This is a genomic window from Mesorhizobium sp. BR1-1-13, assembly GCF_020165515.1.
Taxonomy (GTDB): Bacteria; Pseudomonadota; Alphaproteobacteria; order Rhizobiales; family Rhizobiaceae; genus Mesorhizobium.
The window spans coordinates 110,664-167,386 of record NZ_JAIUIH010000012.1; the positions used below are offsets into that span (position 1 = coordinate 110,664).

Genomic DNA, 56,723 nt, shown 5'->3' on the forward strand with positions numbered 1-56,723 from the left:
ATGCAATCCTGTGCCTTTGCACGCTTCGAGGACCCCGAATGATCTGTCGTGTCATCGGGAATCGAGGATTGCCCGAACCCGCGCAAATCGGGGCAGACAACGGTATGATCCTTCACCAGAAGGTCGGCCACCTTGTGCCAGGTGACATGCGTGCGCGGATGCCCGTGCAGCAGGAGGATTGCTGGTCCGCTCCCGCCGACACGAACGCGGAGCCTCGCGCTTATAAGGCGGACCTGCTCCAGTCGGAAACCGTCGAACATAATGTCGAAATCAATGATGCCACGGAAGGTTCCCAGCCCAGGCCCAAGTCTAGACCAAAGCTGATGGGCTCCGAGGTCCGAACGACGGCTTCGGTTTTGGAGAGGGCTTCCCCAGAGATTGCACCTCTCAAAAATAACCTGCGAGGTTGGCGCGGATGCGGTCCAGCACCGTGTCGCCGGAAACGTCTGGCACGAATGCCTTGCCGGTGATCGCCTCATAGGCCTGGGCATAGACACGTGAAGCCTGTTCGATGATCTCGTCCGGTATCTTCGGAATAGGCTCCCTGTAAGGATCGCAGCGCGCCGTCACCCACGAGCGGATGAAATCCTTGTCGAAACTCTCCGGCCGCGTGCCGTTCGCCAGGGCCTGTTCGTAACTCGCGGCGATCCAGTACCGGCTGCTGTCGGGCGTGTGGATTTCGTCGGCCAGGATGATCGCCCTGTTTTTGTCGGTGCCGAATTCGTATTTCGTGTCGGCGAGGATCAGGCCGCGTTCGGCGGCGCGCGCCTGGCCGCGGGCGAACAGGTTCAAGGCGTAATCCGAGACGGTGTCCCACTGCGCCTGGGTGAGCAGACCCTGTTCGATGATCTCGGCCTTGGACAGCGGCTCGTCATGGCCACCATGCGCGGCCTTGCTGGTCGGCGTGATGATCGGTTCGGCCAGTTTCTCATTGTCGCGCAGGCCGTCCGGCAGCCGCATGCCGTACATGTCCCGTTCGCCGCGACGATAGCGGGTCAGGATCGAGGTGCTGGTGGTTCCCGCCAGATAGCCGCGCACGACGATCTCGACCGGCAGGATGTCGAGCCTGGTGCCGACGACGACGTTCGGGTCGGGATATTCGAGGACATGGTTCGGGCAGATATCGGTGGTTTCCTCGAACCAGTAGCGCGCCGTCTGCGTCAGGACCTCGCCCTTGAACGGGATCGAGGTCAGGATGGTGTCGAAGGCACTGAGGCGATCCGTGGCGATGATGATGCGCCTCCCGTCCGGCAGATCGTAATTCTCGCGGACTTTGCCCTTGTAGTGACCCGGCAGTTCGGGAATGAAAGCATCCGACAGGACACGCATGGGATCTCCTGCCTTGCGCAGATTGGCCGATGTCCTCGCATAAGCTTTCGACCCCATGCATATCAAGCGGGATTGTTAAGGGTTCCCCGCAACTGGATCCGGTATCGCGGTCGCTTTTTTCACAACGCATGCCGGAAGGCCCAGCGACGCGGCAAGCCTGCCCCGTCTAGGCTGCGGCCAGATTTCCGGAGCCGGCCGTAGCCATCATGCAGACCTATGACTTCATCATCGTCGGCTCCGGCTCGGCCGGTTCGGTGTTGGCGGACAAGCTCTCGGCCTCGGGCCGTTTCTCGGTGCTTGTGCTCGAAGCCGGCGGCAGCGACCGCCGCTTCTACGTGCAGATGCCGCTCGGATATGGCAAGACCTTCTTCGACCCCGCCGTCAACTGGAACTACAAGACCGAGCCGGATCCTGGCCTTGGCGGCAATGTCGACCACTGGCCGCGCGGCAAGCTGCTTGGCGGGTCCAGCTCGATCAACGCCATGGTGTGGATCCGCGGCGCGCGCGAGGATTTCGACGACTGGCGCGACGCGGGCAATCCCGGCTGGGGCTATGACGACCTGCTGCCGGCCTTCAAGGCGCTCGAGGACAATGAAGCCGGGACCGACAGATGGCGCGGCAGAGGCGGCCCGCTGCACATCACCGACACATCGGACGCCGTCCACCCGCTGACGAAGCGCTACCTCGCCGCCGGCCAGCAGGCCGGACTGCCGTTCAATCCCGATTTCAACGGCGCTGCCCAGGAGGGCGTCGGCATCTACCAGATCTCGACCCGCAACGGCCGCCGCATGTCGGCCGCGCGCGCCTTCCTGCGCCCGGCGATGAAGCGCGCAAACGTCCGTGTCGAGACCAACGCGCTGGCAAGCCGCATCCTGTTCGAAGGCAAGCGTGCGGTCGGCATCGAATATCTGCAGAACGGCCAGACGAAGACGGCCCGCGCCGGCCGCGAGATCATCCTGTCGGCCGGCTCGATCAACTCGCCGCAGCTTCTGCAGCTCTCCGGCGTCGGCCCGGCGGCGCTGCTCAAAGGGCTGGGCCTCCCGGTCATTCACGCCAACGAGAATGTCGGCGCCAATCTGCAGGACCATGTCGGCATCAACTACACCTTCAAGGGCAGGCTGCCGACGCTGAACCAGATCCTGCGTCCCTGGTGGGGCAAGCTCATGGTCGGCATGCAATACATCCTGACGCGCTCCGGCCCGCTGTCGCTGTCGATGAACCACGGCGGCGGCTTCTTCCGCACCGACCCGGCCTTTTCGCGCCCCAACATGCAGCTCTATTTCCAGGCGTTTTCGACCGTCATCCCGAAGAGCGGCGAGCGCCCGATCCTGACGCCGGACCCTTGGCCTGGCTTCTCCATCGGCCTGTCCAACTGCCGCCCGTCGAGCCGCGGCGAGATCATGATCCGCTCCAGAAATCCGTTGGATCATCCCAAGATCGTCGCCAACGCCTATTCGACCAATGCCGATGTCGAGGAGATGCTGGCGGCGGTGAAATTCGTGCGCAAGATCGCCTCGATGCCCGCAATGGCCGAGATCATCGCGGAGGAGGTTTTGCCAGGCCCATCAATCACTTCGGACGCCGACCTGATCACGGATTTCAGGAAACGCTCCGGCACTGTCTATCACCCGGTTTCGACCTGCCGCATGGGACCCGATCCCGCGCGCGCCGTGGTCGATCCGCGGCTCAAGGTACATGGGCTGGAAGGCTTGCGCGTGATCGACGCCTCGATCTTTCCCGACAACATCACCGGCAACACCAACGCCGCGTCGATCCTGACCGGATGGAAAGGCGCCGAACTGGTTCTGGAGGACCAAGAATGAAGATCACCGACGTCAAGACCTGGGTTGTCGGCAATCCGCCGCCCGGCATCGGCGGCAAGTATTTCATCTTCGTCAAGCTTACCACCGATGGCGGCGTGGCGGGTTACGGCGAGGCTTACAACGCCACCTTCTCCGCCCATGTCACGGCCAGGATGGTCGAGGACATGGCCGAGCGCTATCTCGTCGGCCGCGATCCGCACGACATCGAGAGTTTCTTTCGCCGCGCCTATTCCTCCGGCTTCACGCAGCGCCCCGACGTGTCCGGCATGGGCTGCTTCTCGGCGCTGGAAATGGCCTGCTGGGACATTATTGGCAAGGAAGCGGACAAACCCGTCTACAAGCTGCTCGGCGGCCAGGTGCACGAGACGCTGCGCTCCTACACCTACCTCTATCCGCATACCGGCAGCGTCCATTCCGAGGACGCCCCGGACGGCAGGAATGTCTACAACGACCCCGAAATGGCGGCGGCCTGCGCGCTCGAATATGTCGAGCAGGGTTTCAATGCCGTCAAGTTCGACCCGGCCGGTCCCTACACCGCCTTTGATGGCCACCAGCCGCGCCTGCTCGACATCGACGTCTCGACCCGCATGATCAAGGCGATCCGCGAGGCGGTCGGCAGCCGCGCCGACATATTGTTCGGCACGCACGGCCAGTTCACCGCCTCCGGCGCCCTGCGCCTGGCGCGCGCCATCGAGCCTTACGATCCCTTGTGGTTCGAGGAGCCGGTGCCGCCCGATATGCCCGAAGTCATGGCGCAGGTCGCCCGCGCGACCTCTATCCCGATCGCCACCGGCGAACGGCTGACGACCAAGTTTGAATTCGCCCGCGTCATCGAGAACCGCGCCGCGACCATATTGCAGCCGGACCTCGGCCGTTCGGGCGGCATTTTCGAAACCAAGAAGATCGCCGCCATGGCCGAGGCCTACCACATCCAGATCGCACCGCACTGCTATTGCGGACCGATCGTCGGTGCCGCCAACATCCAGCTGGCGGTGACGCTGCCCAACTTCCTGATCCTGGAATCGCTGAAGCAGTGGGACGGTTTCCACGCCACGTTGCTCAAGAAGAAGATCGAGTGGCAGGACGGCAACGTCATCCCGTCGAAGGAACCCGGCCTCGGCGTCGAGCTCAACGAGGCCGTCTGCGACGCGCACCCCTACACCGGCAAGGACCTGCATTTGCAGATGATGCAAACGCCGCTGATGCCGTGAGCGAAGGCTACGCCTTCATCGGCCTTGGTCATCTCGGCGGCAAGCTAGCCGCCAGCCTGGTCCGAAATGGTTTTGCCGTCACCGTGTTCGACCGCGACCCGGCCGCTATCGAGCGCCTCGTGGCGCTCGGCGCTATCGCTGCCGGCAACCCCGCCGAGGCGGCTGAGCGGGCGGGCAATGCCATAACTTGCCTGCCGTCACCGAAAGCCAGCGAGGCGGTACTCGCCAGTCCTGATGGACTGCTCAACGGCCTCCCCGCCGGCGGCACCTGGATTGAGATGTCGACCAATGGCCGCGACGAGATCGTGCGCCTCGCGGGCCTCGCCTCGGCCAGGGGAATCGAGACCTTGGAATGCCCGGTCACCGGTGGCGTGCATTTGGCGGCGGCCGGAAAAATCACCGCGCTGGTCGGTGGCGATGCCGATCTTTACGGGCGTCATCGCCCTCCCATCGATGCTATGTGCGCGAAGTCGTTCCTGATGGGCCCGATCGGCTCGGCGGCGGTGATCAAGGTCATCACCAACATGCTGGCCTTCATCCATCTCGTCGCCGCCGGTGAGGCGCTGATGCTGGCCAGGCAAGGCGGGCTCGACCTCGCCCAAGCCTATCACGCCATCGTTGCCTCCTCCGGCAACAGCTTCGTCCACGAAACCGAAAGACAACTCATCCTGAACGGCTCCTACGACATCGGCTTCACCATGGACCTGGCGCTGAAGGACCTCGGCTTCGCGCTGGGCATGGGTCGGGATTTCGGTGTGCCGATGGAACTGGCATCGCGTGTCAACGCGATTTTCGAGCAGGGCAAGGCGGCGTACGGCGGCGGCGCCTGGTCGACCCAGATCGTCAAATTGCTCGAGGACGCTGTCGGCGTCGACCTGCGCGCGCCCGGTTTTCCGGCCAGGCCGGAATCTCCCAAAGATGAATGAAATCAAGACATTGGGCAGGCATCTAGAATCGCGGCGATAGCAACTTGAATCAGAACTGCAACAACGCCCGACGCTTCGTCATCCACGGGCGGAGCGGGCGCGAAAGCGCACGCGCAGACCCGAGGATCCATTCCGTGACTTTAGCCGAAGAGCGCAGCGGAGCAGAATTCCGCACCGCGGCGGCGCTCGAAAGTCGCGGCATGGATCCCAGGGTCTCCGCGACGGAGCTTCGCTCCTGCTTCGCCCAGGGATGACGACGTTGTGGAGCGCTCTTCCCTCGGGCGACGTCTCAATATCTCAGCATCAACGCCCCAGGCAGGATCTCGAAGGTCGCTGGTATGCGCCCGGGCGATTCGCCGTCAATGTCGACCAGCGCGCCGTTCTTTTCCACGTCGCCCAGCGGTTCGACCACCACTTTCCTGCCGCGCAATATGGTGATCGCCGGATGGTTGCGATGCCTGCCGCCATAGAGCAGGCGGATATCCCAGATCAGCTTCAGCTTGCTGGCCGCGCGCAGGATGACGATGTCGAATTGGCCGTCGGTCAGTTCGGCGTCCGGCGCGATCATCATGCCGCCGCCGAAGAATTTGCCATTGGCCACCGCGACCAGCGCCATGCGCGCCTCGACCGGAGCGCCGTCATCGACTGAAATCGTTACATCCTGGAACCGGTAGCGGACGAATTCGACCACGGTGCGCCACAGGAACAACGTCTTGGCCGCAACCTTGCCCTTGCGCTTGTCGGCGTTCACGGCGCGATCGGTTGCGCCCGAGAGCCCCAGGCTCGCAATGTTGACGAAGTGCCGGCTGGCCAGCGCGCCATGGTCGTCGATATAGCAGATGCGCCCTGCATCGACCGCCCTGCCCTTGGCCCCGGCGATCCGCTTCAGCGTCGCGTCCACCTCCTTCGGCAGGCCGAGCCCGCGCGCGAAATCGATACCCGTGCCGCACGGCAGCAGGCCGAGTTCGGGCGCGCGGCCGTTTTCCTTGGACGCCTGCAGCAAACCGTCGGCCACCTCGCTCGCCGTGCCGTCGCCACCGGCCGCGATCACCAGGTCGAAGCCGTTTGCCGCCAGATCGAGCGCCAGCCGCTCTGCATCGCCCTCGGCCTGGGTCTCGCGCAATTCGAAATCGCCGAAGTGCTTTTTCAGCGCGGCCGCGACTTCGGGCCAATGCCGTTTCAGTCGGCCGCCGCCGGCAATCGGATTGAGCACCACCCCGACCTTCAAATTCCCGCCCTCCCCGACGCCGGGCGTGGAGAACCCGATCTTTTGCCGGCATTGAAACCCGTACCGTCCGGCGGGGCAAGTGGCGCCAGCCACATGACACCGAAAATCGAGGGCAGGCTGTCTAAGGCGTTGGCGCTTGAATTTCCTTGGCTTCTGGCATTGGTCCCCGATAATCCCGCTATCCACAGGGGCACGGACATTCCCCAAGACACTTACCCGGCGTAAGTTTGACCCATCTCAGGCGGCTACCGATCGCCCAGCCGAAAGGCGAAAGTGAAAGGCGGATTTCCTGAGGCCCGTACGGCCCGAAGCGAGAGCAGGCTCGCCTGCTTCGAGGGACGGAAGCCGAGACCTACGGGGCCGCGGAAAGCGTGCCAACGCCGACGGCGGACCGATGCTGCCATGAAGGACGGCAAAAACCTTCGATGGCCGCAGGGCAAAGCCCGCAAGGGTGGAGACCGGCGTGGTCTGGAACGGGCGCGGCCTTCGGGCGGCGACTGGCAGGACCGTCAAAATCAAGGCCGGCATGGTGCGACGACTTTACGGAAGTTGCTGCCACGACCGTGTCCTGGTCTGACAGGGAGGCGCTGGGAGAAATCCCGGCGCCGACTGTCTTTTTGCTTCCCGCTCAGGCGCCTTCCCGGCGAAGTTGCGGGCGCCGCTTCACCGCGCGCCAAAATCGGTTAGTATCGCCCTGTCAGAGTCCGTTTGCGTTTGCAGGCGGGTTCGCTGAAGGGGGACACTTCATGACATTGATCCAGAAGCTTGCCGCCGCCACGGCCTGACCGGCCATGGTCCTGTTCCGCTTCATGAAGCGTCTCATCAGGACGATCCTCTGGCTGATCGTCATCATTGTCCTGATCCCGATCGCCGGGCTGGCCTACGGTTTCCTGACGACGCCGTCGCTGGACAAGACACCGTTGCCGGGCATCGCCGAAGGTGCACCGCCGCCGGCGCTCGCCGCCAAGCTGCGTGCCGAAATCCCCGGCTACCAGCGGCCTGAGGAATCGACCTTCCTCACCTACCCGGAATGGGCCATCGTCTATGCCGCGCGCGAATATGCCGGTTTCGTCGCCAAGGACCAGCCGAGCGGCTTTCCCTATTTCGCCTATGTCGGCCGCTTCTGGCAGGACTACGCCATGGTGATCCGCGCCAGCTCCGCCTATAAATTCAACTACGCCAACCACCAGATGCCGGTCGTCATCGGCACCAGCCACACGATCGAGCATGCCCTGCAATGGGCTTATGAAAACACGATCGGCCGCATCACCGAGGCGGTTGCGGGCAGGCGCACGGCGACTGACATCTACCAGGCCAAGGTGGCGGCCGAATACGCCGCCTTCCTCGACCAGGGGCCGTGGCACCAGTTTCCGTATGCCGAGAAGCGCGCCGGGCTTTTCGCCGTGCAGCCGGCGCCGGGCGACAGCGCCGTGCGCTCCAGCGAACGCAAGCTTGCCTTCGGCCTCGCCGACACCATCAAGCAGGTCTATGCCGGCCTGATCAGACAGGCGCTCGCGGCAACGTCCGATCCGGCCTTGCTCGACATCCATGTCTGGGCCAAGGGGCCGGTCGGCGAAGCGACGCGCAATGAAGCCGACACCTTGCTCGAACGCGACTACGGCCCCGACGGCACCGTTTTCGTCACCAAGCGCTACCAGCTGTTCACCGACATGATCCCGCGCCTGATCGACAAGGGCGTCTCCTTCGTCGAGATCGGCGGCAATGACGAGATCATGATCACCGTGCTCTCCACGGATTCGATCGCCGTCCCCGAAGGCATGCGTATCCTGTTCAGCTATCCGCTGCCGGCCGATCCATCGACACGCCGCACCGGCATGGTCGTAGCCGTACCCAAGCTGCATCTGGTATTGCCGGCGCTGATCAAGTCAGGCGCCATGCTGGAGCACGTCTACGACTACTGAGGCCTTTCGGCCACGGTGCGCGGAGAACGGCTGTGTCGAGCGCCCCGCCATGCTCATTCCACAATCGTGGCCAAATCCCGCCTTGTTCGCGCGCGATGGACTGTCGCATGTCGCCCAAAGCGTACCCGCGGGCTGCACCCAGTGGGGCGCGACATGCATCTGAATGGGCTGCCGAGGGGCACATCGAGGGGACGAGACCGTGATCAAGACCGCCCTTGTCGCCATGACCATCGTCGGCTGCGACTGCGACGCCAAGCTTTGCGAATATATCGGCGAGACGCCGGCCAAGTGGTCGACCATCGCCGAGTGCGAAGCGGCGATGAAGAGCCAGATGCTGCACGAGCGCAATTTCAACTATCCGCTCGTCTCTGGCATCTGCCGCGCGAAAGGTTCCGCGTCCTCCTCGCAACTGGCCGCGACCGCTTCGCGCCCGGAGCTGAAGCCCGCCAGCCGCGCCGTTGAGCCGACGAGCCCGCTGCCGCCCGAACTGAGCCACAGGCCGACCGTCCCGGTCGGCTCGCCGACGACGGCGATGGAAGCGGCCGCCGCACGGCCGGTCGCCTATGAACAGGTGGTCTATGGCGGCACCGGCGTGCTCTATCGCACGAAAAACGGCTATGCCGTCGTCAAGACCGATCTCGGCCGCGCCGTATCGGCGACCGCCGACATGGCCAAGCGGTCGGCCAGCTGGCTGGCTGGCCTGGTGCCGAGCAAGCTGTAGGGACGAAGCTTTCTTCACCGACGTTACCATGCCGGTCTTGTCATCGACGGTCGCCGCCACCTTGACCTGAAGGGGCAAACTCGCGCCAAGGTTGCAAATCGGATGGCGATGCAGCATTGTGTTGATCGCAATGATGAAGGGGGGCCTTCCATGAAACCAGCGGTCCGAACTGCGGCAGCCTTGATGCTGGCGCTTGCTCCGGGATCGGTCGGCGCGCAAGGCGTGGATCCAGGTGACGACAAGGGGATCATCTTCGCTCCGGGCGATCCCGACATGGCTGCGGCGACCCAGCAGGCGCTCGCCGGTCTGGATGACTTCCTGGCACTGTCCGAAATGCCTCCCTCCGGCACAGGCAGGTTCAAGTTGAAGGTAAAGGTGCGGGATGAGCATGTCACCGAGCACTTCTGGGTCATACCGTTCCGCCGTGCCGGGACAGGGTTTGTCGGCATATTGGCCAATGAGCCGGAGGCAGTGCACAACGTCGTGCTCGGCCAGAACATAGAATTCACCAGGGACGACATTTCCGACTGGGGATATACGCGAGACGGCCATCAGGTCGGAAGCTTCACGATCTGCGTGATGTTCAAGCGAATGTCGAAAGAAGAGGCGGACAATATGCGCGAAAAGTACGGCTTCGACTGCTGACGGGAACGCCGGCTGATCAAGCCGCTTCGTCCCTGGCGCCGATCTTGCGCACCAGCGCTGCCGTCGCCAGCATCGCGCCCATATCCGATATCATCGGCGCGACATGGGCTTGGTAGTCCAGTGGCACCGAAATGGCGGGCAGTTCGAAGAAATTCTTCGCCTGCGGCAGGAGCAGAAAACCGTCGCTGCCGTTGAGGGCCACGCGCGCCGGTTCCTCCGGCCAGGTTTCGCCCAGCCATTTCAGCGCTTGCGCCAACCGGCCGCTCACCAATGGCTGCGCCGCCTCGGCATTGTCGGTGCGGAACTCATAGGCGGCATCGAGTTCCGGCACGCCGGATGACAGTTCCTGCATCTTGCTGGCGAACATGCCACGGAAGAAGCCGACGACCGCATTGGTCCGCCGCGTCGCCACCAATATTCCCGGAAACGGTTCGATGGCTTCGAAGGCGACGATCACGCCTTTGAAGGCCGTCGATGAGCCCTTGCCTGTCCCTTCCCGCAGTTCCGCTTCGTAGAGCTCGAACGGAAACTCTTCGTAGCGGCCGGAAACGACATCGTCGAACGACTGCCGGTTGAATGGCCCGACCGCCTCGCGCGGCAGCCGGTCGAAGGAATTTGGCCGCCCGCCATGCGCGTAGCGCACGTCGCGGATGAAGCCGAAGATGATGGGCAGCAGTGTTTGCCGAAATGATTGCTGCAGCCGCGTCGCCGGCTTCATCGCCTGGAAATAGAGCAGGATCGAAACCGCGAAGCCGGCGACATAGAGGAATACGTGCGGCGTCGAGAACCATTGCTCGTTGGGATCGGCGACCTTGTTGAACAGCCAGGCGATCAGCACCACCGTCGCCAGCACCAAACCGACGAACAGCGGCACTCGCCTGCGTACCTGCCGCACCACGGAGGCTCGCGCCGATTCATAAGCCTCGATGTTTTTCCGGATGCCGGCAATCACGGCGTCGCCAGGCATGAAATCCGCTGTTTCCACCGCCACCCCCCGCTTGCCTGGACCAGTTCATGATAGCCGGTTTTGTCTGAAGTATCGACTGTGGCGCCTCTTCAACAGACGCTTGCGCCGCCCCTCATTTCGCCAATCATCAGCGCTTGGAAAAGCGCCGACATGGCGATCTTGGCCGATGTCCACCACCTGTAGTTACGGAAAGACCGCGCTCAACCGCCTCTCGACCTTGTCACGCATGCGGCCCTCCAATCCCTCCACTGGCGCCAGCCGCTCATGATCCCTGGCGCGCAGCCGCACAAACGGATGCATTCGGTAGGAAACGACAGACCCCCGCGTTTCCGCATCGGCGCTGATATCGGCGACAAGGATCCCGCCAATGCGTCCCGGCCAAGGCTGGCGGGCAAGGGCGGTGCCGAGGAAATCGCCAAGTCCATAGGCGACGATCGTATTGCCGATCCGCTCCACCGGCTGCACGACATGGGCGTGGTGGCCGACGATCAGCCCGACGCCCTGCCCTGCCAGGCGCCTCGCCAGTGTCCGCGTTTCGGCGCGCGGAAAGTGGCGGAACTCCCAATCCCAATGCGGCACGGCGCAGAGGAGATCGAACCCGTCACCTCGTCGGCGGGCAATATCGCTTTCCATCGAAACGCGGCCGGCGAACAGGTCCTGGCCCGCATTGCGCCACAACGTGAAGGCGGCGAACCCGACAGTCAGCGGTCCGACTTCGACAGGCTGCACCGGGCCGTTGCCGGCGAGGCCGATAGTGCGGATACCGAGCCGCGCGAGCGCAGCCACGGTCTCATCGAAACCGGCGACGCCCTGGTCAAGCACATGGTTGTTGGCCAGCGACAGCACCAGTCTTTCGCGCGCGATGCCGACTGCCGCCAACGTGTCGCCGAGAAAGCGCTCGCTCATCGCGTGATGGGTGCCGAGCCTGGTGCCGAGCACGGCGCTTGGCTTGTCCACGATCGGACTTTCGCAATTGCCGATCACCAGGTCGGACGCGCCAAGCAGCGTCTTGATCGCCGGATCGCAGTCCGGCGCACGGCGGTTGGCCACCGCCGAAATGTCGCCGACGAAGGCGAGCCGCAGCCGCAGCCTCGGTGCCGAATCCATGATTGTCCCGGCCATTGCCGCGAAGCCTTGCACGTCGCCGGCCAGCGACGGCTTCAGGAACCGCGGCAGCCACGACAGTTTGTAGGAGAGCGGATAGTTCGACACGCGATGTCCAATCGTTTGCCCTGTGTAGACCGTCCGCCGGGCGCGTTGAAGCCAGCCAATGACAATCATGCGTCAGGGCCGGCAGACGCGGCATTGCAAATGCGTGTATGATTGCCGGCACGACGCGCATGGGAGGGGGATAATGACACCACTGGCAAGCCTGCTGGCATTGGCACTTGCGCTGGTTCTGCCGACGTCTTCGGCCCAGGCCGCCATGCCCGAAACCGCGGCCGCTCTGTTCGAGGCCAAAACCGTGACCGCGCGCGACACGGCGCTATCGGCGCTGGAGGCAGCCGCATCCACCGACCGGGCATCCGCCTATGCCGCCGGCGCCGGCGAATTCTTTACCGCGCTGGAATTGCTGGCCAGCGGCCTGCACCGCCATGGCTTCGAGAGCCCCCAATCCTTCATGCTGCCGCTGATGCGGCTGCCGGTGCCAGAAAACCCGAACCCCGAACCGCTGAGCTATGAGCAGTTCCGCGCCATTCTGGTCGCCTTCCGCGACCGGCTCGAGAAATCCGCCGCGACGCTGGGGGCGGTGCCTGCCGATGCCGATATCGGCATTGTCATTGACCTCACCCAGGTCGGCATCGACCTCAACGAGGACGGCACGATCGCACCGGACGAAAGCATGGCCGCTATCATGGCCTCGCTGTCGCGCGGCGGCGTAACGCACGACGATGCCGCGCCTGCGCTCACCTTCCGCTTCGACCGCGCCGACGGTTACTGGCTGCAGGGCTATGCCGAATTCCTGATGGCGCAGGCCGATTTCTGGCTGGCGCATGATTTCAGGAGCACGTTCGACGGTTCCTTCCACATGCTCTTCCCGCGCGCAAAACTGCCGTTGCAGGACATCCTTGTCCCGCCGGCTGGCGACATGGGCAGCAGCATCTTCTCCTCGGAATGGCGCATCGCCGATTTCATCTCTCTGGTGCATCTCGTGAACTGGCTGGTGGTCGAGCCCGAACGGCGGCAGGCGGCGCGCCGTCACCTGCTGGAGATGATCCGGCTGTCGCGCGAGGACTGGAAGGCGATCCGCGCCGAGACCGACAATGACCGCGAATGGCTGCCGGGACCGCAACAGAAGGGCGAAAACCCGCTCACCGGCCTCGAAGTCGGAGAGCAGCAGGTCGCGGCCTGGCTCGCCACCTTGACCATGGCCGAGGACCTGCTCGAAGGCCGCGTGCTGCTGCCGCATTTCCGCATCACCGGCAAGGGCATCAACATGAAGCGCTTCTTCGACGAGCCGAAACCGTTCGACCTGGTGCTGTCGATCACCGGCCCGGCCATCGCGCCGTATCTCGAAAGCGGCAAGATTCTGACCAGCGACGATTTCGACCAGATCCAGAGCGAATTCGGCGGCGGTGGTTTCCTGACGTTTGCGCTGTGGTTTAACTGACGGCCTAACGGGACTGTGTTCCTGGATGTCAGCGCCAGCCCCCCACCCGGGCCTGCGGTCCGACCTCCCCACAAGGGGAGGTAGAAGCTCCATTGCGAAGCCTCAGAAAACCGCGCCCTGGTACAGCACCGCTTCCGCCTCCTCCGGCGCGAACCGCCGCGCCAGCGTGCGAAAGGCGCTGTGCACGCCGTCGCGGTCGATGTTGCAGCTTCTGAGATGACGGACCGCCAAGGTCGGATCGAACGCCGTGCGACCATGCAGGACGCGCTGGTTGTCGAAGACCAGCACCTCGCCGGGCTGAAGCTGGTGCTGGAACTGGTTTTGCGGGTCGCAGATCAACCGCGTCAGTTCGGCCAGCGCCCTGCCCGTGTGAAGCCGAGCAGGCTCAGCGTTTGAAGGCGACCGGCAGCCAATAGCCCTGAGAGCAGGAGGCCGGACGTCTCGGCTTGCCCGAGGACACGGTGGCGATCAATGGCCGCCGCGTGACCGGGAACCTGCGGCGGGCGGGTAGCAATTTTGCGGCGACGCGGTGGCCTCTTCAGCAGTACGGAATGACACGCGCCACCGTCGCGGCCTCGCTGAAACGGCCATTCGCTTCAATTAGCAAGAGCTGTTTTGCTTGACTCGGCCGTTAAAAGCAGGCAGCAAAATAGTCTTGGAAGGGCTGCAATACCGCGTTCATGGTCGTGGACGAGCCTTTTTTGGCACAAAGTCCACGTCTCTCGGTTGGTTTTGAGAGGGATTGGTTAACCAACTTTGTCCATATTTTGAAGCAATCGGCAACCAAAGACAGGCGCGGCAAACGCGTCGGGGACCACCTGGGATCACTCACAGAATGGTCGTCGCGGCTATCACAGCCGCGGACGTGGGAGCCGATTGGAGCAAGATTGGTTGAATGGCGTTCTTGAGTAAGAAAATTGTCGGGGACAGGCGTTCGGACGGCGAAGCTGCCGACAACGCGTCACGTGCCTCATCCCTCAACTCTAAGCGGATCGTCCGCTGGGTCGCTGTGCCCGGCGTCAGCGCTGCCGTTGGCCTGTGGCTGGTCGGGACAATGGCTGGTCTGAGCTCCGTCGGCGCTTCGCTGTCGTCGACGTCGAGCGTCCTGCCGCAGAGGCTGGCCGTGCCGGGCTCGCTCGCTCTTGCCGATCCGCTGAAACAGCACTTCCTGATGCCCGCTGCGCCATTCGCACTGGCCAACGCCGATGGCGGCACGCAGGCGCCGCAGAACCATGCCGTGCAATGCGGCTCCGGATGCTTCAGGCTGGCCGCGCTTGCTCCGCGGGCGGAAAAGTCGGCGCGCCTCGTGGCCGCGTCCACGGCACACCTTGTCCCGGTCGCCAAGACGACCTCGCAGGAGCGCTTCGAGCGCATGGAAGCATCTTTCTCGCCAAGCAAGCTCGCTGCCGCCTTCGCCAACGCGGCCAAGCCCGCGGCCGCGGCCGGCGCACCCGCCCGTCCTGTCCTCTCGACCTCCGCTCCACAGGTCGCCGAGGCCTCGCTGGTGCCGGGCGCCAAGCTCGTCGCCAGCCTGTCGGAAGACTTGCCGGCACCCGCGGCGGAGCGCTTCGCCCGGATCGACACCGGCTCGATGGTTGTCCAGACAGCGCCGCAGCCGATGCATTTTGCCCAGCCGGATACCGGCACGCCGGACAATTCGCAACTGGCCCTGGCGCTCGCCCGGTCGCTGCCGGTCGAGGACGAGGCATTCGCCTCGCCATTGCCGATGACCGAGTCTTCGGCCGATGTCGCGGTTTCGCCTGCCGAGACCCAGCAGGAACAGCCGGGCGATGCGGCGGCCTTGCCCGACGCGCTCACCGATGACGTGCCGCTGCCGACCCGTCGGCCGCAATTCGGCGCGCCGGAGCCGTTGAAGTCCGTGGAGCAGGAAAAGCCGGCTCAACAGCCCAAGGTCGTGCAGCAGAAGCCGGCACCTCAGGCAAAGCCGGTCCAGCAAGCCCAGCCGGCAAAGCCGGTCCAGCAAGCCCAGCCGGCAAAGCCGGCCCGGCAGGGCCGGCCGGCAGATGGCGGCGACGCGTTGGCCTATGCGAAGCCAGACACGCCTTCGGGCGGCCTCGGCCAGGCGTTCAGGAACCTGTTCAACGCGCCGGGCGGCTCCAGGAGCGGAGCCGGCAGCGGCGTCGCCGTCTATGACATCAGCGCCAAGACCGTCTACATGCCCGACGGTTCGAGGCTCGAAGCGCATTCGGGCATCGGCGCCATGGCGGACCAGCCGCGCTATGCCGATCAGAAGAACCGCGGACCGACACCGCCCAACACCTATAATCTGTCGTTGCGCGAATCGCGCTTTCATGGTGTCGAGGCTTTGCGTCTGACGCCCGTCGATGGCCGCAATAAATACAATCGTGACGGCCTGCTGGCCCACACCTACCTGCTTCGGGGCCGCTACGCACAGTCCAGTGGATGCGTCGCCTTCAAGGACTATGCGCGCTTCCTCGCCGCCTTCAAGAAGGGCAAAATCAAGCGCCTCGTCGTGGTGCCGCGCCTGAACGGATCGCCGACGCGCGTGGCGGACAACGCACGCGGCGCCTGACCGCAGTCGGCAGGCATCACCGGCACTTGCCTCCTCCTGACAGCCTTCTGTCAGGAGCTGCATCTGGTGATGCGCCTCGGCTGATCGCGCTCTTTCCATTTTCGCCAAGACCTCCCATATTCCGGAGATGGCCAAATCCACCGAAAAGAGAACGCCGCCGACAGCGAGTGACGACCGCGCCGCGCCCAAGCGGCGCAGCCCGCTGACCGATTTCCTCGACGCCTCGGAACCGCTGCACAAAGGCGGCTTCGCCGAGATGCGGCAGCCCGAACTGTCCGGCACGCCGCTCACCGGTTCGGTCGCGGACTGGGCCGAGCAGATCGAGCAGGAAGCCGAACGCGAAGGGCGCCAGGCCGGCAAGGACGGCGGCAAGTCGCCGAAGCCATCGAAGAAGATCCCCGAGCGCTCCGCAGCACCCGGGCGCACGGCGCGCGGCACCTCGATGGGCGGCGCGGCGACAGCCCGCGAGCGCGCGGCGGCCGGCCTCAATCCCGTCGCCGGCCTCGACGTCTCGCTCGAGGAAGCCGAGACGATGACGTCGAGCGGCGTCACCGCGACGGTGGCGGCTCTCTCGGCATTGATTGAATCCGGCAATCCGCTGCACAAGGACGGCGTGCTGTGGACGCCGCACCGGCCTGCCCGGCCGGAAAAGTCCGAAGGCGGCATCACCATCAAGATGGTGTCGGATTTCGAGCCGGCCGGCGACCAGCCGACCGCCATCAAGGACTTGGTCGAGGGTGTCCAAAACAACGACCGCACGCAGGTGCTGCTCGGCGTCACCGGCTCGGGCAAGACCTTCACCATGGCCAAGGTGATCGAGGAGACGCAGCGTCCCGCCTTGATCCTGGCGCCGAACAAGACGCTGGCGGCGCAGCTTTATTCCGAGTTCAAGAAATTCTTCCCCGACAATGCGGTGGAGTATTTCGTCTCCTACTACGACTATTACCAGCCGGAAGCCTACGTCCCGCGCACCGACACCTTCATCGAGAAGGAATCCTCCATCAACGAGCAGATCGACCGCATGCGTCACTCGGCGACGCGCTCGCTGCTCGAACGCGACGACGTCATCATCGTCGCCTCGGTCTCCTGCATCTACGGTATCGGCTCGGTCGAGACCTATACCGCGATGACCTTCCAGATGCAGATCGGCGACCGGCTCGACCAGCGCGCTTTGCTCGCCGATCTGGTGGCCCAGCAATACAAGCGCCAGGACGTCAATTTCGTGCGCGGCTCGTTTCGCGTGCGCGGCGACACGATCGAGATCTTCCCGGCCCACCTTGAGGATCGTGCCTGGCGCATCTCCATGTTCGGCGACGAGATCGAGGCGATCACCGAATTCGACCCGCTGACCGGCCAGAAGACGGGCGAGCTGAAAAGCGTCAAGATCTACGCCAATTCGCACTATGTGACCCCGCGCCCGACGCTGAACCAGGCCATCAAGTCGATCAAGGAAGAGCTCAAGCACCGTCTGGTCGAGCTCGAGCGCGCCGGCCGCCTGCTGGAGGCGCAGCGTCTGGAACAACGCACCCGCTTCGACCTGGAAATGCTGGAAGCCACCGGCTCCTGCGCCGGCATCGAGAACTATTCGCGCTATCTCACCGGCCGCCAGCCGGGCGATCCGCCGCCGACCCTGTTCGAATATATCCCCGACAACGCGCTGGTCTTCATCGACGAAAGCCACGTCACCGTGCCGCAGATCGGCGGCATGTATCGCGGCGACTTCAGGCGCAAGGCGACGCTCGCTGAATACGGCTTCCGCCTGCCTTCCTGCATGGACAACCGGCCGCTGCGCTTCGAGGAATGGGACGCCATGCGCCCGCTCTCGGTCGCTGTCTCGGCAACGCCCGGCGGCTGGGAGATGGAGCAGTCCGGCGGCGTGTTCGCCGAGCAGGTCATCCGACCGACCGGCCTCATCGACCCGCCGGTCGAGGTGCGCCCGGCCAAGACCCAGGTCGACGACGTCGTCGGCGAGATCCGCGAGACGACCAAGGCGGGCTACCGCACGCTGGTCACCGTGCTGACCAAGCGCATGGCCGAGGACCTGACCGAATATCTGCACGAGCAAGGCGTGCGGGTGCGCTATATGCACTCCGATATCGACACGCTGGAGCGTATCGAAATCCTGCGCGACCTGCGCCTCGGCGCCTTCGACGTGCTGGTCGGCATCAACCTTTTGCGCGAAGGCCTCGACATTCCCGAATGCGGCTTCGTCGCCATACTCGACGCCGACAAGGAAGGCTTTTTGCGCTCGGAGACATCGCTGATCCAGACCATCGGCCGCGCCGCCCGCAATGTCGACGGCAAGGTCATCCTCTATGCCGACCAGGTCACTGGCTCGATGGAACGCGCCATGGCCGAGACCAACCGCCGTCGCGAAAAGCAGATGGAGTGGAACGCCGCCAACGGCATCACGCCGGAATCGGTCAAGTCGCGCATCTCGGATATTCTGGATTCGGTCTACGAGAAGGACCATGTCCGCGCCGACATCTCGCAGTTCACCGACAGCGCCGGCGCCATGATGGGCAACAACCTCAAGGCCCATCTGGACGCGCTGGAGAAGCAGATGCGCGACGCCGCCGCCAACCTCGATTTCGAGAAGGCGGCCCGCATTCGCGACGAGATCAAGCGGCTGCGTGAGATGGAGATGTCGATCTCCGACGATCCGCTAGCCAAATACGCCGATATGGAAAGCCCGGTCTCGGGCCGCGAAAAGGGCAAGCACAACAAGGGCGTGGCCAGGCATCGTACATCGGAGGAACAGGAGCGTTTCCGCAAGCTCGACGAAGCGCGCGCCGCCGAAGAGGCAGCCAAGGCTGCCCGGCCCAACCTCTTCCGCAAGCCTGATCTCGACGAGATGGGCGCCGATGGCGCGGTGCCGGTGAAGAAGCCGCTATTCGCCAAACCGTCGATCGACGATATGGGCCCCGGCACCGACATGCCGACGCCGGCCGGCGCGGTGTCGCGCTCGCTGTTCAAGAAGCAGTCGGCGTCCGAAGCACACGGCTCGGATTTCGGCATCCCCGGCGAGCCGACCAAACCGCTGTTCAAGAAAAACTCTCTTGACGAGATGACCGTGCGTCGCACCGAGAAACCAGTCGAGGGAAAAGTGCCGGCGAAGCCACAGCCGATCTCCCCCCTGGCGGGGGCCGGCAGGACAGAGGGGGGCGCGAAGGAACGCGACGACAAACCCGTCCTGCGCCAACGCGCCGGCATCGGTTCTTACGAAGACCCCGGCGACGCCCGCCGCGAAAAGCGCCGGCCCGCGAAGACAGGAAGGCCCGGAAAGTAGTCCATTCGAAATGCCGGCGGGACAGCGCCCCCTCTGTCCTGCCCGTACCCCACAGCAGCTGCGCTGCAGCTGCAGAGGGTGGACCGGACATCACCCCCACGAGTGGAGAGATTGGCAGCTTCAGCGCCCCCCTCGACGCTACCCTCCACTTGCCCAGCGCATGACCTTTGGTGTACTCAGTCCCCACACTCAAACGTCTTGAAAGGAGGGCTGCGTGTTTATCGATCACCATCGTCAGCGTGGCCCGATTTCCGCCCTGCGAGCTTGCTTGCAGGGCTGACCAGGGACGGTCCGGGTTTTTCCCGCTTCGATTTTTTGGTCTGCCCTTCGTGGTGCCGCAACGCCTGTCCTGATGACCGGCGCGCGCACCGTCAAAGTGCACTGAGCCGGACACCGGCAAGACCAGAGAAATCCAAATGGCCCTGATCAGCCTCAAAGCCCTCGGCGTCACCATGAGCGCGCCGCTCTTTTCCAACCTCGACCTCACCATCGGCAGCGGCGACCGGCTCGGCATCGTTGCCGCAAACGGCCGCGGCAAGTCGACCTTGCTCAAATGCCTGTCCGGCGAGATGGAGCCGACCTCCGGCGACATTACCCGCACGCGCGGCTTGCGCGTCGGCCATGTCGAGCAGTCCGTTCCCCCTGCCCTGCTTGGCCGCAGCTTTCATCAGGTAGTGGCTGACGCTTTGCCGCCCGAGCAAGCCGAAAGCGAACTATGGCGTGTCGATGTGGTGCTGGATTCGCTCGACGTTCCTGAGGCGATGCGCGAGCGAGAGATGCAGGCGCTGAGCGGCGGCTGGCAGAGGCTGGCACTGATCGCGCGTGTCTGGGTCACCGATCCCGACATGCTGCTGCTCGACGAGCCGACCAACCATCTCGACCTTGCCCGCATCAGCCAGCTCGAAGCTTGGCTGAACGCGCTACCGCGAGAGGTGCCGGTGGTGATCGCCAGCCACGACCGCGCTTTCCTCGACGCCGCCACCAACCGCACCTTGTTCCTGCGCCCGGACCAGTCGCCGGTGTTTTCCCTTCCCTACTCCCGCGCCAGGCAGGCCCTCGATGAGCTCGATGCCTCGACCGAGCGAAAATTCCAGCGCGACATGAAGGTGGCGCAGCAATTGCGACGCCAGGCCGCCAAGCTCAACAATATCGGGATCAATTCGGGCAGCGACCTGCTCACGGTCAAGACCAAGCAGCTCAAGGAGCGCGCGGAGCGACTTGAGGAAGCGGCAGCCCCGGCGCATCACGAGAAATCGGCGGGGGCGATCCGGCTGGCCAATCGCGGCACGCACGCCAAGGTGCTGATCACGCTCGATGACGCGGCGGTGGAAACGCCCGACGGCACGCTTTTGTTCAGGACCGGCAAGCGCCACATCTGCCAGGGCGACCGCATCGTGCTGCTCGGCCGCAACGGCGTCGGCAAGTCGCGCTTCGTCACCCTGATCCGCAACGCCATCGTCGACCCCGACACGGTTCAGAATGTGAAGGTGACGCCGTCGACCGTGCTCGGCTACAGCGACCAGGCGCTGTCCGGCACCGCCAGCGACGATACGCCACTGGCCATGGTATCGCGCCGTTACGATGTCGGCGAACAGCGCGCCCGCTCGCTGCTCGCCGGCGCCGGCGTCGGCATCGAGATGCAGGAGAGAAAGATCGGCGTCTTGTCCGGCGGGCAGAAGGCGCGGCTGATGATGCTGGCGCTCAGGCTCGCCAACCCCAACTTCTACCTGCTCGACGAGCCGACCAACCATCTCGACATCGACGGCCAGGAAGCACTGGAAACCGAACTCTTGGCGCATCAGGCAAGCTGCGTGCTCGCATCGCACGATCGCTCCTTCATCCGCACTGTCGGCAACCGCTTCTGGCTGATCGAGAAGCGCCGGCTGACCGAAGTCGAGGACCCCGAGGATTTCTTTCGCTCGGTGGCTGATGAAAACCGCTGAGCGACAGGACAAGCCATGCCAATGCGAAACTCTGGTCTGTCATTGACAGGCCGGAGTTTCGTGTCATCTCATGAGACGTTTTCTTGACTTTCGAAACGTATCGTGCGATGGTACGTCGATTGGATCCGGCAGGTGATACGCTCGTTCAGGGACAAGACCAGCGAAGCCGTATCGAACGGCAAGGCTCCAAAGGGTTTCCCCTCGGATCTTGTTCGATCGGCCCAGCGGAAGCTGTTCATGATCGACAATGCCGCGGAACTTGCGGATCTCAGGACGCCTCCTGGCAACAGGCTTGAGCCGCTGAAAGGCAAGCGCGCCGGTCAGCATTCGATCCGCATCAACGATCAGTTTCGCATCTGCTTTCGCTGGGTAGACGGACAAGCCGAGGATGTCGAGATAACCGACTACCATTGAGAGACAGGTTTCAAATGCTGAACATCAACCCGCCTATCCATCCCGGAGAAATTCTCCGCGAAGAATATCTCGCGCCGCTCGGCCTGAAGCCGTATACGTTGGCCAAAAAGCTGCATGTGCCGCGCACGCGCATCGAGCGCCTGGCCAACGAGGCAACACCGGTGACGCCCGACACCGCGCTGCGCCTGGCTAAGTTCTTTGGAACCACGCCACAGTTTTGGATGAACATGCAGGCCAGCTACGACCTCGCCGTCGAGGGAGAGGCCAAGAAGGCCGACCTCGAAACGATCGAGCGCATGGAGGCCGCGGTCTGAAGGAACGACGCCAGAGCAGCCTGTCTCAAGCCATCCGAAAAAGATTCAAGCAACCTGTCGGATCGCCAGAACCTGCCTCGTCCTTGGGGTGCCGACACAATGATGACGGCGCCAACCCAGGGAGAATGCATCATGTCCGTCCTTTCCTCCATCGGCCGCATCGCAACCCGATATGCGGCAGCGCGCGCCCGCCACCGTAGCGAGCGCATCCTGCTTTCGCTGCCGGTCGAACTGCGCAAGGACATCGGCTTTCCGGAACTTTTCGACGCGCAGAACAGCCGCCGCTCAGCCGCCGTCCCGGCCAAGGTCATATGACCGGCCGATCCATGCGTCTATCGCTTGAGTTTGCCGGTCGCCCGACCAGTCCGGGCCCGGCCCACGAGAAAAATTTCACGCCCATGTAGGACCGCCGTCCCCTCGCGCGTCCTATGGTCCGCAAGGCCAAAACAAACGTGAAGAGGAACACGCAATGACCGACCAGACCCCTGTTCAGCCCAAGGCGAAAGTGCTCGGCGGATTGACCCCCTATCTGCAGGTGGACGGCGCCTTCAAGGCTGCCGAATTTTACCAGAAGGCATTCGGCGCCAAGCAGGTCTTTTTCTACCCTGCGGACGAAAAAGGCCGCACCATGCACATCCATCTCCACATCAACGGTTCGACGCTGATGCTCTCTGACGCCTATCCCGAGCACGGCCATCCGCACCAGGCGCCGCAGGGCTACACACTCCAGCTTCATCTCGGCAGCGACGAGATCGACGGCTGGTGGCAGCGAGCGGTCGATGCAGGCTGCGAGATCGTGACGCCGCTGCAGGTGATGTTCTGGGGCGACCGCTGGGGCCAGGTGCGCGATCCCTTCGGCATCGACTGGGCGATGAACGCACCGGTCAAGTAAGCTCTTTCACCTCGCCTCTTGTGGGGTGAGCAGCCGGTTCGCCGAAGGCGAATTCATCGTGCCAGTGGCACGATGAAAGGCCGGCGAACGCCGGGTCGCTGCGAAGCAGCGGGGACCTGGCAAGTGGATCGGCCACCACCCCGGCCCTTCGCGGGCTCAGGGCGTTCGAAGCTCGAAAAGCCAGGCAATTGGCTTTTCGTCCGCTAGCGCGGACCGCCCCACAAGCGGATAAGGAAGAACCGCCGTCAATCAAGGAGACCCTTAATGTCCTATGTCGATGGTTTCGTGCTTGCCGTGCCAAAGGCAAAACTCGACGACTACAAGAAGCTGGCCAACACCGCCGGCGCCGTCTGGAAGGAACACGGCGCGCTCGCCTATGTCGAGTGCGTCGGCGACGATGTGCCTTATGGCGAGGTCACGTCGTTTCCACGCGCCGTGCAGGCCAAGGACGACGAAGTCGTCATCTTTTCCTGGGTCGTCTACAAATCCAGGCAGGACCGCGACGCGGTCATGGCCAAGGTGATGGCCGATCCACGATTGCAGCCGGATATGTCGACAATGCCGTTCGACGGCAAGCGCATGATCTTCGGCGGCTTCCAGCCCTTCATGGAGCTGTAGCAGCTGGCGCGCGAGTTGGCAGATCGAAAACCTTGGAGATTGGCTTGAATCCCATCGCTTCGTCATCCTATGGCGGAGCAAGGAGCGAAGCGACGCGGCGCAGACCATAGGATCCATGCCGTGACGTTAAGGCGTTGAAACGGTGCAGAATTCTGCTCCGTTGCATCTTTCGATCGAGGTCGCGGCATGGATCCTAGGGTCTTCGCGACGGAGCTTCGCTCCTGCTTTGCCCTAGGATGACGAAGCTGAAGGGCTGATCTGCTGCCCGCGCGGCAAGTCCAGCCTATCCAGCAGCGGCTTCAGCCTGTCGCCGTAGCGCTTCCACAGGTCGACCGAGCCTTGATACATCGGCTGGCGCACCTGCGCGGCGGAAGCCGTACGCACCGGCCGGTCGGTCTGGTGGAACGACAGCACGGCATCGTCCCATGGCAGCCCGAGATAGTCGATCAGCGCCCGGCTCTGGCCGTCCTGGTCGGCGACGAAATCCTCGTAGCGCACATCGTGCACGACGCCGGGCAGCACCTGGTGCCAATGCGCCATGATGTCCGTGTAGAGATTGTGGAAATCGGCGAGTTCGCCCAGATCATAGCCGTACCGGTGGCTGTCGCCGCGGAAATGCACCTTGTAGATCGAAAGGCAGGTTGCCGCCGCATCGCGGGCGCAATGGATGATCCTGGCGTTCGGCATCATCATGTGGATGAAGCCGACAAGCAGGAAGTTGCCCGGCATCTTGTCGGTGACGTGGCGCATGTGCGGATAGCGGGCATGCAGCATGTCGAGATAGGCGCGTCCCGCCTCGGCAAAATCCGTATCGGGCGCATCCGAAACGCCCCAGGGGAAGCCGCCGGGTATGGTCGCCGGGAACTGCCTGCCGACCGCCGTCTTCAGGATGCCGAGCTCGCCGGCGCCGTAGACCTGCGGATGGCTGGCGATGATCTGCTCGACCAGGGTCGTGCCCGAACGGGGCATGCCGACGACGAAGATCGGCGTATCGTCGGAGATCGCGCTGGGCCTGTGCTTCTGGAAGAAATCCTTGTCGAACACCGTTTTCATAGCCTCGAATTCGGCGCGCGTCCTTTCGGCGTCGTAGTCGATGCCCTTGCGGCGGATGGCATTGCCTTCGGCGAAATAATCGAAGGCTCTGTTATAATCCTTCAGATCGTCATTGACCTTGCCGAGGCCGAAGGCAAGCTGCATGCGCGCCAGGCTGCCCGGCAGCGCCTTGGCGTGCTGGGCCTCCATCCCGGTCAGTTCGGCATCGCGCTCCTTCTGACGCTTGACCTGCGTCAGCATCAGCCAGGCGCGCGCCATGCCGGGGTCGACCGCCAGCGCCTGCCGGAACAGGTCGGCCGCCTCGTCAAGCTCGCCCTTTTCCATCAACCCGACGCCCAGCCCGTGCAGCAGTTCGGCGTCCTTCGGACGGATCGACAGCGCCTCGCGGAAGACGGCCAGCGCCTCGTCCAGGCGGCCCGCTTCCTGCAAGGTTTCGGCAAGCCCGATGCGGGCGCGGAAATGGAAGGGATTGCGCGCGACCGTGCCGCGATAGATCTCCTCGGCGCCGTCGAACTGGCCAAGTTGCTTCAGCGACGAGCCGAGATTGTCGCGCGCCGCGAGCTGGTCCGGCCGCAGCGCCACCGCGCCGCGGAAGAAGTCGGCGGCCGCCGCGACACGGCCGAGATCGCGCATCACCGTGCCGAGATTGTTGAGGAAATCCGGATTTTTCGGCTGCAAGCGCACCGATTGCTCCAGGAGACCGAGCCCCTCGGCGCTGCGCCCGGTCTGGTGCAGCAAAAGACCGAGGAAATGCGCAGCCGCCGCATGGTTGACCTTGTGCGTCAGCACTTGCCGATAGAGCGCCTCGGCCTCTTGCCGCCGCCCCGCCTGATGCAGTTGCAGCGCCCTCTGCACATGCTGGTCGAGACTCGACGGCGGCTGTCCGCCCGAGCCGGAGTTGGCGCCTGCACCCGCCGCTCGTCTCTGATCTCTGTTAATGGGAAACCTGCCGTGTTTGTCCGCCTGCCGCGATCTAGGCCATCGGCGCGGCGGGTTCAAGGCTTTGCTTGGTTTCTTGCGCTTGCCATCGGCGCGGACGAGATCAAATCAGCCGGTTGGTCTCGGCCGTCTGCCTGGCGCGCCGAACCGTTCCGTCAGTATCGGCGATCGTCCGCCTTTCCGCCTCGTCGCTCCTGACGGTCAGCCGCGCCGATTTGACGATCATAGGTTTGCCGGTACGCCCGAGGGCGACGGAATATGCGGTGGCCGGCCTGATGGGCGGGCTGATCGCTGGGGTATTGCCTCTTGAGCTTATCGCAGAAACCATGGTTTTTGTCCCTTTTGGAGAAAATAAAACGCAAATTTCGGGAGTGGACCCCAAAATGATTTTTGAGAATTTTTGGAAATATCGTCAAATCATAGCAGAGTTTTTCATATGAACTCAGCAATATTTTTCCTTTGGCTTACTTATTTTTTCAAATCTTCTTGCCCGAAGCCGAAGTCGAAGAGCTGATTGCGGACGACTTCTACCGCGCCCGTCCCTGCCGGAGAATCTCCCTGGCGGAATAACGCATCATGGAGGCGTCCTTGAATTTCGTCATCGAGTTTTACCGATCGCGCGAAGCCGAGGAAGCGACGCTCGACAAGGTGCGCTGGAAGCGCCTACCCTGCGCGCCGCCTGGCAGGGCGCCACCGCGCTCTTCCATACGCTCGCAATGCCGCAAATCCCCGACCCCGTGCGCATCTGCGATGAGCACGGCAGCGAGCTTTACGCCGGGCCAGCCGACGGGGCATACCCATCCGCGTTGTAACCGTCACACGTCCCCGAAACTTGTTTTAGACGGCATCCGCGTTTTCCCAAAGTGCGGAAAAGACGAACACCCGGCCTTTCAGCAGCGGCCCCCGCCAACGATGCGGTAGTCGGCGGCGCGTGCCTCGCAGGCGTTGGGGAAGGTTCGCAACTCGCCGCCCCGCCGGGCGCAGACCGGCGCGTATTCGCGGGTGCAGAAGGTCTGCTCGCCGCCACCCCCGCTGCCACCGTCACGGCAGGGACCGTCGCGCACGATGCGATAACCCGCCCGGTCGGCAAGACAGGCATTGGCGAAGGTCTGGCGGTCGCCACCGCGCCGGGCGCAGACCGGCTCGTACTGCTTGGTGCAGAATTGCGGTCCCGGCCGCGGCGGCCGTGGCCGCGGTCCCGGGCCGTCGTCGACGACCACTGTACAGGCGGCAAGAACAGCCGACAGGAACAGGATGACAAAACCCTGTCGCGAGAAGATTGCCGCAAGAAACCTCATGATCGTCGCTCCCTCAATCCCCGTCCCGCTGCGTGTTGCTCGAAATACGCAGCGGTTCGGGACAATGATATTCACGAAGCAAAGGCCCCAAACCAGTCGCGCTGTTGCGATCCTCCTCATTCCATCGCCGATTGCAACCCTCGTTTGCAGTCTTTCGGCATGAAAACCGGCGCCCGGATCTGTCCTGGCGCCTCGCACCGCCAGCCGTCGCCGCCGCTGGCCCATGCGTGACGGGGCTGTGGCCGATGACCCCTGAAGCAACGAGGCCTATTTGCGGCTCGTCGACGCTCGGATTGGTCGATTCATGCGTCGGGATGCGCCCATCGGGCCGGCCCGCGGCGCTATCTTGCAACCTTCACGTTTCCGTGCGATAAATTCCGTGTTCGGGCATTTGCGACCCGGAGAGCGGAACGTTTTGGACGACCTTTCCCCGATACTGTGAATCTCTGACGGCCCCGTTTTTCGGCGGGGGGTTTGACCATGCGCCAATGCATGACTGCCGAAAGCTACCACCGGGAACTGCCCTCGACGCAAGGTGGCGGGCAGGACCATCAAGACTGAACGGGTGAAGGAGTTTCCCCAATGGCCCAGACCGGCACCGTTAAATTCTTCAACGCGACCAAAGGCTTCGGTTTCATCACGCCCGACGGTGGCGCCAAGGACGTATTCGTCCACATTTCCGCGATCGAGGCCTCGGGCCTGCGCACGCTCGTCGACGGCCAGAAGGTCACCTTCGACGTCGAGCCGGACCGCATGGGCAAGGGCCCCAAGGCCGTCAATCTCCGCGCCGCCTGAGCCATCGGCCAGCCGCACGCCCTTCCTGGCCGTGCGACCGAGGCTCCGAAGCTTGAATGACTTCGGAAGAGGCAAACGAATTTTGAAGGCGCGGCGATTTTCGTCGCGCCCTTTTCATGTCGCAGCGCAGCGAAAATGCCGTCGCCTCAAAGTGGATCCGGTGTCGGGTCAACGACATGCATCATAAAAAACTTGAAGCGCGACGCGCTTCAAGTGCCCGCAAAACTTTCTCTTGCCGATGACGCTAAAATAAAGGACAAATTTCCATTCGGGCATTTGCCGGCCCGAGACTGGAGTTTATGGGATCAAAGGAGCTTCCCATGCCGCAGACCGGCACCGTCAAATTCTTCAACCATGCCAAGGGGTTCGGCTTCATCACACCGGATGATGGCGCGAAGGATGTCTTCGTTCATATTTCGGCCGTGCAGGCGTCGGGTCTTCCCGGTCTTGAGGATGGGCAGAAAGTGACATTCGACACCGAGCCTGACAAGCGCGGCAAGGGTCCCAAGGCCGTCAACCTGTCGATCGGCTGAGCCTGCTCCGGACGGCGGCGGTTCTGGCACGACAGCTTCGCTCCCTGGAGGGTTCGATATTTGATGCCCGTGGCCTCCGGTCAGGCAAAAATTCGTTCAGCCCCCGTTCAGCCACGGTCTCATATTAATCTTTCCTAAAGCCGGACCGCATCCCCGGAATTCGTACGGGCCGGCACGAAGGAGATCGACATGAACCGAATTTTCAAGACAGCCGTGCTGTCCGCCGCAGTGGTCGCCTCAATGCTCGTGGCCTTGCCCGCGGCCAACGCCGATGATTGGCGTCATCACCGCCACCACGGCCATGGCGACGCTGTTGCCGCCGGTGTGCTCGGCCTCGCCGCAGGCGCACTGATCGGCGGCGCGTTGGCCAACCAGCAGCCGCCGCCCCGCGACTACTACGATGACGGCTATTACGATCGCGATGTGCGGATACGCCCGGCGCCGGTCCGCCGCTACTATGCCGAACCGCAAGTGGTCTACGCCGACCGTTATGCCGAACCGTGGACGCGTGGCTGGTACGACTATTGCTCCGACCGGTACCGCACCTTCAACCCCCGCACCGGCACTTTCACCGGCAATGATGGCGAGCAGCATTTCTGCACCGCCAACTGATCAAGGGCTTCCCTGCCCCAACAAGAAGCGCTGACCGCAAGACCGGCGCTTTTTTGTCACGCCGGCACCGGCTTCGGCGCGACGCGCTTCACGTCAAAAACGGATTGCTCCGCCGCTCCTCGCCGAAACGCCCGCCCGGACCGTGGCCGCAGATGAAGCCGATGTCGTCGCCGAGCGGCAAAAGCTTGTCCTTGATCGAGGCGATGAGTGCCGCATGATCGCCGCCCGGCAGGTCGGTGCGCCCGACCGAGCCGCGAAACAGCACGTCGCCGACATGGGCGAATTTGGCCGCGCGGTTGTAATAGACGACATGGCCGGGCGCGTGGCCGGGGCAATGCAGCACCTCGAAGAGATGCGAGCCGAACGAGACCGTCTCGCCTTCGGTGAGAAACCGGTCGGGCACGCAGTTGCGCACGCCGGCAATGCCATAGCGCCTGCCCTGGTTCTCGAGATTGTCGAGCAACATCCTGTCGGCTTCGTGCGGGCCGATGATCTCGACCCCGAGCGCTTCCTTCAGCTCCATCGCGCCGCCAGCATGGTCGATATGACCATGCGTGATCCAGATCGCACCGGCCGATATCGCATTGTCCTTCAGCGCTGCCAGCACCTTGTCGATATCGCCGCCCGGGTCGACGACGACACCGTGCTTGTCGTCCATGTCGAACAGGATCGTGCAATTCTGCTGGAAGGGCGTGACCGGCACGATGCCGGCATTGAGCTGACCCATGATCGTCCTTTCGATGTTCACGCGGTGATGTAGAGGCGCGAACGAAGGGCGTCCACCGCTGAAAGGCAAACAGCCCAAAAGAAATGGGCGGCCGAAGCCGCCCATTTGGCCAGCCCGAGATCGCAGGCTTACTTCTTCATGGCGCCCATGACCGCGCCGATTATGCCCGTCAGGATCGCGCCGCCGCCGGCGCCGCCGACTATGTTCTGCAAGTTGAGCGCACTGCCGAGGCCGCTGGTCGCCGCCGCGGCTGCGTCAGGAGTGATCGCACCGCCGCCGAGCAGGCTGCCGAGGATCGCCGCTCCGCCGACGCCCCCAATGGCGCCGCCCAGGATCTTGGGAAGCTGCCCCATCGCCGCCGTCTTGATCGCCGCGCCGACCGCCTGACCACCGATGATGCCTGTAATGATCTGAACGATGATCGGAAGAAGCGTATTCATGTCCATCTTACCAGTCCCTCCATAGCTGCCAGCCTCCCGGGCCGACACCATCATGGAGACGCTGAATTCGGCGAAAGTCAAATGCAGAAACGCTGAAATAAAAGGGGCGGCCCGAAAACCGCCCCTGCTTGCGCGAAAAGCTGTGACTTTCGTTATTCTGCGGCGATCGCGTGCTTCGGCTGAACGGCCGCAGAATAGTCATTCATCAGCGTCTTGGCGATCTCGCCGACCTCGAATCGGTACGGCCCGATCTCCGAAACCGGGGTCACCTCCGCTGCCGTTCCAGTCAGGAAGCACTGCTCGAAGCCCTCGAGTTCTTCCGGCATGATTGCGCGCTCCACCACCTCCAGGCTGCGGTCCTTGGCGAGGCCGATGACCGTGCGGCGGGTGATGCCGTCAAGGAAGCAGTCCGGCTTGGGCGTGTGGATCCTGCCCTCCTTGATGAAGAAGATGTTGGCGCCGGTGGCTTCCGCGACCTGGCCGCGCCAGTCGAGCATCATGGCGTCGGCATAGCCTTTGGCCTCGGCGGCATGCTTGGACATGGTGCAGATCATGTAGAGGCCTGCAGCCTTCGATTTGGACGGCGCCGTGCGCGGGTCGGGCCGGCGCCACTCGGCCACGTCGAGACGGATGCCTTTCAGCTTCTGCGCCGGATCGAAGTAGCTCGGCCATTGCCAGATGGCGATGGCGCAATTGATGCGGTTGTTCTGCGCCGAAACGCCCATCTGCTCGCTGCCGCGCCAGGCGATCGGCCTGACATAGGCGTCCTTGAAGCCCTGCTTCTTCAGCAGGGTACTGGAGGCGTCGTTGAGCTCGGCCACCGAATAGGGGATCTTGAAGCCGAGCAACCGCGCCGATTCATGCAGGCGCTCGGTATGCTCGTTGAGCTTGAATATCTCGCCGCCATAGGCGCGCTCGCCCTCGAACACCGCGCTGGCATAGTGCAGGCCGTGGGTCAGCACATGGATCTTGGCCTCGCCCCATTGCACGAACTCGCCATTCATCCAAATGAAGCCGTCCAGTTGATCGAAGGGAACGGATGCCATGGTAACCTCCCGCGGGCGGCAGCCCGCATATCGTTGTTCGTTGCGTGCTCTTGTCGGCTGCGCCATCTGGTTGGGGCGCCTGCCGCTGTCTGGAAAGGTAGGCGGATAATCGTGCTCTGGCAAACTCAGGAAGTTCCGGAAAACCCGGCCTGTCTTGCCTTTTCGTTCGCAATCCGCCCAAAACCTTGTCAAAAATTACCATTGCAGTGAAATTACGTCAATAGTACTGACATAATCTTCCCTGCCCATGGAGAAAAGATGACGGATCGAAGCCGAGCAGCCGGGACACCGATCAGGACCGCGATGTCAGCCGAGGATGGCATTGATTTCGCCCTCATCGAGCTGTTTTTCTTCGCCTATCGCGATTTCACTTCGGATCCCGATCAGATCCTGGCCGACTATGGCTTCGGCCGCGCCCACCACAGGGTACTGCATTTCGTCAACCGCAGGCCGGGCCTGACTGTCGCCGAACTGCTCGATGTCTTGAAGATCACCAAGCAGAGCCTGGCGCGCGTGCTGAAGCAGCTGATCGACACCGATCATGTCGTGCAGCTGCAAGGGCCGCGCGACCGTCGCCAGCGCGAACTGTATCCGACCGCCAAGGGCCGCGCGCTGGCGCTGGCGCTGGCGCGGCCACAGTCGCGCCGCATCCATGCTGCATTGGAAGATTCCGGAGCCGCCGAACGGACCCAGGTGGAACGCTTCCTCGAAGCAATGGTCAATCCGGAACTGAGAGCCCAGATCGACGTTGGGTCCGCAAAAATGTCAGGGAAAAGCCATGGAGAGCACTGAACGCGCTGATCACGCGGCCGCACCGGACGACGATGCGCCGCATCTGCTTGTGGTCGATGACGACACCCGCATCCGCAACCTGCTCAAGCAATATCTGACCGAGAACGGTTTTCGCGTCACCGTCGCCGGCACTTCGGGCGAAGCCCGGCGCAAACTCGCCGGCCTCGACTTCGATCTTCTTGTGCTGGACGTGATGATGCCCGGCGAAAACGGCGTCGATCTGACCAAGGCGCTACGGGCCGAGAAGAACGTGCCGATCCTGATGCTGACGGCGCTGTCGGAGACCGACAGCCGCATCACCGGCCTGGAGGCCGGCGCCGACGATTATCTGCCAAAGCCTTTCGATCCGCGCGAATTGATCCTGCGCATCAACAACATCCTGCGCCGCGGCGGCCCTGCGACCACGCCCAAAGTCGAGCAGCTCGTCTTCGGTCCCTACACATTCCAGATCGCCAGGCGCGAATTGAAGCGTGGCGGCGAGGCGCTGAAGCTGACCGATCGCGAGCAGGAGATCCTGGCGATATTCGCCGCGCGCGCCGGCGAAACCATCCCGCGCCACGAACTGGTCGGCGACGAATCGGATGTCGGCGAGCGCACCATCGACGTCCAGATCAATCGGCTGCGCCGCAAGATCGAGCGCGATCCCTCCAATCCGGTCTGGCTGCAGACGGTCCGCGGTATTGGGTATCGGCTCAGCGTCGAATAGACTACCGCCTTCGGCCTGGCGGCCACGGAGCGAGCGAAAGGTGAATGGCGACCACGGAACTGGAACAGCCGGAATCTGACGGCTTGAGCACGCGCTCCACACGGCTGCTCAAGAGGGTTCCGCGCGTCTGGAACCGGTTCTGGCGCCTCGTTTCGCTCTACATGCCCAAGCGCCTCTACGCGCGCTCGCTGATCATCGTCATCGCACCGATGATCCTGCTGCAATCGGTGGTCGCTTTCGTCTTCATGGAGCGGCATTGGGCGACCGTGACGCAGCGCCTGTCACAGGCGACCGTGCGCGACATCGCCGCCATCATCGACCTGATCGAGACCTATCCGCACGACGCCGACTACGCCAACATGATCCGCATCGCCCAGGACCGCATGCAGTTGAAGGTCGACCTCCTGCCGCCCGACCCGCTGCCGCCGCCCGGGCCAAAGCCGTTCTTCTCCATCCTCGACGACGTTCTCTCCGCCGAGATCACCCGCCAGATCAACCGGCCGTTCTGGATCGATACGGTCGGCAACTCCAACATCATCGAGGTCCGCGTCCAGCTCGAAGGCAAGGTGTTGCGCGTCTTCGTGCGCCGCAGCCAGGCCTATGCTTCGAACACGCACATCTTCCTGATCTGGATGGTCGGCACCTCGCTGGTGCTGCTGATGATCGCCATTCCCTTCCTGCGCAACCAGATCCGGCCGATCCTGACGCTGGCCGAAGCCGCCGAAAGCTTCGGCAAGGGCCGGCCGATGCCGCGTGATTTCCGCCCGCGCGGCGCGGAAGAGGTCCGCCGCGCCGGCTTTGCCTTCATCCAGATGCGCGAGCGCATCGAGCGCCAGATCGAACAGCGCACCGCCATGCTCACCGGCGTCAGCCATGACCTCAGAACCATCCTCACCCGCTTCAAGCTGCAGCTGGCGCTGGCGGGCGGCAAGGCCGAGACCAAGGCCGCGCTCAACCAGGACATCGACGACATGCAGTCGATGCTCGAAGGCTATCTCGCCTTCGCCCGTGGCGAGGCCTCGGAAGACACCGGGCGCTTCGATCTCGAAGCCTATTTCCAGAAGCTGAGCGAGGAAGCTCGGTTGCGCAAATGCAAATTGTCGACGACGCTTTCCGGCGATCCGACCGTGCATGTGCGGCCGAACGCCTTCGCCAGGCTGATGTCGAATGTCATCGGCAACGCCTTCCGCTACGCCAAGACGGTGGAGGTGGCCGCCAATCATGGCCGCGGCTCGCTCGTGGTGACCATCGACGATGACGGTCCGGGCATTCCGGCCGAAAAGCGCGAAGAGGTGTTCAAACCCTTCATGCGGCTCGACGAGGCCCGCAATCTCGATGCCAGCGGCACTGGCCTCGGCCTGTCGATCGCCCGCGACATCGCCCGCAGCCATGGCGGCGACATCACGCTCGACGTCAGCCCGCTCGGCGGCTTGCGCGCCGTGATCAAGGTTCCGGCCTGACAGGGATTCAATCGCAGGAAGCGGAAACCGTTTCCGGACGAGGTCATGCTTGGCCGATTTCATTGGCCCGTCATGAAACCATGCTGAAGAGCGCGCATGAAGCGCGCGACCTCACTTGATTCGAGCCCGCCGTCTCACTTCGATCCCGTGCCCGCCCGGGTGCGCTGGAGCGAAGCGAGGGCCGCAGGCTGGTCGCCGTCCCGGCATCGTACCGAAGCAACCGCCGACCTTTCGAGCAAAGGCCCGCCATGCGCATATTGATGGTCACCGACGCCTGGCGCCCACAGGTCAACGGCGTCGTCCACACGCTGGAGCGGCTCACCGAGACGCTGAAATCGTTCGATGTTGCGGTGGATTTCCTGACGCCCAATATCTTTCACACTTTGCCTTTGCCGACCTATCCCGATATCCGCCTGGCGCTGACCACGCCAGGTCACGTCGCGCGCCTGATCGAGGCCTATAAGGCAGACCACATCCACATCGTCACCGAAGGTCCGCTCGGCATCATGGCGCGGCGCTACTGCCGCAATGCCGGCCGGCCGTTTACCACCAGCTACCACACGCGCTTTCCCGAATATCTCAGCGCCCGGCTGCCGGTGCCGGAAAGCTGGGCCTATCGCTGGCTGCGCGATTTCCACAATTCCGGCCAGGGCACGCTGGTCGCGACGCGGTCGCTGGCGGATGATCTTGCAGCGCGCGGCTTCAACAAGCTGAGACCATGGACGCGCGGCGTCGATACCGATCATTTCCGGCCCGACAAGAGGAAGGATCTCGGCTTCCCCGGCCCGTTGTTCCTCTGTGTCGGCCGCGTCGCCATCGAGAAGAACCTCTCCGCCTTCCTCGATCTCGACCTGCCCGGCAGCAAGGTGATTGTCGGCGAGGGCCCGGAACTGGCGAAGCTCAAGGCGCGCTACCCAGCCGCGCATTTCCTTGGCCACCGCCCCAACGACGAACTGGCCGAAATCTACGCCTCGGCCGACGTCTTCGTCTTTCCGAGCCGCACCGACACTTTCGGCAACGTCATCATCGAAGCGCTGGCCAGCGGCACGCCGGTCGCCGCCTTTCCGGTCACGGGACCGATCGACATCGTCGGCGACGGCTTCGGCGGCGCGGTCTCCAACGACCTGCGCGAAGCCTCGCTCGCCGCCCTCGATGTCGACCGCGCCCAGGCGCGCGAACGCGCCATGCGCTACAGCTGGAAAGCCTGTGCGGAAATGTTTCTCGATACGGTCCAGGAGGCTCTGGGCACGACGCGGAAACTGGCGGCCTGACGCTCCCTCTCGGCTAAAACAGCCGCCCGCCGTCCGGCACCTTGCGCTCGATGGCGCCGAGCACCACGGCGCCCTCCTCGTCGGGAAAGCCGAGCGTCAGCACTTCCGACATGAATGGCCCGATCTGGCGCGGCGGAAAATTGACCACCGCGAACACCTGCCGGCCGATCAGCGTCTCGGGCGTATAATATTTGGTGATCTGCGCCGACGATTTCTTCACCCCGATCTTGGGGCCGAAATCGATCTTGAGCTTGAACGCCGGCTTGCGCGCCTGCGGAAACGGTTCGGCCTCGACGATCGTGCCGGCGCGGATGTCGACACGATCGAAATCGGCGAAACTGATCTCGGGCTTGCGCTCGCTGCTTGAACTCATGTCGAAACCAGTCTGGTCAGGCGTTGCCGAACGTCTCGAACAGCACCCCGGCCAGCGCGTCCTTGGCCGATGTGCCGGACCAGACGACGAACTGGAATGCCTGGAAGTAGCATTCGCAGGCCTCCAGCGCCGACGACAGCAGCACCTCGACCTGCTGGCTCGAAGGCTCGACCCCGCCGGCCAGAAGCAGCGACTGGCGAAACATGATCGCGCCTTCCTGCTCCCACAGGTCGAAATGGCCGAACAGCATCTGTTCGTTGATCAGCGACAACAGCCGCATCACTTCCAGCGCGCGGGCCTCGGGCACCTTGATGTCGAAGGCGCAGGCCAGATGCAGCGCCTCGAAATCTTCCATCCACGAGAAGGAGACGTGATAGTCGGTCCAGCTTCCGGCGACCGAGATCGAGATTTCGTCGTCGCCGGCCCGTTCGAAGGACCAGTCATTGTTGTGGGCCACCTGCTCAATGACATCCACCGGATGGATTTCGCGGGAGAATTCGAGTTCGAGAAGTTCCATGGAATGCTTCCTGTGTTCAGGGGAGCGCCACACGCTCCGCGGGGCACACACGACGAACAATCTGATCTAGAACTCGGACGGCCAGGACTTCTCGACGCAAAGACCCCAGACCGGACCCCACCGCCCGGCGCATGACCCTGCTCCGAATCATGCAACAAATTCAGTCTATTGATCGGGAGTCGCGTGAACAGCCCAATTTTTCGCGCTGCGTCATTCGCATGTGGAAAGGCGCTGTCGCACAGAGTCACGCAATGCCGGTAAGCGATTCACGGCAAAGCGCTTTTCAGGCTGGTGCTTTGTGGAAAAGTTTAACGAATTATTTTTTCGGCCTGGGCTTTGCGGAAGCCGCAGGTGTGGCCTGCCCGGTCAGTTCGGCAAGCCTGGCCTCAAGCGCCTCGATGCGGTCGACAAGGCGAGCATTCTCTTCCCTGGCCTTGGCGGCCATCTCGCGCGCGGCCTCGAATTCCTCGCGCTGCACCACATCCATCGAATTCAGGATACGTTCGGCCTGTCCCTTGAAGGCGGTCTCCACCTCGCGCCGCACGCCCTGCGCGGCGCCCGCGGCATCGGTCATCAGCTTGGCGAATTCGTCGAGAATGCGGTTCGGTCCGGTCGACATGGCAAATCCTCGGTTGCTGAAATTGAGTTAGTAGCGCCGCGCGCCGAATGCAAGAACGTTGAGGGTTGCCGCGCTGTCTGCGTTGCTGTGGCGCATGGCAGTGCCATTCCTGTAAGAAGCTCTCAGACGGCGCCAGAGCTGTACTTGAGGGCGCCAGGTCGCCTATTGTGTTCTCGTCTCGTATTGCCTCAAACACACTTCAGTCAGGGTCACCAATGGCAACCCCTCCGCGCCGACCGACCAATCCGATGGCAGCCGCCGAAGCTGCCTTCAAACCGGTGAAGAAGCCGGCACCGCCAATTCGCGAAGCTTCGACCGCGCCGGATGTCCGCGAGCTTGTTTCGATCCGGATCGACCGGGCCGTGCTCGACCACTTCCAGGAAGATGGCCCCGGCTGGCAGGACAGGATCAACGACGCGTTGCGGCAGTTGGTGGCCGCCAAGCCAAGGGATTGAGCTCACCGCCCGCACGGCGCGATGGGCCTGCAAGCGGTGATCCGATCCGATCTTTGACGCCGACTACCTTGCCTTGACCCCGCCAAAACCCTGCCGCATGGTCCGCGCCAAACGCAACCGAGAGCTCCCCGTTGAACGAATATTTCCTGCTGCCGCTGGCCTCGTTGCCCTTTCCCAACATCGACCCGGTGCTGATTCAGATCGGACCGCTGGCGGTGCACTGGTACGGCGTCGGCTACATCGTCGGCATCCTGTTCGCCTGGTGGTACGCCAAGCGGCTCGCCGCCAATCCGAAACTCTGGGCCGACGGCATCCTGCCGATGAAGCCGGAGGACCTCGATGATTTCATCATCTGGGCGGCCATCGGCGTCGTGCTGGGCGGGCGCACCGGCTACGTGCTGTTCTATGACCTGCCGCGCTATATCGCGCACCCGCTCGACATCTTCGCCGTCTGGCAGGGCGGCATGTCGTTCCATGGCGGCCTGCTCGGCGTCATCCTCGCCATGACGCTGTTTTCGATCAAGCGCGGCATCCGCACCTGGTCGCTATTCGACGTCGTGGCCGCCGGCGTGCCGGTCGGTCTTGGCCTCGTGCGCGTCGCCAACTTCATCAACTCCGAACTCTGGGGCCGGCCAACCGACATGCCGTGGGCGATCGAGTTTCCCAATGGCGGGCCGTTTACCCGCCATCCGAGCCAGCTTTACGAGGCCCTGCTTGAAGGCCTGGTGCTCTTTCTCGTGCTGCGCTTCCTCACCCATTCGCGCCTCAAGCTGAAGACGCCGCGCTTCGTCGGAGGTGCCTTCATCTGCGGCTATGGCCTGTCGCGCATAGCAGTCGAATTCTTCCGCGAGCCCGACCAGCAGCTCGGCTATCTCCTCGGCACCAACTGGCTCACCATGGGCATGATCCTGTCCTCGCCGATGGTGCTGGCCGGCATTTGGGCGATGACGACAGCCAAGCCGGTGCCGCAGTCACGGCCGCAGGCGACATGACGCGGCTGAAGACACGCATCGTCGATCTGATCGAGGCGACGGGGCCGATCCCCGTCAACGAATACATGGCATTGTGCCTGTTCGATCCCGAGGCGGGCTACTACACCACGCGCGAACCGTTCGGCGCCGCCGGCGATTTCGTCACCGCGCCGGAGATCAGCCAGATGTTCGGCGAGCTCGTCGCCGTCTGGCTCTACCAGGCCTGGCTGGCGGTCGGCCGGCCGACGCCGGTCACCATCGGCGAGATCGGCCCCGGCCGCGGCACGCTGATGAAGGACATGCTTCGCACCCTGTCGCGGCTCGAACCGGCACTGGCCAACGACGCTGCCTTCGCCATGATCGAGACCAGCCCGCGCCTGACCGAAGTGCAGAAACAGACGCTCGGCGCCACACCGTTCTCGATTCGCTGGCACGAGACCATCGATACGCTGCCGCCACAGCCGCTCTTCATCGTCGGCAACGAATTGTTCGACGCCATCCCCGTCCGCCAGTTCGTCCGCGCCGGCACCGGCTGGCGCGAGCGCGTGGTCGGCCTCGACGCCACGAACAATCTTTCCTTCTTCGCCGGCGCCGGCTCGCTCGACCCGACGCTGCTGCCCGCCGATGCCGGCGAAGCACCGCAAGGCGCGATCGTCGAGATAGCTCCTGCCCGCATCGCCCTGATGGCGGCCATAGCCGAGCGCATAGCCGCTCAAGGCGGCTCCGGCCTGTTTGCCGACTATGGCTATCTGCGGCCGGGTGTCGGCGACACGTTGCAGGCCGTGCGCCGTCATGATCACGAAGATGTGCTGGCCAATCCCGGGCAAGCCGACCTCACCTCCCATGTCGATTTCGCCGCCCTTGCCGGGGTGGTGCGCGCGCATGGTCTGGACGCCCATCTGTCGACGCAGGGTGATTTCCTGCTCGGCCTGGGCATTCTGGAGCGTGCCGGCCGGCTTGGCGCCGATGCCAGCCAGACGGCACGCGACAAGATCGCCGGAGACGTCGAACGCCTCGCCGGGCCGCAGGCCATGGGCGACCTGTTCAAGGTGCTTGCCATAGTGCCGCGCGGCGTTGCCGTTCGCCCCTTTGCCCAAGCTCCGAGCTCGGATTGACAAAGGCGTGACGACGGCCAGTCCGGTTGTGCCGGTACATTTTCATGGCCGGCAACCCCTATAGGAATTTTTTCTTGACGGGGTGAAGGCAACTATGGTAGACATTTGGTTATGGTGCTGAGTTGCGCCAGGGACCCGCCGCACAGGCGGGTTTTTCCGTTCAATTGCTCCCTCAACCGCGCAGCGGCGAAGGAACCGTTACCCCGGATTCGTTGCGTTGCCCCTTCGCCACGCCGGATTGACTTTTCACCGTCACCCCTCCCAATCTCCCGTCCGGTAAAAGAGCGGCTGAACGCCGGCCGTCTCGCTTTCCGACTTTTTCTTGACGAAACCGCCCACACGGACAACAACGCCCACATGCTGAATCAGACTAAACCGGATCCCGTGCGGTCGCCGCTGCTGGACCTGGCGCAGGCACAAGGCATCCGCCACGGTTATTTCACCCGCATAGGCGGGGTCTCGACCGGCATCTATCGGGGCCTCAACATCGGCACCGGCTCGGATGACGACCAGGCGCTGGTCGCCGAGAACCGCCGCCGTGTCGCCGCCTGGATGGGCGTGCCGGCGGACCATCTCCTGACCGCCTGGCAAATCCATTCGCCTGATGTCGTCATCGCCAGGGAACCCTTTGCCGGTGAACGCCCCAAGGCCGACGCCATCGTCACCGACCGGCCGGGCATCGCCATCGGCGCCTCGACCGCCGATTGCGGCCCTGTGCTGTTCGCGGATGCCGGGGCGCGCATCATCGGCGCGGCGCATGCCGGCTGGAAAGGCGCCTTCACGGGGGTGCTCGAGAACACCATTGCCGCCATGGAAAGTCTCGGCGCTCGCCGTGAAAACATCGTCGCCGTGCTCGGCCCTTCGATCGGCCCGGAAAACTACGAGGTCGGGCCCGAATTCGTCGCCCGCTTCGTCGAGGCCGATGGCGAAAATGACAGGTATTTCGCGCCTTCGGCGAATCCCGGTCATTCGATGTTCGACCTCAACCGCTACACGGTGGACCGGCTCGACAGGGCGGGTGTGACCGCGCAGGGTCTCGGCCGCTGCACCTATGCCGAGGAAGATCTGTTTTACTCCTACCGGCGCACGACGCACCGCAAGGAACCCGATTACGGCCGGCAGGTATCGGCAATCGTTTTGGAGAGTGAATGATGGCGCTGCATTTTGAACGATCCGAATTCGACGCGCGCCGCGATCGGCTGGTGATCGAGATGGCCGAGAAGAAGCTCGACGCCATCCTGCTCTTCGCGCAGGAAAGCATGTATTGGCTGACCGGCTACGACACGTTCGGTTTCTGCTTCTTCCAGTGCCTGGTGGTGAAAGCCGACGGGTCCATGGTGTTGCTGACCCGCTCGGCCGACCTGCGTCAGGCGCGCCACACCTCGATCATCGACAACATCGTGCTGTGGACCGATCGCGATGGCGCCAATCCGGCGGTCGACCTGCGCAATCTGCTGAACGAGCTCGACCTGCTCGGCGCCCGCATCGGGGTCGAATACGACACTCATGGGCTGACCGCCTATAATGGCCGCCGCCTCGACGAGCAGCTGCAGACCTTCGGCCAGATCGCCGATGCGTCCGGCATCGTCGGTCGGCTGCGCCTGTTCAAGAGCCCGGCCGAGATCGCCAAGGCCGAGAAGGCGGCGAACCTGGCCGACGACGCGCTGGATGCGGCCTTGCCGCTGATCAAGCAGGGCGGTGACGAGGCACTGATCCTTGCCGCCATGCAAGGCGCGATCTTTGCCGGCGGCGGCGACTATCCGGCCAACGAATTCATCATCGGCTCCGGCGTCGACGCACTGCTGTGCCGCTACAAGGCCGGCCGCCGCAAGCTCACCAAGAACGACCAGTTGACGCTCGAATGGGCGGGGGTGTTTCATCACTATCATGCGCCGATGATGCGCACGGTGCTGACCGGCAAGGCCTCGAAGCGCCATCAGGACTTGTTCGACGCGGCCCGTGCCGCGCTGCTGGCGGTCGAGAAGGCGATGACGCCGGGCAACAGTTTCGGCGACGTGTTCGACGCGCATGCCCGTGTCATGGAGGCACGTGGACTGACCAAGCATCGGCTGAATGCCTGCGGCTACTCGGTCGGCGCCCGCTTCACCCCGTCCTGGATGGACATGCCGATGTTCTACCAGGGCAATCCCGAGCCGATCGCGCCGAACATGACGCTGTTCGCCCACATGATCATCATGGATTCCGAAACCGAGACGGCGATGACGCTTGGCCGCACCTATCTCACGACCGAATCACAGCCGAAGCCGCTTTCCCGCCATGATCTCGACTTGATCGTACAGTGAATCCACGATGGGAGGCGTTCTTCGCCAAGGAGTTAGAAGGCAAATGAGACGATCGCAGCTGACGACCGTGTCATTGCTCGTGGTCTTGGCGCTCGCCGCCTGCACCAACGCAAAAGACGTCCTCGAACCCTCCGCCATCACCCCGCCCACGGCCGCGGCGCCGGCCACGCCGGCAACCCAGGGCGGCGGCACCGCCACCCCGGCACCCGCTGGCCCCGCCACCACCACGGCGGGCGCTCCTGCAACGACCACGACGTCAGCCACGCCGGCCCAGACCGCGGCAGTCCTTGCCAGGACGCGCCTGCAGATCGCGCCGATCGTCGGCGCTTCGGTGGAAGCGGCGACGCCGCTGACGGCGGAGTTGCAGACGCGCGCCAGGCAGCGCGGCATCACGCTGGCCGGCAGCGCCGACCAGACCGCGACCCATGTGCTCAAAGGCTATTTCTCGGTGATCTCCGAAGGCAAGGACACCACCGTCATCTATGTGTGGGACGTCTACGATCCCTCGGGCAACCGCCTGCATCGCATCAACGGCCAGCAGAAGGCGGCTTCGGCCAATTCCGGCGTCAGCGGGGGCGGCGACAGCTGGAAAGCGGTGGCGCCAGCCACCATGCAGGCGATCGCCGACCAGACCATCGACCAGTTCGCGGCATGGCTTGGCGGCAAGGCGGGCTAGACCATCGGACCCGAATGGAAACGGCCGCGGGGAAATCCGATGCTCGAACAAGAGGAAGGAGCAGCGGCGCCGGGTCCGCTGCCCGGTGTTGCCCATACGCGATGGCGCGAACATTTCCCAGGATTAGCCGGCGGATTTCCAATCACGGTGCTTGCAATAGCCGCGCGGGCCGCTAAAAGCCCGGTTAAAGGGCGTAGGCGAGTCTGTTGGGGCTCTCCATCCTCCACCAGGAACGGTGCATGAAACTCTTCGCGGGCAATTCCAACAGGGTGCTGGCCGAGGCGGTCGCCCGCTATCTCAACATCCCGCTGGGCAAAGCCAGTGTCAGGCGCTTCGCCGACCAGGAAATCTTCGTCGAGATCCAGGAAAACGTGCGCGGCGAGGATGTCTTCATCCTGCAGTCGACTTCCTTTCCGACCAACGATCACCTGATGGAACTGCTCATCATGATCGACGCCTTCATGCGCTCGTCGGCCAAGCGCATTACGGCGGTGATCCCCTATTTCGGCTATGCCAGGCAGGACCGCCGCGCCTCCGGCCGCACGCCGATCTCGGCCAAGCTGGTCGCCAACATGATCACCCGCGCCGGGGTCGACCGCGTGCTCACGCTCGACCTCCACGCCGGCCAGATCCAGGGCTTCTTCGATATTCCGACCGACAATCTGTTCTCGGTGCCGGTCATGGCCCGCGACGTGAAGGCGAAATACAAGCAGCTCGGCAACGTCGTCGTCGTGTCGCCCGACATTGGTGGCGTGGTGCGTGCACGCGCGCTGGCCAAGCGCTTCGACGCACAGCTCGCCATCGTCGACAAACGCCGCGAGCGTCCCGGCGAATCGGAGGTCATGAACATCATCGGCGCGGTCGCCGGCAAGGACTGCCTGCTGATCGACGACATCGTCGATTCCGGCGGCACGCTGTGCAACGCCGCCGATGCGCTGCTGGCCAACGGCGCCACCAGCGTCACCGCCTATATCACTCATGGTGTGCTGTCGGGCGGCGCGGTCGCCCGCATCAGCGGCTCCAAGCTGCAGGAACTGGTGATCACCGATTCCATCCAGCCGACCCAGGGCGTGCTCGACGCCCCCAATATCCGCGTCATCTCGATCGCCGACCTGATGGGCGAAGCCATCTCGCGCACGGCAACCGAGGAATCGGTGTCGAGCCTGTTCGACTAATTGTCGATCCCGGCGGGCGCGTAGCGCAGCAAAACAGATTACAACGTGGAATCAGTGCTCCTGCAAATGGACCTTGGACCGAGGGTTGCCGCATCAGCTTGATGCCATCGGCGCTGCCTCAAGCGGCGATCGGACCGCCTATGCGCCGCGGGTTTTCGCCGGCATCTCGCGCGCCGCGCATATAGCCGCGCGGCGAGGCGCCGAGCATGCGCTTGAACATGGTGATGAAGGCCGGCACGCTGTCATAGCCGAGATCGAGCGCCACCCGAGTGATCGGCTCGCCATCGGCGAGCCTCGGCAGCGCCGCGAACAGGCATGCCTGCTGGCGCCATGTCGATAGCGACAGTCCGGTCTGGCGATGAAAGGCGCGCGTGAAGGAGCGTCGGCTCATGCCGGCGGCGTCCGCCCACTCGTCGATCGTCGCGCGCGGCGACGGTGCCGCCACGAAACGCCGGCACAGCGCCGCCAGCCTGGGATCGGACGGGAACGGCAGGCCAAGCGGCCGCTCCGGCAAGGTCGGGATTTCGTGCAGCAGGAGATTCATGATCAGCCCGCCGCGGCCTTCCAGCACGCCGCCTTGCGGCAGTTTCTCCGATTCCACGATCAGGCTGTGCATCAGGTCGGTGACGCCGACGACGCGCAGGCCTTCCGGCAGTCCGGGGATCGCTCCCGGCATGACATAGACCGAGCGCATCGAGACGTCGCCCAGCATCTCGACGGAATGCTCGGTTCCCGCCGGAATCCACATGGCGTGATCGGGCGGGACCATCCAGCGCCCGTGCCGCGTCGTCACCAGCACGACACCGACCAGCGCATGCAGCAACTGGCTGCGGCTGTGGCGGTGCCGCGGCACATGGTAGCCGTCGGGATATTCGGTCGGCAACGCCACCGCCGGCCCGGCCACTTGCTCCAGCCATAGCCAGCGACGCTCGTGCAACTGCTCGAGGTCGGCACTACCAGCGTGAATAATTTCCCTGCCATGCGGCATAAGCTATGGCCCACTCGCGAAACTATTGGACCAAACCACGAAAGAAGTCGTCCCGCAAGCAGCCTATAAGCCATCCGTTCCCAAGGCGACGCAGGAGCGTCCGCCAGCTTGCCCGCGGGTATGCCGCCAAAAAGACTATGGAGCCTACCTTGACCGATACGACAGCCGTCGCCCCTCCCGCGACCGCCAGCCATGCTTCAGCCCAGGCGACGGCCTTCACCGTCATCCTGGCGGTGAGTTTTTGCCATTGCATCAACGACATCATGCAGTCGCTGCTATCGGCCATCTATCCCCTGTTGAAGGAGAATTACGGCCTCGATTTCTGGCAGATCGGCCTTCTCACCTTCACCTTCCAGGTGACCGCGTCGCTGCTGCAGCCGGTGATCGGCATGATCACCGACAAGCGGCCAATGCCCTATTCCCTGCCCTACGGCATGGCCTCCTCGCTGATCGGCCTGATCGTGCTTGCCTATGCCGGCCACTACACGCTGCTCCTGATCGGCGCTTCGCTGATCGGCATCGGCTCGGCGATCTTCCATCCGGAATCCTCGCGCATCGCCCGCTTCGCCTCAGGCGGCCGCTTCGGCCTGGCACAGTCGCTGTTCCAGGTCGGTGGTAATTTCGGCCAGTCCATGGGACCGCTGCTGGCGGCGTTCATCGTCGTTCCCTTCGGCCAGACCAGCATTTCATGGTTCGCCGTCGGCTCGCTGATCGGCATCGTCGTGTTGTGGCAGGTCGGCGGCTGGTACAGCCGCTTGCGCGCCACGCAGGCGAACCGCAAGACGTCCAGTTTCGTCTCGCCCTTCCCGCGCCGCAAGGTGATGGGCGCGCTTGCCGTGCTGACGCTGCTGGTGCTGACCAAGAACGCCTACATCGCCAGCCTCTCCAGCTACTACACCTTCTACGCCATCCATAAGTTCGGCGTCTCGGTGCAGATGTCGCAGGTCATGCTGTTCCTCTTCCTCGGCGCCTCGGCGCTGGGCATCCTGCTCGGCGGTCCCTTCGGCGACCGCTACGGACAGAAGGCGATGATCTGGTTTTCCATCGTCGGCGTGCTGCCCTTCACGCTGGCACTGCCCTACGCCAACATGGAATGGACGATGGTGCTGACGGTGCTGATCGGCCTGATCCTGTCGTCCGCCTTCTCCAACATCGTCGTCTTCGCGCAGGAACTGGTGCCGGGCCGCGTCGGCATGATCGCCGGCATCTTCTTCGGCTTCGCTTTCGGCGTCGGCGGCATCGCGGCAGCCGTGCTCGGCATCGTGGCCGACATGAAGGGCATCGACTTCGTCTTCCAGATCTGCTCGTATTTGCCGTTCCTGGGCCTGCTGACGGTGTTCCTGCCCAACATGAAGGAAGCGCGGAAGGCCTAGCCTGGGAAAGCGCCTCGACACGTGCGAGCGCGTCGAGGCCTCAGTGCAGGCCGAATTCGCGCAGCAACTCTTCACGGTGGCGCACGAAGCGGCTTTCGCTGCGGTCACGCGGGCGCGGCAGGTCGACGGTGATCAGCCGCGCCGCGCCGCCTTTCTCCCTGGGCAGGATCAGCACTCTGTCGGCGAGATAGATCGCCTCCTCCAGATCGTGGGTGACCATGACCATGGTGACGTTTTCCTCGCTCCAGATACGCGCCAGTTCCTCCTGCATGGAGATCTTGGTCATGGCGTCGAGGGCGCCGAGCGGCTCGTCGAGCAGCAGGATCTCGGGCTGCACCGTCAGCGCCCGGGCGATGCCGACGCGTTGCGCCATGCCGCCCGAAAGCTGCCGCGGGTAGGCATCGCTGAACTCGGCAAGACCGACCAACGCTATGTAGAAGCGCGCCCTCTGCTCGGCCTGCGCCTTGGGCACGCCGCGAACTTCGAGGCCGAAGGCGACATTGCCAAGCACGCTCAGCCAGGGCAGCAGGCGCGGTTCCTGGAAGATCACCGCCCGCTCCGCGCCGACACCCTTTATTTGCTTGCCGTCGATCGCAACGGCGCCCTCGTCGGCGGTCTCCAACCCGGCAAGGATGCGCAGCAATGTCGTCTTGCCCGATCCGCTGGCGCCGACAATGACCAGGCACTCGCCGGAGCGGATGTCGAGATTGAGCGAACGCAGCACGGCGAGCGAGCGCCCGCCGAGCGCAAAGGACTTCGACAGGTCGCGGATCGTGACCTCGCCGCGTGCTGTGGCCATGCTGGGAGTCCCCTTGCTCAATTGGTCTTGCTTTCGCCTGGCCGGTAGAGGATGTCGGCAGCCTTGAGCTTGCCTTTCGGCAGGCGGCCGTCGCGCTCGAGCACAGCCACCCAGAAGTCGATGTCGCGGTCGGTCGCCACCGCCTTCTCGCGCAGACCGAAACCCGTCCAGTAGCGCGCCAGTTCGCCGTTCTCGCCGCGTTTGTCGAGGATTTCGGCCAGCACCTTGCGTGCCTCGTCGGGGTTCTGTCGCGACCAGTCGGCCGCACGCGCGGACTGCTCGACGAAGTTCTTGGCGGCGTCGCGATTGGCGACGATGAAATCCCGCCGCAGCACGACGAAGCCGCCCGCGATCTCGCCCAGCACGTCGGCGTCGTTGAACACGCCGCGCACACCGCCATTGGCCACCAGGGCACCGGCGAAAGTCGCCTGCCAGTAGCCGAGCCCGGCGACATCGACCTGATGCGAGCGCAGCGTCTGCTCGAGTTGCGGCCCCGGCACCACGACGAGCTTCGCCGCGTCCGGCGGCAGGCCGACGCTGTGCAGCGCCTCACGCACCGCGTAGTCGAGATGGGCGCCGAGCGTGTTGACCGAAATCGTCTTGCCGGCGATGTCCGCGATCGACCTGATCGGGCTGTCCTCCAGCACATAGAAGACGCTTTTGACCTGGCTGTTGATGCCGTTGCTCGGATAGGCGGCGACGAAGTCGTTGCCGCCGGCGATCGAGTTGATCACGGCCGGCGTGGCGGCCGAACCCAGGTCGACGCTGCCGGAGGCGAGCGCGAACAGCGATTCCGGGCCGCCGCCCGCATAGCCGACATTCTCGAGCTCGATGCCGAGGCCCTTGAAGTAGCCGAGTTGGTCGGCGAGCTCATGCGGAGAGATGCCACCGCGGCTGGCGAGATAGCGTATCTTGACGGAAGCGGCCTGCGACCGCGCGATCGACGGTAGCCCGACGATGATGCCGGCGGCAAGAGGAGCGCGCAGAAGCAGGGAGCGGCGTGTGATGGTCATGATCCGGCCTTTCACTTTTCAAAAATGACGATGATGGGGGCGGCTGTTCAGCCGGCGGAACTGCTCCAGCGGCAAAGCCGCCGCTGCAGGCTGACCAGCACCTGGTTCGCGATCAGGCCGAGCGCGGCCAGGATCACGATCGACGCGAACATCAGCGGGATCTGGAAATTGTACTGCGCGTTCATCACCTGGAAGCCGATGCCTTTGTTGGCGCCGATCATTTCCGAGGCGATCAGCAACAGCAGCGCGGTGGTCGCGCCGAGCCTCAACCCGACGAAGATCGAAGGCACGGCGCCTGGTAGCACGACGCGCCGGAATATGGTCAGCCGCCGGGCGCCGTAGACGCGCGCCATTTCGAGCAGCTTCGGATCGACCTCCTTGACGCCGCTGATCGTGTTGAGCAGCAGCGGAAACAGCGTCGCCCAGAAGATGACGAACACTTTGGAGGCTTCGCCTAGCCCCAGAAGCAGGATGAAGACGGGATAGAGCGCCAGGGCCGAGGTCTGCCGGAACAGTTGCAGGATCGGATCGAGCGCCGTCTCGACGCTGCGGACCTGACCCATGACGAGGCCGAGCGGGATGGCGACTGTAGCCGCCGCGGCGAAGGCGAGGCCGGCGCGCTGCAGGCTGATGGCGATGTCGCCGAGCAGGCTGCCCCCGGCGAGGCCCTTCCAGAGCGCTACGACGATCATGTCGATCGGCGGCAACACCGCGGCATTGACCCAGCCGCCGCTCGCCGCTGCCTGCCAGAACGCCAGGAAACCCAGAAGCACGCCATAGCGCGACAGCAGACGCGCCAGGGTTCGGCCAGCCAGGCTCAGAATATCGGCACCGAGCCCGTTGCCGTTTTCATGCGCGCCGATGCCGGTCGGCCGTTCAATGTGCTGCAAAGTCATCGTCATGCCTTTCGCTTCAACGCATCATTCGGCTGCGAGCACGGTCGAACGGGCAACCGTCCAGGGGTTCTGCGGCCGCTTGAGGCCAAGATTCTCGCGCAGCGTCCTGCCCTCGTAAGCGGTACGAAACAGGCCGCGCCGCTGTAATTCGGGGACCACCAGGTCGACGAAATCGTCTAGCGCGCCGGGCAGCCATGGCGGCAGGATGTTGAACCCGTCGGCGGCTTCGTTGCTGAACCATTCCTCCAGTTGGTCGGCGACCTGAATGGCGCTGCCGATCACGGTGTAGTGGCCTCGTGCGGTCGCGACCCATTGATAGAGCTGGCGGATGGAGAAGTTGTGCTCGTCTGCGATCTGGCGGATCAGCGCCTGGCGGCTTTTCATGCCTTCGGTTTCGCGGCTCGGCGGCAGCGGTCCGTCGAGCGGATAGCCCCTGAGATCGAGCGTTTGTCCGGCAAGCCCGTTGAGCAGTGCGACGCCGTCCTCGGGCAGGATCAGGTCGTTCAATTGCTGATACTTGGCTCGCGCCTCTTCTTCGGTGCGGCCGACAAAGGGCGCCACGCCCGGCATGATCAGCACCTGTTCGGGATCACGGCCGGCTAGCGCCACGCGGGCCTTGATGTCGCGATAGAATTCCTGCGCAGAAGCAAGGTTCTGATGCGCGGTGAAGATGACCTCGGCCGAGGCTGCCGCGAGCTTGCGCCCATCCTCGGACTGGCCCGCCTGCACGACCACGGGGTGGCCCTGCACCGGACGCGGCACGTTGAGCGGCCCTTTGACACTGAAATGCTCACCCTTGTGGTCGATGTCGTGAAGCTTGTCTTTGTCGTAGAAGCGGCCCGTTTTCTTGTCGCGGATAAAGGCGTCGTCCTCCCAGCTGTCCCACAGCGCCTTCACCGTCTCGACATGCTCATGCGCTCGTGCGTAGCGCTCGGCATGGTTGGGCTGGATGTCGCGGTTGAAGTTGCGCGCCGTGTCGTCGCCCGCCGAGGTGACGACGTTCCAGCCGGCCCGGCCATTCGACAAGAGGTCGAGCGAGGCGAATTTGCGGGCAAGCGTGTAGGGCTCCTCATAGGTGGTCGAGGCCGTGGCGATGAATCCGAGATGCGTCGTCAGCGGCGCCAGCGCCGCAAACAACGTCACCGGTTCGAAACCCGCGATCTTGGCGTTGCCGCCTTCGCGGGCGCCAAGCCCGACCGTCAGGTTGTCGGCGAGGAAATAGGCATCGAACAGGCCCCGTTCGGCGGTCAGCGCGAGCTGCTTGTGAAACTCGAAATTGGTCGCGCCGTCGGCCGGAGCGTCGGGGTGGCGCCAGGCGGCGACATGCTGGCCGCCACCGGGTAGAAAGGCGCCGAGCTTGATCTGTCTTGATTTGATGGTCATGGCTGGGTCCCTCTGTTCGAAAACCATTGGAGTTCAGGCGGCGAGGCCGACGCTGCGTGCCGTCCCGACGACGCGGGAAACCTCGGCAACCGCCTGCCGGGCGCGGGCATGGATGGCCTCCGACACCAGGACGCCGTCGGCGAAATCCTTGTCCGATGCGTAGATCGCGGTCGGCACGGTCAGCGCCTCGAAAAAACCGAACAGCGGCCGCAGCTGATGTTCGACGATCAGCGAGTGGCGTTCGCCGCCGCCCGTCGCGGCAAGGATGACCGGTTTCCCGCGCAACGACGACGGATCGAGCAGATCGAACAAATGCTTGAAGAGCCCGGTATAGCTGCCTTTGAAGGTCGGCGACCCCGCGACCAGCACATCGGCGCCGACCAGCTGTTCGATGATGGCGCGGGCCGCAGGATCGAGATCGCCGAGGTGCCGTGCCGCCGGCAGCGACGGACCGAGATTTTCAATATCGTATATAGCCGAGGTCGCCCCGATGCGGTTCGCCGTCTCGCCGGCGATATGGCTGATAAAGGCCTTGGTCTTCGATGGGCGGGTCAGGTTACCGGATATTCCCACCACCAGCTTGTTCGTCATCGGGCTCTCCTCGCGGTCCTTATTCATTAAGGCTACCGATTTTGTAGAATTAAATGAGCGAGAAGATTTCAAAACTGGCGCAATCGGGAGATTGAGTTTGCGCCGCAGCGCCCTTCAGTGGTTCGGCAGATGCGCGGTTCCGGCTAAGGGGTGTCGCCATTCTCGGACGCCAGGCCGACCAGCGACAGGTCCAGGTCGACCTCGCCGCCGCCGGCCGCAAGCTGCCCGTCCACTGCAACGGCCCGAATGAGACCCCGACCGAACGCTCGGGCATGACGCTGGCTGAACTCGATGCCCTGAACCGAGAGATCCAGGCGCTGTCCGCGGCGTTGACGAGCGATCGTCAGCCACACCTGCGCCTGGCAGCCGTTCCGACCGATGGATTGTCCGGGGCGCCAGGATCAAATCGACGGCCCGCCGTGCGGGTCGGCGGGACCTGAGCCAAGCCTGATCAGGCGGATTTCAGCACAGTGAATGGGCGTTTGACAGTCCGCTTTGCCTGGAAACTCCCGGCCGGAGCGGGCCGGCCGACATGAAAGCCCTGGACCTTGTCAATGCCGAATTCGCGCATGAGAGCCATCTGCTCGTCCGTTTCCACCCCTTCGACCAGAATTTTGTGGCCACGGTTTCGGACCAGCGCGACGATGTCCTGGAGCATTGCCTTGCCGTTCGGGGTGGCGCAGTCATGAAGGAAGGAGCGGTCGATCTTCACCGTATCGAAATCGATCAGCCGAAGCCATGAGAGGCCCGCGAAGCCGGTGCCGAAATCATCAAGCCAGATCTTGATCCCCAGCAGCTTCAGGTCGCTGATGCAGCGAAGAATGTCCGAATGCATCTCCATCTCCAGCCCCTCGGTGATCTCGAAGGCCAGCCTGTTGCCGGTTACGCCGGTCTCGCCCAGGATGGTTGCGACCGACGCCGCGAACCCGGGCGTCTTGAGCTGGATCGGAGAGACGTTGACGCTGACCACGCGCACATGATCGTGCGCCAGGAGCTCGGCGCACACAGTCCTGATGGCCCAGCGCCCGAGTTCCAGGATGGCGCCGGTTCGCTCCGCTACGGGGATGAACAGGCTCGGCGGAACCGATGTGCCGTCCAGCATTTTGAGGCGCATCAGGGCCTCCACCGCTTCAACCCGGTCCGTCGCGACATCCTGGATCGGTTGATAGACCAGTGAAACGAGAGCCTGGCCGATCGCGATCTTCAGCAAAGCCGCAATGTTCTCGCTCTCGTCGCTGCTCTGGGGATCGGTTGGATCGAACAGCCGGGCACAGTTTCGACCGCCTGCCTTTGCCAGATAGAGTGCGCGGTCGGCCTCGTGGATGATCTTCTCCAGCTTGGCACCGGTCTGCGTCCTGGTGAATGCAGCCCCAACGCTTACCGTCACAACCGAGATACCGTCACGCCGCAGTTCGTGGGTAAGCGCCAGGTTCTCGACGGTGCGGCAAATGGCTTCCGCGATATCTATGATCTGATCCTTGTTCTCCATGCGGGCCAGGACGATGAATTCTTCACCGCCGTAGCGGCCGATCGAGCCATTGTATTCCCTGATCATATCCCGGAGGGCATTGGCGACATGGATGAGGCAACGGTCGCCTTCCTGGTGGCCGTAGCAGTCATTGAACTTCTTGAAGAAGTCCACGTCGATGAGCATCGCCACGAAACTGGTGCCGACCCGTTGCCACTCCCCCCAGTAGTCCCTGAGCTTTTCATCGATCGCCCGTCGATTCTCCAGACCCGTAAGCGGATCGGTCCGCGACAGCCGCAGCAGCGCCTTGCCGCGTTCGGTGGCTTCCTTGTGCTGGATTTTGGCTTCCAGCGCGTTCAGGAAGACGTTGTAGCGCTCCTCGTTCAGCTTCCAGTTCACATAGGACGTGAATGTGAAGCACGAAACGTAGAAGGCGCCAAATACCATCTTGTATGTTACCGTGGCAGGCACAAAGTAATTCACAGCATACAAGACACACATGATGATGGTCGATGTCACGATCGATAGATTGAAACTGAATGTAAAGAATAGATTTGCACTCATCATGAAAATGGTGCCGAATACCATATAGTAGGCGACGCTTTCCTTGTCCGCGCTCATGAAGGCCGGGAACAACCAGCCGATATAGCCGAAAATGATGGCCCCGGCGCAAGTCACGTCGAGCCATTCCGTGGCCACTCCCCGGCGAAGTTGCGCCTCCAGGATCGACAGCGCGGTCACACCGACGGCGAAGCGCGCCATGATCGTATAGGCCGCCACGTCCGGGATCAGCAGCAGATCCGTTGCCGAAAACAGGAGATAGATGGCCACGGCGATCCAAAGCCCAGGCCGGGCTTCCAGTCTTCGCTTCGCCTGGGCTTCCCTTCGATAAAGGACGCGGAGCTCGTCGGCCCCCGGCTCGTAGCGGGCTTCGTACGGCTCTACATGCGCCATGTCGGCCAGTCTGGATGACACGCGTTCGCTCTCGACAAATCCTGGTTGAAGGGGATTTTGCGTTCCAAGTTCTTTCTGGCTTCTGCCCCCACGCGGGCCAACTCCTTGGACGCGACGGCGACTGCGCACCTCGCACGACAATGCAACGGCGCGAAACAAATTTCGGTTAACTCGGGCCGGGAATCCAATGCGGCGGGTTTTAACGCGCGAACATGGTTGGCGGGAAATTAAGCATACCGTTAAAATGCGTTCGGGACGACATTGGCAAATCGGGCATTGTACGTAATAAGTTAACTGACTGTTAACTATGGAGTGCTCGAGTGCAAAGTGTCTTTGATGGCAAAAGCCTGATTACTGCCGAGATGATTGCCGGCAGTTTTCCTCGAAAAAAGCCCGAGCATCACGGCGAGGCGTTCGAAACCGCCCGCGCCGAGCTAGCGCTCATTCTCCACGCCACACACCAGCAGGTCGAGGAAGGCAAAGACCCTGCCGAGATCGTTCGTCGCCTGCTGTCCTACCTCAACGCCCTGCGGTCCAAGGTTCATCCCGACGTTTGGCAGTCGTTGATCCCTGTGGCGCAGAACCACCCGATCCTGGACTACTTTCTCCAGGACCCGCTCACCCGGTGGTCATTCACCAAGCCGAGGGGCTACTCCGGCGACGCGCAGTTGCTCGACTACATCTATTGTGATCCGCACGTGGCCGAAAGCGTGGCGAGCGCCTCGGACACCGGAAAAGCACTCTACAGCCATACCAAGGACGTACCGTCCTGCGTGGCGGCGCGGGAACGGCGCGATCTCTTGACCCGGTATGTCGACGAGACGGCGGACAAGAGCGGACCGCAAGCCGAGGTCCTGGCGATCGCCGCCGGTCATTTGCGCGAGGCCAATCGTTCGACCGCCTTGGCCGAGGGCCGCCTCAAGCGCTGGGTTGCGCTCGATCAGGACCCCCAGAGCGTTGGATTGATCGCGCGCGACTTCCAGGGCACCGCGATCGAGGCCGTCGACGGTTCGGTGCGGACCGTGCTCACCAGGGGCCACAAGCTGGGCAAGTTCGACCTCATCTACGCCTCCGGCCTTTACGACTACCTCCAGCACAACGTCGCCGTGAAACTCACGAAGACTTGCCTGCAGATGCTGAAGCCGAACGGCAGGTTCCTGTTTGCGAACTACGCCGAGGGCAATCCCGACGCCGGCTATCGGGAAACGTTCATGGACTGGGTGCTGCTGCTGCGTTCCGAGGTCGACATGTGGAACATCATCAATGCCAGCGTCGACCGCAACACGGTCGAGGCGCAGGTTTTCTTTGGCGAGAACCGCAACGTGCTGTATGGCGTCATCGAAAAGCGCGGATAGGGCAATTCCAGGAAAAATGCGCGGCGGTTTTCCCGGAGAAAGAGCATAGCGCCTTCCCCGGGCAATTGCGTACAGACAAAGAACTGGAGCGGGTCGGTGACCCTATCGACGCTGAACCGCTCCAGTGACAACCGTGGACCGGCGCCGGCGTGAGGCCTCGAGCGCTTTCGGCCGGGCTAATCGTCCCGCCCCGGACCATCGCCTTTGGATGACTGCCTTTGGCTTGCACCTCCCGCCGCCTTCCGCTATAGAGCCGCCACCCGCGTAGACACCCTTGGAGGCAACGCGGCGGAAGGCCGCCTCACCCGGCGGCTTTCGACGTTTACGGTCAAGGCCCATTGCCAACCGCAAACGCTCCAGAACAACGCGAAAGGAAGTGCCATGAGCCACGATACTTACGAGCTCAAGGCCGAAGCGCGCGAACAGGTCGGTAAGGGGTCCGCCCGTGCAGTTCGCCGCAACGGTAAAGTGCCTGCAGTAATTTACGGTGACAAGCAGCCTCCCCTGGCGATCGCTCTCACCTACAAGGACATCTACTACAAGATCCACGGCGGCGGGTTCCTGACCACGATCGCCACGATCGACGTCGACGGCAAGAAGATCCAGGTCCTGCCGAAGGACTTCCAGCTCGACCCGGTCAAGGATTTCCCTGTCCATGTCGACTTCCTGCGCATCGGCAAGGACACCGAGGTCAATGTCGACGTGCCTGTCCACTTCATCAACGAGGACAAGTCGCCCGGCATCAAGCGCGGCGGCGTGCTCAACATCGTGCGTCACGAGGTCGAGTTCCACTGCCCGGCCAATGCGATCCCGGAATTCATCACCGTCGATCTCACCGGCGCCGACATTGGCGATTCGATCCATATCTCGTCGGTCAAGCTGCCGGCCGGCGTCAAGCCCGTCATCTCCGACCGCGACTTCACCATCGCGACCGTCGCCGGTTCGTCGGCAATGAAGCCGGAGACGGAAGAGACGGTCGAGGCTGCACCTGAGGCGGCTCCCGCCGCCGAAGAGAAGTAACTTTTCACGCCCGGAGCTGACGATGCCGCTTGTCTTTGCAGGCCTCGGCAATCCGGGCGCGAAATACATGAACAACCGGCACAATGTCGGCTTCATGGCGGCGGACGCGATCGCCCGCCGCCACTCCTTTTCGCCCTGGTCTAAGAAATTCCAGGGATTGATCGCCGAGGGCACGCTCGGCGGCGAAAAGATCATCCTGATCAAGCCGCAGACCTTCATGAACCTGTCCGGCCAGTCGGTCGGCGAAGCGCTGCGCTTCTACAAGCTCGGCCCCGGGGCGCTGACCGTCTTCTACGACGAGATCGACCTTGCGGCCGGCAAGGTCAGGGTCAAGGTGGGCGGCGGCTCGGGCGGCCACAACGGCATCCGCTCACTCGACCAGCATGTCGGCAATGCCTATCGCCGGGTACGGATCGGTGTCGGCCATCCCGGCGTCAAGGAGATGGTGCACGGCCATGTGCTCGGCGATTTCGCCAAGGCCGACCGCGAATGGCTGGACGTGCTGCTCGACGTGATCGCCGACGACGCTGGCTTGCTCGCCAAGGGCGACGACAATTCCTTCATGAACCGCATCACGCTGGCGCTGCGCGACAAGCTCGTGCCGACCGGCGATGACGACCGGCCGCCACCCAAGGCGCCGAAACAGCAAAGCCACGTCCGGCAGGCACGCCCGCAGCAGGCGCCCGTCAAGCTGCCGGAGAGCGGCCCGATGGCCGCCATGCTGAAGAAGCTGTTCGGCAACAAGGACTGAGCTTGGGTCCATGGGCGTTACAGGGCTTGACGTTCATCACCCCTATCGCCCATAGCCCTCACCAAATCTCGAATTCCCGATAGGACCGGACAAAATGGGTTTCAAATGCGGCATCGTTGGCTTGCCCAATGTCGGCAAGTCGACGCTTTTCAACGCGCTGACGAGGACGGCCGCCGCGCAGGCCGCCAACTACCCGTTCTGCACCATCGAACCGAACACCGGCGAAGTGGCGGTGCCCGATCCGCGCCTGCAGAAGATCGCCGCGATCGGCAAGTCGAAGGAGATCATCCCGACCCGCATCTCCTTTGTCGACATCGCCGGCCTTGTGCGCGGCGCCTCGAAGGGCGAAGGCCTGGGCAACCAGTTCCTCGCCAACATCCGCGAGGTCGATGCCATCGTGCATGTGCTGCGCTGCTTCGAGGATGACGACATCACCCATGTCGAGGGCCGCATCGACCCGGTCGCCGACGCGGAGACTGTCGAGACCGAACTGATGCTCGCCGACCTCGAGAGCCTCGAACGCCGCATCGCGCAATTCCGCAAGCGCGCGTCCGGCAAGGACAAGGAAGCCTTGACCGTGCTGCCGATGATGGAGGCAGCGCTTGAGCTTCTGCAGGCAGGCAAGCCGACCCGCATCCTGCTCGACGGCATCTCGGCGGAAGATCTGCGCATCCTGCAGGGCTTGAACCTTCTGACCTCGCATCCCGTGCTCTACGTCTGCAACGTCGCCGAGGCGGATGCTGCCACCGGCAACGAGCACACCAGGGCCGTGGAGCAGATGGCCGCCGCGCAGGGCGCCCGCACCGTCGTTATTTCGGCCGCGATCGAAGCCGAGGTTGCGCAGCTCTC

General features: G+C 63.7%; 57 protein-coding genes (2 of these 57 cut by a window edge). 35 read left to right on the forward strand and 22 right to left on the reverse strand.

Annotated elements, in window-relative coordinates:
• Together LB533_RS24225 and LB533_RS24230 are read right to left on the reverse strand one after the other, a co-directional pair.
• Positions 1–260, reverse strand: partial view of an alpha/beta fold hydrolase gene (locus LB533_RS24225; protein WP_224678363.1) — the beginning only. The gene continues 673 nt to the left of window position 1, outside the view; only the first 260 of its 933 coding nucleotides appear in the window; its start codon is at positions 258–260; the stop codon falls past the left edge of the window.
• A gap of 127 nt (positions 261–387) precedes the next feature.
• Positions 388–1,329, reverse strand: a complete 942-nt coding sequence (locus LB533_RS24230) for a phosphoribosylaminoimidazolesuccinocarboxamide synthase (protein ID WP_140639690.1) — start codon at positions 1,327–1,329, stop codon at positions 388–390.
• A gap of 206 nt (positions 1,330–1,535) precedes the next feature.
• On the opposite strand from LB533_RS24230, the gene LB533_RS24235 reads away from it, so the two are divergent.
• Genes LB533_RS24235 through LB533_RS24245 form a run of 3 tightly spaced genes read left to right on the forward strand, consistent with a single transcriptional unit; the run spans position 1,536 to position 5,289 of the window.
• A complete protein-coding gene (locus LB533_RS24235) occupies positions 1,536–3,152 on the forward strand; it encodes a GMC family oxidoreductase (protein ID WP_140639691.1) in 1,617 nt (538 codons plus the stop codon).
• Entirely contained in the window at positions 3,149–4,363 is a 1,215-nt protein-coding gene (locus LB533_RS24240; RefSeq protein WP_140639692.1) for a mandelate racemase/muconate lactonizing enzyme family protein, read from the forward strand. The genes LB533_RS24235 and LB533_RS24240 overlap by 4 nt, the downstream gene beginning before the upstream one ends.
• Positions 4,360–5,289: an NAD(P)-dependent oxidoreductase gene (locus tag LB533_RS24245; protein WP_224678364.1), complete on the forward strand. Its 930-nt coding sequence runs from the start codon at positions 4,360–4,362 to the stop codon at positions 5,287–5,289. Before LB533_RS24240 ends, LB533_RS24245 begins: the two co-directional genes overlap by 4 nt.
• Before the next feature lie 289 nt (positions 5,290–5,578).
• Here the strand turns inward: LB533_RS24245 and LB533_RS24250 are convergent, their stop codons facing one another.
• Complete coding sequence (locus LB533_RS24250; protein WP_140639694.1) at positions 5,579–6,517, reverse strand: diacylglycerol/lipid kinase family protein; 939 nt, start codon at positions 6,515–6,517, stop codon at positions 5,579–5,581.
• A 791-nt stretch (positions 6,518–7,308) separates the two neighbouring features.
• On the opposite strand from LB533_RS24250, the gene LB533_RS24255 reads away from it, so the two are divergent.
• The 3 genes from LB533_RS24255 to LB533_RS24265 all read left to right on the forward strand — a co-directional run bounded on the left by LB533_RS24255 (position 7,309) and on the right by LB533_RS24265 (position 9,805).
• Entirely contained in the window at positions 7,309–8,439 is a 1,131-nt protein-coding gene (locus LB533_RS24255) for a hypothetical protein (RefSeq protein WP_140639695.1), read from the forward strand.
• Positions 8,440–8,638: 199 nt separating this feature from the next.
• Entirely contained in the window at positions 8,639–9,160 is a 522-nt protein-coding gene (locus LB533_RS24260; RefSeq protein WP_140639696.1) for a hypothetical protein, read from the forward strand.
• 102 nt (positions 9,161–9,262) lie between these two features.
• Positions 9,263–9,805 carry a YegJ family protein gene (locus tag LB533_RS24265; protein WP_318011233.1) on the forward strand — a complete coding sequence of 181 codons (543 nt, stop codon included), beginning with the start codon at positions 9,263–9,265 and terminating at the stop codon, positions 9,803–9,805.
• Positions 9,806–9,821: 16 nt separating this feature from the next.
• On the opposite strand, the gene LB533_RS24270 is transcribed toward LB533_RS24265, so the two are convergent.
• Positions 9,822–10,772: a DUF3137 domain-containing protein gene (locus tag LB533_RS24270; protein ID WP_181169362.1), complete on the reverse strand. Its 951-nt coding sequence runs from the start codon at positions 10,770–10,772 to the stop codon at positions 9,822–9,824.
• Positions 10,773–10,955: 183 nt separating this feature from the next.
• Complete coding sequence (locus LB533_RS24275) at positions 10,956–11,984, reverse strand: CapA family protein (protein ID WP_140639697.1); 1,029 nt, start codon at positions 11,982–11,984, stop codon at positions 10,956–10,958.
• Between the two features lie 142 nt (positions 11,985–12,126).
• On the opposite strand from LB533_RS24275, the gene LB533_RS24280 reads away from it, so the two are divergent.
• Positions 12,127–13,383, forward strand: coding sequence for a hypothetical protein (locus LB533_RS24280; RefSeq protein WP_140639698.1), 1,257 nt, complete (start codon positions 12,127–12,129; stop codon positions 13,381–13,383).
• Positions 13,384–13,485: 102 nt separating this feature from the next.
• Here LB533_RS24280 and LB533_RS24285 read toward each other — a convergent pair whose 3' ends face one another.
• Entirely contained in the window at positions 13,486–13,797 is a 312-nt protein-coding gene (locus tag LB533_RS24285) for a TauD/TfdA family dioxygenase (protein ID WP_140639699.1), read from the reverse strand.
• 640 nt (positions 13,798–14,437) lie between these two features.
• Between LB533_RS24285 and LB533_RS24290 the strand changes: the two genes are divergently transcribed.
• From LB533_RS24290 to LB533_RS24325, 8 genes are all read left to right on the forward strand, one after another.
• On the forward strand, positions 14,438–15,937 hold the full coding sequence (locus LB533_RS24290; protein WP_411970906.1) for a tlde1 domain-containing protein: 1,500 nt from the start codon (positions 14,438–14,440) through the stop codon (positions 15,935–15,937).
• A gap of 127 nt (positions 15,938–16,064) precedes the next feature.
• Positions 16,065–19,226, forward strand: a complete 3,162-nt coding sequence (gene uvrB, locus LB533_RS24295; protein ID WP_140639701.1) for an excinuclease ABC subunit UvrB — start codon at positions 16,065–16,067, stop codon at positions 19,224–19,226.
• A 416-nt stretch (positions 19,227–19,642) separates the two neighbouring features.
• Positions 19,643–21,169, forward strand: a complete 1,527-nt coding sequence (locus LB533_RS24300) for an ABC-F family ATP-binding cassette domain-containing protein (RefSeq protein WP_140639702.1) — start codon at positions 19,643–19,645, stop codon at positions 21,167–21,169.
• Positions 21,170–21,301: 132 nt separating this feature from the next.
• Positions 21,302–21,583: a type II toxin-antitoxin system RelE/ParE family toxin gene (locus LB533_RS24305; RefSeq protein ID WP_140639703.1), complete on the forward strand. Its 282-nt coding sequence runs from the start codon at positions 21,302–21,304 to the stop codon at positions 21,581–21,583.
• Positions 21,584–21,597: 14 nt separating this feature from the next.
• Complete coding sequence (locus LB533_RS24310) at positions 21,598–21,897, forward strand: HigA family addiction module antitoxin (RefSeq protein ID WP_140639704.1); 300 nt, start codon at positions 21,598–21,600, stop codon at positions 21,895–21,897.
• 132 nt (positions 21,898–22,029) lie between these two features.
• Positions 22,030–22,212: a hypothetical protein gene (locus LB533_RS24315; protein WP_140639705.1), complete on the forward strand. Its 183-nt coding sequence runs from the start codon at positions 22,030–22,032 to the stop codon at positions 22,210–22,212.
• A 154-nt stretch (positions 22,213–22,366) separates the two neighbouring features.
• Entirely contained in the window at positions 22,367–22,789 is a 423-nt protein-coding gene (locus tag LB533_RS24320) for a VOC family protein (RefSeq protein ID WP_140549884.1), read from the forward strand.
• A gap of 264 nt (positions 22,790–23,053) precedes the next feature.
• A complete protein-coding gene (locus LB533_RS24325) occupies positions 23,054–23,407 on the forward strand; it encodes a DUF1428 domain-containing protein (protein ID WP_140639706.1) in 354 nt (117 codons plus the stop codon).
• Between the two features lie 231 nt (positions 23,408–23,638).
• Here the strand turns inward: LB533_RS24325 and LB533_RS24330 are convergent, their stop codons facing one another.
• Positions 23,639–25,315, reverse strand: a complete 1,677-nt coding sequence (locus LB533_RS24330) for a tetratricopeptide repeat-containing sulfotransferase family protein (protein WP_140639707.1) — start codon at positions 25,313–25,315, stop codon at positions 23,639–23,641.
• Between the two features lie 187 nt (positions 25,316–25,502).
• Positions 25,503–25,625, reverse strand: a complete 123-nt coding sequence (locus LB533_RS29915; RefSeq protein WP_263487657.1) for a hypothetical protein — start codon at positions 25,623–25,625, stop codon at positions 25,503–25,505.
• Positions 25,626–25,662: 37 nt separating this feature from the next.
• On the opposite strand from LB533_RS29915, the gene LB533_RS24335 reads away from it, so the two are divergent.
• Positions 25,663–25,839, forward strand: coding sequence for a hypothetical protein (locus LB533_RS24335; RefSeq protein WP_181169378.1), 177 nt, complete (start codon positions 25,663–25,665; stop codon positions 25,837–25,839).
• A gap of 450 nt (positions 25,840–26,289) precedes the next feature.
• On the opposite strand, the gene LB533_RS24340 is transcribed toward LB533_RS24335, so the two are convergent.
• Positions 26,290–26,697 (reverse strand): Kazal-type serine protease inhibitor family protein, encoded by a 408-nt coding sequence (locus tag LB533_RS24340; RefSeq protein ID WP_140639709.1) that lies wholly within the window; start codon positions 26,695–26,697, stop codon positions 26,290–26,292.
• Positions 26,698–27,279: 582 nt separating this feature from the next.
• On the opposite strand from LB533_RS24340, the gene LB533_RS24345 reads away from it, so the two are divergent.
• The 3 genes from LB533_RS24345 (at position 27,280) to LB533_RS24355 (ending at position 28,637) form a co-directional block, all read left to right on the forward strand.
• Positions 27,280–27,492, forward strand: a complete 213-nt coding sequence (locus tag LB533_RS24345) for a cold-shock protein (protein WP_006202520.1) — start codon at positions 27,280–27,282, stop codon at positions 27,490–27,492.
• A gap of 320 nt (positions 27,493–27,812) precedes the next feature.
• Entirely contained in the window at positions 27,813–28,025 is a 213-nt protein-coding gene (locus tag LB533_RS24350; protein ID WP_006202521.1) for a cold-shock protein, read from the forward strand.
• Between the two features lie 189 nt (positions 28,026–28,214).
• Complete coding sequence (locus LB533_RS24355; RefSeq protein ID WP_140639710.1) at positions 28,215–28,637, forward strand: BA14K family protein; 423 nt, start codon at positions 28,215–28,217, stop codon at positions 28,635–28,637.
• Between the two features lie 88 nt (positions 28,638–28,725).
• On the opposite strand, the gene LB533_RS24360 is transcribed toward LB533_RS24355, so the two are convergent.
• The 3 genes from LB533_RS24360 to LB533_RS24370 form a co-directional block, all read right to left on the reverse strand.
• Complete coding sequence (locus LB533_RS24360; protein WP_140639711.1) at positions 28,726–29,364, reverse strand: MBL fold metallo-hydrolase; 639 nt, start codon at positions 29,362–29,364, stop codon at positions 28,726–28,728.
• Positions 29,365–29,492: 128 nt separating this feature from the next.
• A complete protein-coding gene (locus LB533_RS24365; protein WP_140639712.1) occupies positions 29,493–29,810 on the reverse strand; it encodes a hypothetical protein in 318 nt (105 codons plus the stop codon).
• A gap of 146 nt (positions 29,811–29,956) precedes the next feature.
• The gene (locus LB533_RS24370) at positions 29,957–30,850 is read right to left on the reverse strand and encodes a branched-chain amino acid aminotransferase (protein ID WP_140639713.1); all 894 of its coding nucleotides are present in this window, start codon (positions 30,848–30,850) and stop codon (positions 29,957–29,959) included.
• A gap of 258 nt (positions 30,851–31,108) precedes the next feature.
• Here LB533_RS24370 and LB533_RS24375 point away from each other — a divergent pair, with 258 nt between their 5' ends.
• The 4 genes from LB533_RS24375 to LB533_RS24390 all read left to right on the forward strand — a co-directional run bounded on the left by LB533_RS24375 (position 31,109) and on the right by LB533_RS24390 (position 35,079).
• Positions 31,109–31,642, forward strand: coding sequence for a MarR family winged helix-turn-helix transcriptional regulator (locus tag LB533_RS24375; RefSeq protein WP_140639714.1), 534 nt, complete (start codon positions 31,109–31,111; stop codon positions 31,640–31,642).
• On the forward strand, positions 31,629–32,348 hold the full coding sequence (locus tag LB533_RS24380; protein WP_140549875.1) for a response regulator: 720 nt from the start codon (positions 31,629–31,631) through the stop codon (positions 32,346–32,348). Before LB533_RS24375 ends, LB533_RS24380 begins: the two co-directional genes overlap by 14 nt.
• Before the next feature lie 44 nt (positions 32,349–32,392).
• On the forward strand, positions 32,393–33,808 hold the full coding sequence (locus LB533_RS24385) for an ATP-binding protein (RefSeq protein ID WP_140639715.1): 1,416 nt from the start codon (positions 32,393–32,395) through the stop codon (positions 33,806–33,808).
• A gap of 248 nt (positions 33,809–34,056) precedes the next feature.
• Entirely contained in the window at positions 34,057–35,079 is a 1,023-nt protein-coding gene (locus tag LB533_RS24390; RefSeq protein ID WP_140639716.1) for a glycosyltransferase family 4 protein, read from the forward strand.
• 13 nt (positions 35,080–35,092) lie between these two features.
• Here the strand turns inward: LB533_RS24390 and LB533_RS24395 are convergent, their stop codons facing one another.
• From LB533_RS24395 to LB533_RS24405, 3 genes are all read right to left on the reverse strand, one after another.
• Positions 35,093–35,452, reverse strand: coding sequence for a tRNA-binding protein (locus tag LB533_RS24395; RefSeq protein WP_140639717.1), 360 nt, complete (start codon positions 35,450–35,452; stop codon positions 35,093–35,095).
• 16 nt (positions 35,453–35,468) lie between these two features.
• A complete protein-coding gene (locus tag LB533_RS24400; protein ID WP_127855850.1) occupies positions 35,469–35,969 on the reverse strand; it encodes a YbjN domain-containing protein in 501 nt (166 codons plus the stop codon).
• 316 nt (positions 35,970–36,285) lie between these two features.
• On the reverse strand, positions 36,286–36,588 hold the full coding sequence (locus LB533_RS24405) for an accessory factor UbiK family protein (RefSeq protein ID WP_140516880.1): 303 nt from the start codon (positions 36,586–36,588) through the stop codon (positions 36,286–36,288).
• A 215-nt stretch (positions 36,589–36,803) separates the two neighbouring features.
• Here LB533_RS24405 and LB533_RS24410 point away from each other — a divergent pair, with 215 nt between their 5' ends.
• From LB533_RS24410 to LB533_RS24440, 7 genes are all read left to right on the forward strand, one after another.
• Positions 36,804–37,043 carry a BrnA antitoxin family protein gene (locus LB533_RS24410; protein ID WP_140639718.1) on the forward strand — a complete coding sequence of 80 codons (240 nt, stop codon included), beginning with the start codon at positions 36,804–36,806 and terminating at the stop codon, positions 37,041–37,043.
• A gap of 131 nt (positions 37,044–37,174) precedes the next feature.
• A complete protein-coding gene (lgt, locus tag LB533_RS24415) occupies positions 37,175–38,035 on the forward strand; it encodes a prolipoprotein diacylglyceryl transferase (RefSeq protein WP_140639719.1) in 861 nt (286 codons plus the stop codon).
• Positions 38,032–39,129, forward strand: a complete 1,098-nt coding sequence (locus LB533_RS24420; RefSeq protein WP_140639720.1) for a class I SAM-dependent methyltransferase — start codon at positions 38,032–38,034, stop codon at positions 39,127–39,129. The genes lgt and LB533_RS24420 overlap by 4 nt, the downstream gene beginning before the upstream one ends.
• Positions 39,130–39,486: 357 nt before the next feature.
• Positions 39,487–40,281, forward strand: a complete 795-nt coding sequence (pgeF, locus tag LB533_RS24425; protein ID WP_140639721.1) for a peptidoglycan editing factor PgeF — start codon at positions 39,487–39,489, stop codon at positions 40,279–40,281.
• Positions 40,281–41,432, forward strand: coding sequence for a M24 family metallopeptidase (locus LB533_RS24430; RefSeq protein WP_140516886.1), 1,152 nt, complete (start codon positions 40,281–40,283; stop codon positions 41,430–41,432). Before pgeF ends, LB533_RS24430 begins: the two co-directional genes overlap by 1 nt.
• A 43-nt stretch (positions 41,433–41,475) precedes the next feature.
• Positions 41,476–42,108 (forward strand): hypothetical protein, encoded by a 633-nt coding sequence (locus tag LB533_RS24435; protein ID WP_224678366.1) that lies wholly within the window; start codon positions 41,476–41,478, stop codon positions 42,106–42,108.
• A gap of 239 nt (positions 42,109–42,347) precedes the next feature.
• Entirely contained in the window at positions 42,348–43,283 is a 936-nt protein-coding gene (locus LB533_RS24440; protein ID WP_019860650.1) for a ribose-phosphate pyrophosphokinase, read from the forward strand.
• A 118-nt stretch (positions 43,284–43,401) separates the two neighbouring features.
• Here the strand turns inward: LB533_RS24440 and LB533_RS24445 are convergent, their stop codons facing one another.
• The gene (locus LB533_RS24445) at positions 43,402–44,271 is read right to left on the reverse strand and encodes an AraC family transcriptional regulator (RefSeq protein ID WP_224678367.1); all 870 of its coding nucleotides are present in this window, start codon (positions 44,269–44,271) and stop codon (positions 43,402–43,404) included.
• A gap of 149 nt (positions 44,272–44,420) precedes the next feature.
• Here LB533_RS24445 and LB533_RS24450 point away from each other — a divergent pair, with 149 nt between their 5' ends.
• A complete protein-coding gene (locus tag LB533_RS24450) occupies positions 44,421–45,644 on the forward strand; it encodes an MFS transporter (protein ID WP_140666080.1) in 1,224 nt (407 codons plus the stop codon).
• Positions 45,645–45,684: 40 nt separating this feature from the next.
• Here LB533_RS24450 and LB533_RS24455 read toward each other — a convergent pair whose 3' ends face one another.
• The 6 genes from LB533_RS24455 to LB533_RS24480 all read right to left on the reverse strand — a co-directional run bounded on the left by LB533_RS24455 (position 45,685) and on the right by LB533_RS24480 (position 52,748).
• Positions 45,685–46,443 carry an ABC transporter ATP-binding protein gene (locus LB533_RS24455; protein ID WP_224678369.1) on the reverse strand — a complete coding sequence of 253 codons (759 nt, stop codon included), beginning with the start codon at positions 46,441–46,443 and terminating at the stop codon, positions 45,685–45,687.
• Between the two features lie 17 nt (positions 46,444–46,460).
• Entirely contained in the window at positions 46,461–47,456 is a 996-nt protein-coding gene (locus LB533_RS24460) for an ABC transporter substrate-binding protein (RefSeq protein WP_140639725.1), read from the reverse strand.
• A gap of 47 nt (positions 47,457–47,503) precedes the next feature.
• The gene (locus tag LB533_RS24465) at positions 47,504–48,352 is read right to left on the reverse strand and encodes an ABC transporter permease (protein WP_140639852.1); all 849 of its coding nucleotides are present in this window, start codon (positions 48,350–48,352) and stop codon (positions 47,504–47,506) included.
• Between the two features lie 24 nt (positions 48,353–48,376).
• Positions 48,377–49,735: an LLM class flavin-dependent oxidoreductase gene (locus LB533_RS24470; RefSeq protein ID WP_140639726.1), complete on the reverse strand. Its 1,359-nt coding sequence runs from the start codon at positions 49,733–49,735 to the stop codon at positions 48,377–48,379.
• A gap of 33 nt (positions 49,736–49,768) precedes the next feature.
• On the reverse strand, positions 49,769–50,326 hold the full coding sequence (msuE, locus tag LB533_RS24475) for an FMN reductase (protein ID WP_140639727.1): 558 nt from the start codon (positions 50,324–50,326) through the stop codon (positions 49,769–49,771).
• Between the two features lie 451 nt (positions 50,327–50,777).
• Positions 50,778–52,748: a putative bifunctional diguanylate cyclase/phosphodiesterase gene (locus LB533_RS24480; protein ID WP_140639853.1), complete on the reverse strand. Its 1,971-nt coding sequence runs from the start codon at positions 52,746–52,748 to the stop codon at positions 50,778–50,780.
• A gap of 320 nt (positions 52,749–53,068) precedes the next feature.
• Between LB533_RS24480 and LB533_RS24485 the strand changes: the two genes are divergently transcribed.
• From LB533_RS24485 to ychF, 4 genes are all read left to right on the forward strand, one after another.
• Entirely contained in the window at positions 53,069–54,103 is a 1,035-nt protein-coding gene (locus tag LB533_RS24485; protein ID WP_140639728.1) for a class I SAM-dependent methyltransferase, read from the forward strand.
• 381 nt (positions 54,104–54,484) lie between these two features.
• Positions 54,485–55,123, forward strand: a complete 639-nt coding sequence (locus LB533_RS24490) for a 50S ribosomal protein L25/general stress protein Ctc (protein WP_140496025.1) — start codon at positions 54,485–54,487, stop codon at positions 55,121–55,123.
• Positions 55,124–55,145: 22 nt separating this feature from the next.
• Positions 55,146–55,874 (forward strand): aminoacyl-tRNA hydrolase, encoded by a 729-nt coding sequence (gene pth, locus LB533_RS24495; protein WP_140639729.1) that lies wholly within the window; start codon positions 55,146–55,148, stop codon positions 55,872–55,874.
• Between the two features lie 94 nt (positions 55,875–55,968).
• Positions 55,969–56,723, forward strand: the 5' portion of a protein-coding gene (gene ychF, locus LB533_RS24500; protein ID WP_140524909.1) for a redox-regulated ATPase YchF. It continues 349 nt past the right edge of the window; only the first 755 of its 1,104 coding nucleotides appear in the window; its start codon is at positions 55,969–55,971; the stop codon falls past the right edge of the window.

Bases quoted from the DNA above. Each gene is read 5' to 3' on its own strand.
- LB533_RS24230 (WP_140639690.1), bottom strand. From the start codon at position 1,329: ATGCGTGTCCTGTCGGATGCTTTCATTCCCGAACTGCCGGGTCACTAC.
- LB533_RS24235 (WP_140639691.1), top strand. From the start codon at position 1,536: ATGCAGACCTATGACTTCATCATCGTCGGCTCCGGCTCGGCCGGTTCG.
- LB533_RS24240 (WP_140639692.1), top strand. From the start codon at position 3,149: ATGAAGATCACCGACGTCAAGACCTGGGTTGTCGGCAATCCGCCGCCC.
- LB533_RS24255 (WP_140639695.1), top strand. From the start codon at position 7,309: ATGGTCCTGTTCCGCTTCATGAAGCGTCTCATCAGGACGATCCTCTGG.
- LB533_RS24265 (WP_318011233.1), top strand. From the start codon at position 9,263: ATGGCGATGCAGCATTGTGTTGATCGCAATGATGAAGGGGGGCCTTCC.
- LB533_RS24270 (WP_181169362.1), bottom strand. From the start codon at position 10,772: ATGCCTGGCGACGCCGTGATTGCCGGCATCCGGAAAAACATCGAGGCT.
- LB533_RS24280 (WP_140639698.1), top strand. From the start codon at position 12,127: ATGACACCACTGGCAAGCCTGCTGGCATTGGCACTTGCGCTGGTTCTG.
- LB533_RS24290 (WP_411970906.1), top strand. From the start codon at position 14,438: ATGGCTGGTCTGAGCTCCGTCGGCGCTTCGCTGTCGTCGACGTCGAGC.
- uvrB (WP_140639701.1), top strand. From the start codon at position 16,065: ATGGCCAAATCCACCGAAAAGAGAACGCCGCCGACAGCGAGTGACGAC.
- LB533_RS24300 (WP_140639702.1), top strand. From the start codon at position 19,643: ATGGCCCTGATCAGCCTCAAAGCCCTCGGCGTCACCATGAGCGCGCCG.
- LB533_RS24310 (WP_140639704.1), top strand. From the start codon at position 21,598: ATGCTGAACATCAACCCGCCTATCCATCCCGGAGAAATTCTCCGCGAA.
- LB533_RS24315 (WP_140639705.1), top strand. From the start codon at position 22,030: ATGTCCGTCCTTTCCTCCATCGGCCGCATCGCAACCCGATATGCGGCA.
- LB533_RS24320 (WP_140549884.1), top strand. From the start codon at position 22,367: ATGACCGACCAGACCCCTGTTCAGCCCAAGGCGAAAGTGCTCGGCGGA.
- LB533_RS24325 (WP_140639706.1), top strand. From the start codon at position 23,054: ATGTCCTATGTCGATGGTTTCGTGCTTGCCGTGCCAAAGGCAAAACTC.
- LB533_RS29915 (WP_263487657.1), bottom strand. From the start codon at position 25,625: ATGATCGTCAAATCGGCGCGGCTGACCGTCAGGAGCGACGAGGCGGAA.
- LB533_RS24340 (WP_140639709.1), bottom strand. From the start codon at position 26,697: ATGAGGTTTCTTGCGGCAATCTTCTCGCGACAGGGTTTTGTCATCCTG.
- LB533_RS24345 (WP_006202520.1), top strand. From the start codon at position 27,280: ATGGCCCAGACCGGCACCGTTAAATTCTTCAACGCGACCAAAGGCTTC.
- LB533_RS24350 (WP_006202521.1), top strand. From the start codon at position 27,813: ATGCCGCAGACCGGCACCGTCAAATTCTTCAACCATGCCAAGGGGTTC.
- LB533_RS24355 (WP_140639710.1), top strand. From the start codon at position 28,215: ATGAACCGAATTTTCAAGACAGCCGTGCTGTCCGCCGCAGTGGTCGCC.
- LB533_RS24360 (WP_140639711.1), bottom strand. From the start codon at position 29,364: ATGGGTCAGCTCAATGCCGGCATCGTGCCGGTCACGCCCTTCCAGCAG.
- LB533_RS24365 (WP_140639712.1), bottom strand. From the start codon at position 29,810: ATGGACATGAATACGCTTCTTCCGATCATCGTTCAGATCATTACAGGC.
- LB533_RS24370 (WP_140639713.1), bottom strand. From the start codon at position 30,850: ATGGCATCCGTTCCCTTCGATCAACTGGACGGCTTCATTTGGATGAAT.
- LB533_RS24375 (WP_140639714.1), top strand. From the start codon at position 31,109: ATGACGGATCGAAGCCGAGCAGCCGGGACACCGATCAGGACCGCGATG.
- LB533_RS24380 (WP_140549875.1), top strand. From the start codon at position 31,629: ATGGAGAGCACTGAACGCGCTGATCACGCGGCCGCACCGGACGACGAT.
- LB533_RS24385 (WP_140639715.1), top strand. From the start codon at position 32,393: ATGGCGACCACGGAACTGGAACAGCCGGAATCTGACGGCTTGAGCACG.
- LB533_RS24390 (WP_140639716.1), top strand. From the start codon at position 34,057: ATGCGCATATTGATGGTCACCGACGCCTGGCGCCCACAGGTCAACGGC.
- LB533_RS24395 (WP_140639717.1), bottom strand. From the start codon at position 35,452: ATGAGTTCAAGCAGCGAGCGCAAGCCCGAGATCAGTTTCGCCGATTTC.
- LB533_RS24400 (WP_127855850.1), bottom strand. From the start codon at position 35,969: ATGGAACTTCTCGAACTCGAATTCTCCCGCGAAATCCATCCGGTGGAT.
- LB533_RS24405 (WP_140516880.1), bottom strand. From the start codon at position 36,588: ATGTCGACCGGACCGAACCGCATTCTCGACGAATTCGCCAAGCTGATG.
- LB533_RS24410 (WP_140639718.1), top strand. From the start codon at position 36,804: ATGGCAACCCCTCCGCGCCGACCGACCAATCCGATGGCAGCCGCCGAA.
- LB533_RS24420 (WP_140639720.1), top strand. From the start codon at position 38,032: ATGACGCGGCTGAAGACACGCATCGTCGATCTGATCGAGGCGACGGGG.
- pgeF (WP_140639721.1), top strand. From the start codon at position 39,487: ATGCTGAATCAGACTAAACCGGATCCCGTGCGGTCGCCGCTGCTGGAC.
- LB533_RS24430 (WP_140516886.1), top strand. From the start codon at position 40,281: ATGGCGCTGCATTTTGAACGATCCGAATTCGACGCGCGCCGCGATCGG.
- LB533_RS24435 (WP_224678366.1), top strand. From the start codon at position 41,476: ATGAGACGATCGCAGCTGACGACCGTGTCATTGCTCGTGGTCTTGGCG.
- LB533_RS24440 (WP_019860650.1), top strand. From the start codon at position 42,348: ATGAAACTCTTCGCGGGCAATTCCAACAGGGTGCTGGCCGAGGCGGTC.
- LB533_RS24445 (WP_224678367.1), bottom strand. From the start codon at position 44,271: ATGCCGCATGGCAGGGAAATTATTCACGCTGGTAGTGCCGACCTCGAG.
- LB533_RS24455 (WP_224678369.1), bottom strand. From the start codon at position 46,443: ATGGCCACAGCACGCGGCGAGGTCACGATCCGCGACCTGTCGAAGTCC.
- LB533_RS24460 (WP_140639725.1), bottom strand. From the start codon at position 47,456: ATGACCATCACACGCCGCTCCCTGCTTCTGCGCGCTCCTCTTGCCGCC.
- LB533_RS24465 (WP_140639852.1), bottom strand. From the start codon at position 48,352: ATGACTTTGCAGCACATTGAACGGCCGACCGGCATCGGCGCGCATGAA.
- LB533_RS24470 (WP_140639726.1), bottom strand. From the start codon at position 49,735: ATGACCATCAAATCAAGACAGATCAAGCTCGGCGCCTTTCTACCCGGT.
- msuE (WP_140639727.1), bottom strand. From the start codon at position 50,326: ATGACGAACAAGCTGGTGGTGGGAATATCCGGTAACCTGACCCGCCCA.
- LB533_RS24480 (WP_140639853.1), bottom strand. From the start codon at position 52,748: ATGGCGCATGTAGAGCCGTACGAAGCCCGCTACGAGCCGGGGGCCGAC.
- LB533_RS24490 (WP_140496025.1), top strand. From the start codon at position 54,485: ATGAGCCACGATACTTACGAGCTCAAGGCCGAAGCGCGCGAACAGGTC.
- pth (WP_140639729.1), top strand. From the start codon at position 55,146: ATGCCGCTTGTCTTTGCAGGCCTCGGCAATCCGGGCGCGAAATACATG.